Raw genomic sequence first — 57,671 nt, forward strand, 5'->3', positions numbered from 1 at the left:
GGGATCATTTTCAAGAAATAAGAAGGAATCTCCGTGCCTGTCAGTTGAATTCGAAAACCAAGTGCATCGAGACCGCCAAATAAATAAGCGGCAAACAAAGCACGCACTGGATTCCAGCGGGCAAAAATAATAAGAGCAATGGCGATCCACCCGCGCCCTGCAGTCATGCCTTCCACCCAGCTGGAGGAAAAAGCAAGCAGTAAATACCCTCCGGCCAGCCCCATCAGCATCGAGCCGGCGATCACATAAGCGTACCGGTACAAGGTAACAGGAATTCCCATGACATCAGCTGTTCCTGGACTGTCGCCAACCGCACGAAGATGCAAGCCCCACGAGGTACGGAAAATTAACAGGTGAAGCACAATAACAAGCACAAAGCTGAACCAGACGAAAACATCCTGATGGGCGAATAGCTTGCCAAGCAAGGGCACTGAATCCAACCAAGTCATATCAAGCTTAGGCAGCTTTCCAGGAACAGGATTCCCACTGAACGGCTTGCCCAGATAGGCACTTAAGCCTGTTCCGAACAACGTTATGCCCAGTCCACTAACGGTTTGATTGGCATGGAGCGTCACCGTAAGCAAGGCATGAAGGGCTCCTAAAAGTGCTGTGCCTAGCAAAGCTACAACGATAGCCAGCCCCAGGCTTCCCGATTGTAAATAAGTCATACAGGTGAGAACGGCACCCATTAGCATAATCCCTTCGGTACCCAGGTTAATAATGCCAGACCGTTCCGATAAAATCCCGCCAAGCGCTGCCAGCAACAGCGGGGTTCCTGCAGATATCGCGGCAACCAGCAAACTTGTCATAAAGTCCAATATCATCGCCCCTTCCCGTGTCGCTTATGCTTTTACGCTAGGCAGGCTGCGTTGCAGTCTATAGCGTCCTAAATGATCGCCTGCGATCAGGAAAAATAGGATAGAGCCCTGAAGCATCAAGGATAATGATGCGGGTAAACCAATCGTTTGGACACTGTAGCCACCAACAATAAGTCCACCAAACAGCACAGAAGAAATAATAAGCCCAACCGGATTCAGCTTCGCTAGCCAAGCAACGATAATAGCCGTGTAGCCATAGCCTGGAGATAATCCATACATCAAACGATGCGTAACCCCGGAAACCTCGCTCATGCCAGCTAATCCGGCCAAACCGCCACTAATGAGCATAACGATAAAGATATGTTTATTTACCGCTATTCCGGCATAAATGGCTGCATTAGGATTCGCTCCAAGCAATCTCAGCTCATAGCCCCATCTTGTATACTTCATCCAGATCGCATAAATCACGACCGCAATCAAGCCGAAGATCAGTCCCATATGGAGCCGTGTCCCGCCCAAAGTAAGCAGCTGTTGGCCTAATGAAAAGATGGGGGTGCCCGGAAAATTCATCCCTTTCGGATCCTTCCAGGGCCCGTATACAAAATAATCCATCAATAATATCGCAATATAATTGAGCATCAGCGAAGTGATCAACTCGTTGACCCGGAATACAGTACGAGGTATGGCGGTGAGCATGCCCCAGAACGCTCCACATGCAATTCCAGCGATCATCATCACCGGTATTGACCATGCCCCTGATAAATCCGGCCACCCTATAGTAATTGCTGTAGCGCCCAAGGCTCCGGCAATAAATTGCCCTTCTGCCCCAATGTTCCAGATCCCAATACGGTACGCGATGGAAACGCCGAGACCACAAAGCAGCAGCGGAATAGCTTTTACTAAGGTTTCACTAAAGCCGTAGCTGGAGCCGAAGGCGCCGGTGAACATTTTGGCATAAACCGTGATCGGATTCATGCCGTTAAGCCCGATGAATAACGCACAGAACAAAAGCGCTAATAGAATAGAAACTACCGGCACCCACCAAGCGGTGGACGGGCTCGGACTTAACGCCCATTGCAACTTGCGTTTGGGCTCTCCTCCTTTAGTATCCAAAGAACCCTTTATTGGGATTTGTATAGATGAGGGGTCCTTACTCATACCGCTTCCCCTCCTCTTTCATCAATGCCAGCCATGGCCAGGCCAATTCTTGAGCGGTCAAAATCACCGGCAATAAACTCTTCCTGGATACGACCATTGAATAACACTAAAATCCGATCGGCAAGCTTTAGGATTTCATCCAGATCCTCGGAGATAAGCAGAATCCCGGCCCCTCCATCAGAGAGGTCGCATAACATTTGCTGTACACTCATTGTAGCGCCAACATCCAGCCCTTGAGTAGGATGGACGGCTACCATGAGCTTGGGCTTTTGCTCCGCTTCACGTGCCAGCACAAGCTTTTGCTGGTTGCCTCCCGATAACATACGGACCGGTGTATCCAGCCCTGCTGTTTTCACTTCATATTCACTTACAAGCCCATCGGACCAGAGCCGATTCGGTTTGCGAAGCAGAAAGCCGAATTTGGAGCGCAGCGAGCTGCGGTAGGATTTGAATAGCAGATTGTCCACCACATCCAACGAGCCGGCCAAGCCGCTTTTCATCCGATTTTCGGGAATATGCGCTACTCCATGCTCAATCAGCTTACGCACCGATGGTTTTTGCAGATCAAACTCATCATAGGTGACTCGACCAGCGGACTGCCAGGCCCGCAAACCCGTTAATGCCTCTGCCAATTCCTTTTGCCCATTGCCCGCTACGCCTGCTACACCTACAATTTCGCCACGCCCTACATCAAAGGTTAATCCGTCGAGCGCTTTACGCCCATTGTCAGCATTAACATGCAGATCCGTGACTGAAAGCGCCGTACCCGAAATATTACGCTTCCGGTTAATCATAACAGTCTCCAAGGTGCGGCCTACCATTAAACGAGCCAATTCCTCCTCCGAGGTTTCCTCCTTGAGGACGGAGGCAATCATCGTGCCTTTGCGCATAATTGACATCACATCAGCGACCGCCATGACCTCTTTTAATTTATGGGTCGTAATAATCACGGTTTTGCCATCCGCCTTCATCGCTCTTAACGTTCGAAAAAGCTCGTCAGCCTCTCCCGGAGTCAATACCGATGTTGGCTCATCCAAAATAATGATTTGTGCACCCCTGTATAAGGTTTTCACAATTTCCACACGCTGCTGCTCGCCAACCGACAACTGCCATATTGGACGCGAAAGCGGTATGCTCAACCCAAACTTTTCGCACAGCTCCTCAAGCTCCTGCAGCTTTTTACTCATCCAAGCTCCGCCACGCCAAATGCTGCCGCGCTCACCCAATACGATATTTTCCGCTGCTGTCATCCCAGCCACCAATCGAAAATGCTGGTGCACCATACCGATCCCAAGCTTCATCGCATCCTTAGGACTACGAATTTGCTCCTGCTTGCCACGAATATGAATTTCGCCATCATCCGCACGGTACACACCAGAGAGGATCGACATAATGGTGCTTTTGCCAGCTCCATTCTCGCCGAGCAATGCATGAATTTCGCCATTCTTAGCCGCAAAATCGATATCATCGTTGGCCACAACCGATCCGAACCGTTTGACAATCCGTTTCATATCAACTGCGTAATCACCGTAATCCCCCATGGAGCAAAACCCCTTTTTTCTGCTAGGAGCCACCGAATAACCGCATGATTATTCGATATTCCTTAGTCCCGGTTAACACAAATCCCCTCATTTCCATGAAGGGATTCGTGCGTGGTTTGTAGCTAAGCTTGTATCACTTAGGTATCGTTCCTTCAATGCCTTTAACAAACCAATTGATACTCAGGATATCTTTGTCTTCAAGCACCTTGCCTTCAGCTACCTTAATGGCGCCCGATGCATCCGTAATGGGTCCTTTGAATACATTAAGCTCGCCGCTCACAACCTTAACCTTAGCCGCTTCAACCAGCTTTTTGACGTCCTCTGGAACATTTTTGCCTAATGGAGAGATGTCGACGATACCGTCTTTCATGCTTCCCCAATATTGCTCCGATTTCCAAGTTCCATTCATCACATCTTTGACAACCTTGGTGTAATAAGGTCCCCATTTCCACACGGCAGATGTGATATAAGCTTCTGGAGCGAAACGCGTCATATCCGAGTCATTGCCGATTCCAAAAGCACCACGTTCTTGTGCAGCTTGAATGCTGGCTGGTGAATCCTGGTAGGCAGCGATCACGTCCGCACCTTTATCCAATAAGCTGACAGCCGCTTGGCGCTCAGTAGCCGGGTCATACCAAGTGTTGCTCCAAACTACGTTAAGCTTAACATCCGGGTTAACGCTTTGTGCGCCTAGTGTAAAGGCATTAATATTATAAATAACTTCGGGAATTGGAAAGGCGCCAACGTAACCGATTAAATTTTTCTTAGTCATTTTACCAGCGGCAATACCAGCTAAATAGCTAGCTTGGTAATTACGTCCGAAATAAGTGCCCATATTGTCTGCTGTTTTAAATCCAGAAGCATGCATGAATATGACCTTCGGATATTTCTTAGCCACATTTAAGGTGTAATCCATATAACCAAAGCTTGTAGTAAAAATGAGGTCATGATTTTGTGCCAGCTCCGTAATGATACGCTCGGCATCTGCGCTTTCAGGTACATTCTCTACAAAATCCGCTTTAATCCCCAATTCCTTCTCCATATATTTCCTGCCTTGGTCATGCTCATAAGTGTAGCCGCCATCACCTGGAGGGCCGATGTATACAAAGGCAACACGGGGAGCTTTTATCTCGGTAGGCTTCGCTGCTGCATTAGCAGGCTTTGGCTCTGCCGGTGTAGGTGCTGCTGCCGGCTTTGCATTTTCTTGGGAGCAACCAACCAGACCAATCAACATCGCTAACATCAAAATTAGAGTTGTCGACCACATGCGTTTTGTAAATTTCATTGAGCTTCCCCTCCACTTTTCTTTTTATCTAATCTACAATTCACCAAGCGAAGAAATATGAACTCTGATGTATTTAAACTATAATCGAATGTTATTTATACGTCAATTAAATTAACATATATTTGTTTTATTTAATAAAAACTCAAACCATTTTTGTATTTCATGCATGAATTTTAATGAATATTCGCAAAAACCATTAATATATAACATAAACATAACTCTATACTAACATAAAAATAATGGATCTTTGGTTGTTTAACTAAGCTTTAAAATCGCTTCCACATCCTCAGGAGTGTCCAGATCAAGAAAACAACGTGCCTCTGCCTCTACGACTTTCCCCCTGAAGCCAGGCTTAAGCAATAATTTACGTGCACCCTCATCACCCTGCAGCTTCATCAAAGCATTAAACATCGATGCGGCTAATAGCACAGGAGGCTTGCCTATTCCGGCATCACCTGCAGCTACATAATCCAGCGCTCGATCGGCCTGATACTCAAAGATAAGCTGGTCCAGCAGCTCCGCACGGATAAATGGCTGGTCTGCCAGCATAACAAGCACTGCATCGGGCTTGCTATGATGCAGTGCAGCAGACAATCCAGCGCGAAGTGAATGGGCCAAGCCAAGGTCTGCGTCCTTAGCTTCAATAAAGGAGCAACGCTGCAAATAGACCGGCTCCTCGCTAGCGTTAAGCCAGCTCGGATAACCAGCTACACGGGATACTACAACAATTCGCTCTAGCTTCTCCACTTGTAGCGCCTGCTCAATCGCCAATCCACCCGTCACGCCTCTGCTGCCGAGGGGAATGGTTAGCTTCGGCCTCCCCATTCGCCGACTTGCGCCTGCCGCCAAATAAATCCCCGTTACTTTTGGAATCTGGATCATCACTCTTCCTCCTACCTAAAGCAATCTCTGCCCCTCGCCGAACCGCAATCAATTCTGCAACTACACTGACGGCAATCTCCATCGGCCCCTCTGCCTTGATCGCCAGGCCTACAGGCCATTTCAACCAAGCCGGCGGAGTTCGGCCTTCCAATAGTTGGTCAGCCCGGGCCTCAGAGCCCAGCAATCCTACATATCGTGGAGACAGCGGCCAAAGCGCAGCCAAATACTGGCGATCCTTCTGCAATTGGTGGCTCATCACAATCACATAATCACCGCTATGGACATCCAGCCGATCTATCGCTTCCTTCGGCGAACCAGCCACCATAGCACAGTCGCCAAATTGCGCCGTGCAGCAAAGCGATTCCCTCCAGTCGGATACGACAACGCGAAATCCAACTTTACCCGCCATTTCGGCGATCGGCTCGGCATCCGCTCCTGCTCCCAAAATAATTAATCGAGGCTTGGGCTCACAAATAAACTCGAAGCTTTTTATGGCAGCCGCATCTGAATCACCCCGCTCATACTCAGGCTGTTGACTGCCACCTGATCCTTGTTGATCCGTTTTTTCACCAATCTTATAGACCATATCGCCTGCCACTCCCCTAGTGCGGGTGAAAACCTTGCTATATCCGTTATTTAATAACAACAGCAGCTCCGCTAAAATTCGTTCTAATTCTCCCGTGACTGGCTCCAAGAGCACATGTACACTTCCGCCGCAGCCTACCGCTTCGCCCCAGGCAAAATCATCCACATTGCGCATGTCATATTCCACCATCTGTGAAGCCTTGGAGCTCAGCAGGCTATTGACCCGTTCTGTTAAATCCGTTTCCAAGCATCCAGGACTGATCCCGCCTATGCGTTGCCCAGACTCATAAATCAGCATCGATGCACCAATTTTACGGTAGGCATGCCCCTCAACAGCAACAACGGTAGCAAGCACCGCTTGCCCAGCCTGCTTACTCCAACGATCCAGCAATTCATGAAACTCCATGCTGCCACCTCCTGCCATTTATTTGGGATAAGCGAATAATTCAAAGTGCCAGCCCAGCATTGGACTGTTGCTTAATCGACGGTTTCTTTCTCACGCAGCAGCTTTCTGAACATAAAAGCGAGCTTAAGCCTTAATAAATCATCAACCTTTTTAAAATCGACACCAAGGATCTCGCCGATCTTTTCCATCCGGTAGGTCGCCGTATTACGGTGGATAAAAAGATGCTTGGCCGTCTCATTCATCTGTCCATCATGCTCGATAAAAGCCTCTAGCGTGCGCAACATATCCCTCGCATAATCAGGCTCCTTCGCCAATAGCTCAGCCAATACCTCATTGCTGTACACTTTCATTTCATCATCCGGCACATGCTTGAATAAATAGGCCAATTCGATGTCACCAAATTGCACAATCTTTTCACCAACACCCAATCGTTCCGCCAGGCCAAATGCTTCCGTACATTCGGTATAGGCTTGCCGCAGCATATCAGGCTTCAGCTTTTTATTGCTGATGGCAAGCCGAATGTGCTGGACAATTCCTTTATTGACTACACAAGCAAGCGACCGTTTTAATAAATCGGCAAGCATGCCCGGATTAACAAATTCATCTGCGCAAAAAATCGAAAACACGCCATCTTCCAATATAAAATGGATAACCTGTGTACCACGGAAAACAGTATTATATTCAAATTCCTGTCGAATTTCTTTAAGCAACGCCTTTTGCTGCACAACCCCGGTGCCAGGCAAAATTTTCGTCCTGACACATTGAAAGGAGCCACGAAGCGCCAAAACACCAAGCTCCTCCGTATAATCAACCAGTATGCCCGCTTCGACATTACGGTTCAAATATCGGACAAATAAATCGCCCATATCCTTGTTCAACGATTTCTGTAGCACATCCTGGTAAATATAGCTCAGATGATAAGCCAAAATTTCTGCTGTCTGGTACAGCAATCCTTCTTCTTCCTTAACCTGCGCCACCTCAGATGGATAAAATATGGCAAAACCAATGCACTCGCCCTTATGCTCAATCGGTATCCGCGAATGCCCGCCTTGCTCCGCCCAAATCCATTTACCTTCTTCACGCCATGGCCAGCCCTTTAGCAATTGTGCTTCAGCATAAGCTGTTGCATTATAAACCACATGGCCCCGTGAGCTAATAACAGCAAATGGCGTTTCGATAATGTCCAGCACCCGGTCGAAAAAGGTCGTATCCGACTTGGCTTTGAGCGCAAACTTCATCAGCCGTTTCTGTTTATCCAACAGTCGCTGCAAGGAATGAGTGCTTCGCTCCAATTCATCAAGAAACAATCCATTCATTTGATCAGAAAATGTAAATTGATAAGGAAGCTCGATCAACGGAAAATCCAAACGATTTGCTTCCTCTATAATAGATTCCGGAATACTTGACCAGAACCGCCCCAGCTTAATTCCAAGGCCGGCCGCCTTCCTGCTATCCAGCTTTTGCAGCAGCTCAATCAACTCATCGGGCTGGTCCTTCATTATATAAGCAGTCGTAAAAAGCATTTCTCCGGCTTTAATCCATTCCGTTATATCTGGAGCGTCCATCACATTCACTGATTTCACGATCCGTGAGGCACCAGCTTTCCCGGCAATTAACCGTCCTTCAGAGAGCGGATAGATCAGAAGCGCCTGCTCAACTGTCATGTACAGGGGAATCACCTCCGGAATATATGTCACTATACTTAACATTATATTCGCTTTAAGCAGAATGAACAATTCATTTTGCGTACTTATCTGTGGATAATTTATTACATCGTTAAGATTTGAGGCGAAAACCTAACATGTAAAAAAATAAAAAAGCCCAATCATGACATGCTGACATTCAGCAATGCATGTTTGGGCTTCTATGGTACAGTTTGGCTCCATTCGTTTGTTTATTTATTCCAGTCAAAACCAGCCGCTTTTACAAAAGCACGGGCAATCGCCATATGTCCCACCAAATTCGGGTGTACGCGGTCCCAAGCTAATGTAGCTGGATAAATATGCTCAAGAATCGGTTGAAATGCAGCCTGGATATCGATAAAATAAGTTTGGTTCGCCTCTGCAATTTCTTTAACGACCTTTCCATAGGCATCCATGGTTTGGCGCATCGGATCATGTTCATTAGGCTCCAAATAAAAAGGCGTCATCAGAAATACCCCTTTTACCGAAGGCAAGGTAAGCTTCACCAATTCGTCCAAGGTTTGGCGGTATTCCTCAATATACACATGGGATTCAGGGATTGTTGGTTGGTCATATTGACGCCATACATCATTAATACCGATCAGGATCGATACCCAGTCCGGCTGCAAGTCGGTAACGTCCGTTTGCCAGCGTTCCTTCAAATTGCGAACATTATTGCCGCTGGTGCCCATATTAATAACGCGCAGCTTAAGCTCAGGGTATACCGTATGAAAAAGTGCATGAACTACAGAAACATAGCCTTTGCCCGTAGAATCGTTGCGCCCTTCCCCATGTGGACGCTTACGCTCCGTATCGGTGATGGAATCTCCAATCATAACTAGCTTTTCATTTTGGTTAAAAATCATCTCATAACTTCCTTTTCTTCTTTAAATGTGGATTTCATTATGATTTTACCTGATAATAGCTTAAGCTGCACTAAAAATATCCTACTTACTGGAAAACGAGGAATCTGCTGCTGCCCGCTTGGAGGCAACTAATGAAGGTACATATTTGCGAAGCTTAAGAACAATGGCACTGGCCACTAAGGCTTTCAATAAATCAGGCAAAATAAAGGGATAAGCTGCCAGAGTAGCCGCTTTAGTAACGGACATCCCGGCTATGTAAGCAAACCAAGGCACTCCACCTGCATAAAGCAGCAGCGAACCAAATGCCTCCATAACCACAAACATTAACAAAAAGGCAATGATGCCTTGACCGCGGATCTTGCTGGAAAACCAGCCAATGGCAAAAGCAGCCAGCGGGAACATCCAAATAAATCCACCCGTTCTCCCCATAACAAGCGATATGCCTCCTTGTCCGTGCAGAAGCGGCAAGCCAATCGCTGTTAGTACAACAACAAGAAATATACTATAGAAGCCATAGCGTGCTCCAAGCAGACCGCCTGCCAGCATAATGGCAAAGCTTTCTAAAGTAAAGGGTACCGGATTAAAGCCTAATGAGATTTTGAGCATGCTAAATACGATAAACAATGCTGCGAATAGGGCGCTGTAAACAAGCCCTCTAACGTTCCATGCAGATGATTTCATTGATTTCCCTCCTTTTATTTGTTAACTTATAAATACGATATTAAGTTGACAATTACGAGTATAGCACAAAGCTTTTATATATTGGAAGAGACAAATTACAAGACAAACGGTAAGGCAACTGTAAGACAACTGTAAGACAACTGTAAGACAAACTGCAAAAGATACACTTCTATAATTTGAAAGTTAACAGGTGATCAGATGACCTTACGAAATGATATCGTTCTTACTAATATTACATTGTACAGGAGTCAATCCGAGGATGCCGTGCCGGTTTTAAAGCATATGCACTTGCGGATTGCTGAAGGAGAATGGATTAGCGTTGTGGGTCCTAACGGAAGCGGCAAATCCTCATTTGCCCAATTCATTGCCGGTGTTATTGATAGGGCATCAGGTGAATTTCATAGAGGCTTTCTTCCTGAAATCATTCCTTATGTGATGCAGCAAAATGTTTTTTTCGGGGAGACCCCTTGGGAGGATATCGTCTTCCAGCTAGAGATGCGCTCCGAGGAGCCCCTTGCGATCCCAGCGATTGCCGAGCAGGCTTTGGCCGCTGTAGGCTTAGGAACCTTGATGCACCAACCGCTTGCGCAGCTTTCCGGAGGGCAGAAGCAGCTTGCAGCCATTGCTGGCTGTATCGCTGCCAAAGCGCCGCTGCTCCTATTTGATGAAGCGACCTCCATGCTGGATTCCTCTTCACGCAAGCTGGTGCTGGAAGCTGCTTTGGCGCTGCACCATCAAGGAACCTCCGTAATATGGCTAACCCATCATATGGAAGAGTTGGTTGTTGGTGGCAGGGTTGTTGGCCTTGAGCAAGGCAACGTCATTTTTGACGGAACCCCTGCCAGCTTCTTCTATGGTGACTACCTCCAAGGTGGCGGCGTTCTTGGCAGCGGCTCCTTTGGTGGCAGCTCCCTTCACGACGACTCCCAAGACGACACGCTAGGCGGCGGCTCCCTTCACGACGTCTCCCAAAACTGCACGCTTGGTGATGGCTCCCTTGACGGCGATCCTCAGGCATCCTTAAGCCCCTGCGAGCTTCTTGGGTTTAGCCCGCCATACCCGGTTCAGGTCGCACGCGAGCTGATTCGCCAAGGTGTCCCTTTACCGAGTCTTCCGCTAACCTCGGCACAATTGGCAGAGGCGGTGGCTGGAGATGGCTAATGATCTAGTTATAAAAGGATTATCCGGGAGACTATCAGAGGGTCTTCAAGGGCAACTTTCCAGTCAGCTTCACATCGCTACGGGAATGGACTTGCGCTTCAAATCGGGAACCGTGACCCTGCTATTGGGGCGCAGCGGCACAGGGAAAACCATGCTGCTGGAGCAGCTATCTGGGCTGCGCGAGGCATCGGTCGGCGAGATCAAGCTTGGCGACCTTCCCCTATGGATGGGTGCTTCAACACGTCAGAAGCCAAACCGCCAAGTTCTGCTCCGTATGGGAAGCGCGTTCCAGCATCCCGAGCAGCAGCTGTTCGCCGATACGATTAGAGGCGAGTTTGCGTATACGCTTCGCCCCTACAAGCTTTCGGCAGATGAATTCCAGCATCGCATAGGCTTGGGGCTGCGGTTGTTCCCTGGGGACGCCAGCGACTGGCTGGAGCGCGACCCATTTAGCTTAAGCGGCGGCCAGCAACGGCGCCTTTCGCTTGCGCTGCTGGAAGCGGCGGCTCCTGAGTGGCTGTTGCTCGATGAGCCAACAGCCGGGATCGACCAGGAAGGAACAGCGCTGGTCTGCCAGCAGTTGCACAAGCGCAAAGAGCAAGGCTTGGGCACGCTTGTTGCGACCCATGATCCGGAGGCGTTTATCGCCCTTGCCGATCATGTGCTCATCCTTTATGCCGATACCTTCTGGCATGGCACTCCCGGCGAGCTGGCCGAGCAGCCCCAGATCTGGAGCGTAGCTGGGCTCGCCCTTCCAGCCTCCTTGGAAACACTAATAACCCTGCGCAGGGCAGGGTTCGATGTGCCCAAGGGCTGGCCGGATGCGGCTGCAACCGCGGCTGCTATTGTGGCTTCGACCGCAGTCGCCAAAGCGGCTCAGCGCGGGTTAGCTGCTTTGGCGCAGCAAGCCCGCGCTTCAGAGCAGCAAGCACATGAATCCAAACAGACGCAACCGTTTCTCACAGCTTCAAAGAGCGCGCCACATCCCAGCCGGCAAGCCGATAAGCCGTTAATTTCCCGTCTCAAGCAACGAGACCCTCGCGCCATCTGGCTTATGTATATGCTGATTTCACCTGGAATCCTCTTGCAATCGCAATGGATGGGCTGGATCGCTTCCTTTATCGTGATGCTATGTGTAATTAGATATGCACAAATTCCACTAAAGGAATGCTTAAAGCCAGCAGTAGGATTGATTATTTTCACCTTGCTCGCCTCGATCTTAGCGGGATTAACCACGCAAGCGGCTGATTACCCCGCCCCTTATACAGGCTTAACCGGAGCTGTTTGGGAGCTTCCTTGGGGGATATTTTTTGTCGTGGGACCGGCTGTCGATACATTCTTTCTATTCAGCCTGCTTGTAATGATTATGCTGATTGGCTTTGTGCTGCTCTCAGGGATTAATCATTTGAGACTTAAACGGGCGATTGAGCAAGGGCTTCAGCCCTTACAGCAAATACGGGTCCCCGTGGATCAATTTGCCTTGGCTGCTTCGCTCATTATCCGGTTTCTTCCCATGATCATGGAAGAATGGCAACGATTTGCGCGGATCGCTGCAGCGCGTGGCAAGTACCCCTTTCGTCCAGGGCAAATCCCTATATTCCGGCTCCGAATGGTAATGATTCCAATTCTAGTTTCCCTGTTAAGACTGGGTGAATGGTTGTCCTTAATCCTCATTGTACGCGGTATGGGGCAAGCTGGCCATAAGCCGACTATCGCCTACCGGTTGCTTTTCAACCGAAAAGATGGGCTGCTAGTTGCAGCTTCTGCTATAATTTTACTAATTTTAATGCTTATCCACTATATGACCTAGATTTGATAATTGTCAGAAAATTTGCTATGCTAAAAAAGCAACTTTTTGTTCACAGCACAAATACCCCCATTATCGTCAAATAATTGAGGGTACTGCTGGTTATACAAGCTCCAACTTGTACAAACAGACTGTGGCATTGGGGTTGTAATTCAGAGAAGAAGGAGGTGCTTAACAATGGCTAAAGACGTATTATGTGAAGTCAATTCCTGTCGTCACTGGGCTAATGAAAACCACTGTACAGCCGAATCAATTTTCATTGTCAACAACCAAATCAAACAAGCCCATAGCTCCGCTGAAACAGATTGCAAAACGTTTAAATCCAAATGAGCTTAAAAATTAAAGTTGCAGAAGGAACCCGCGAGGTTCCTTTTTTTATTATATTCATTTTAACAATAATGAGAACTATTATCAAGCAGCTTTTAAAATCCTACATCATAACCTCGTATGATTCGTGATTCGCTACAACAATCTAATCCTCAGAAGGATGGATCATCAGCTCAGGCCTTACAATGCGGTCAAACTCTTCTTCAGTCAGCAGATTGCTTTTAAGCGCCGCCTCTTTAAGTGTAGTTCCCTCTTTATGAGCCAGCTTAGCGACAGCCGCGGCATTCTCATAGCCAATATGCGGATTTAATGCAGTAACAAGCATCAGCGACCGTTCTACATTGTGTTTAATAACGGCATAGTTGGGCTCAATACCAATGGCACAATGATCATTAAATGAACGGATGGCATCCGCAAGCAAACGTGTGGACTGTAGGAAGTTATAAATAATAACCGGCTTAAATACATTGAGCTCAAAATTCCCCTGGCTCGCTGCAAAACCGATAGCCGCGTCATTGCCCAGCACTTGGCATACAACCATCGTTAAAGCTTCACTTTGCGTTGGGTTGACCTTGCCTGGCATAATCGAGCTTCCTGGCTCATTGGCCGGTATCGTGATTTCGCCGATCCCGCTGCGCGGCCCGCTGGCAAGCCAACGCACATCATTAGCGATCTTCATCAGGTCGGCAGCCATCGCTTTTAGAGCGCCATGAACATAGACCAGCTCATCATGACTTGTTAATGCGTGAAATTTATTGGAGGCCGATGTAAATGCTTTGCCCGTCAGCTTGCTAATCTCCTCAGCAGCCAATTCCCCGAATTTGGGATGGGCATTAATACCTGTACCCACTGCTGTTCCGCCGATGGCAAGCTCTTTTAAAGATTCGCCGCTTGCCTTGACCATCGCTTCGGTTTTCTCCAGCATCCGGTGCCAGCCGCTTACTTCTTGGCCAAGTGTCAGTGGCGTTGCATCCTGCAGGTGGGTTCTGCCGATTTTGATAATATCTGCAAAAGCCTCGCTTTTCTGGCGAAGTGTTTCCTTCAATAGCGCTACTGCTGGCAGCACTTGGTCCTCGATTGCGATTAAACCTGCAATATGCATAGCTGTAGGGAACGTATCATTGGAGCTTTGCGATTGGTTTACATCATCATTGGGATGGATTCGCAGCTCGCTGCCCTTAGCTTTTAGCAGCTGGTTGCCACGGTTGGCAATGACTTCATTCACATTCATATTGGATTGGGTGCCACTGCCTGTTTGCCATACCACAAGCGGGAAATGGTCGTCCAGCTCGCCACGAATGATTTCATCAGCCGCTGCAATGATCGTCTCGGCCTTCAAGCTATCAAGCTTGCCCAGCTTATGGTTAGCGCTTGCTGCGCTTTTCTTAAGAATAGCAAATGCCTGAATGATCGCTTGTGGCATTTTTTCCGTGCCGATATTGAAGTTCTCAAAGCTGCGTTGGGTTTGTGCCGCCCATAACTGATGTGCTGGAACCTTGATTTCGCCTATTGTATCCTTCTCAATTCTATATTCCACTTCGTGGCCTCCTATTGATATTCGATGGGTACTCGATAAAAACATACTGCTTTCATTTTAAGTGATAACGATTATCAATGTCAAACAAAGCGACAGCCCATCACGGGCTATCGCTTATTGGTCCAACCTATATTTGCTTAAATTTCCCCTCAGGCCCATTTCCTGTCGCCATAAACCGATCTTGAAACGAATAAACAACATGCTCCTGTAGCGGGTTACCTTGAAGGAGATGCTCAAGAACCATCGCCCTTCCGCTTTCAGGTGTCATATTTTGATACCAAACGCCTTCCGGGTACACGGTCACGACACAAGCATCCTGGCAACGCCCATTGCAGCGTGTTCTTGTGGTATGGATTAAAGCGTCGGCACCCTGCGCCGTAATTTCTGCCCGAATTGCCTGGGTAACCTCTTCCCCCTGCTGCTTCATACAGCTCCCTCCATTACAGATTAGGACATGATGCTGTGTTTCTGTCAAATTCCAAGTTGCCATGCTTCCACTCCTTTTTGTTCTATTAGCCAAACTTGGCATCGTTCTATTAGCTATAATGGGTATCGTTTTAATAATCTAACTTGGTAGCACTATTAATCAAAGTTCGGATAACTGGGTGTATCGGCAAGCAATTTACGTGTATAAGCATGCTTAGTGTCATAGATCAGCCCCTGTGCTGTGTTATCTTCGACGATGATCCCCTTATCAATGACCAAAACGCGTTCACAAAGCTCGGATACGACCGCGATATCATGTGAAATGAATAAATAGCTAACCTGCTGGGTAGCGTGAAGCTCTTTGAGCAGCACCAGCATTTGCGCTTGAATCGTTACATCCAAAGCCGATAATGGCTCGTCCAGTACGATCAGCTTAGGTCCAGGAGCAAGGGCTCTGGCTATACATACTCGCTGGCATTGTCCTGTGCTGAGCTCATCAGGATAGCGCTGCATAAACCGCTCGTCAAGCCCAACCTCCAGCAAAAGCTGCTGAACCCGCGTGTCCAACTCCTTTGGCTGCCATTTCGAGCGTTTGTCGGAAGCCATGTTGAAATTAATTAGTGGCTCCGCCAAGCTGCGCTGGATGGTCCAGCGCGGATTTAAGCTTGCCCTCGGATCTTGAAACACGATCTGGATCGCTTGCCTCCATGAGCTTTTTTGGTTCCATGTCAACAAGGAGCGGCCATTCCAAAGGATTTCGCCTTCAGTTGGCTTTTCTAAGCCGAGCATACATTTGGCGATTGTGCTTTTTCCTGAACCTGACATACCGATCAATCCCACAATTTCGCCTGGTGCCACTGAGAACCTAATATCACGGAGCACCTGCTTGCCTCGGAAGGCTTTACTCAAATTATTGATTTGCAGCAACAACCTTCCCCCTCATTTTTATTATAGAGCCTCCAAGTCCATCAAACCTGAGATGGATTAGGCTATAAACCAAAATTATAGGCATTATCTTCATAAAGCTCTGTTTTTCGGAATGGTTAGGCGTGGAATCGACGACAGCAATTGCTTCGTATAGGCTTGCTTCGGTTCCGTAAAAATCGACTTCACATCATTCATTTCAATCAATTGCCCTTGATACATTACGGCAATACGATCTGCTACTTGGGCAACTAATCTCAGGTCATGTGAGACAAAAATCATCGCGGCTCCACTATCATGCTGGAGCTGGCGGAGCAATTCCATGATCGTCGCCTGGATGCTCACATCCAAGGCTGTAGTCGGCTCATCGGCGATAATAATTTGCGGTACATTGATCATCGCCATGGCAATTACCGCCCTCTGCCTCATCCCGCCGCTTAGCTGGTGCGGATACATTCCGTAAACCTCAGGGATCAGCTCTGTTTTCTTTAGCATATCAAGCACTATATTTTTCATATCCTCGCGGCTTGTGAGCGCTGCTCGCTTATGATAAACCAGGCATTCCATAATTTGTTCGCCGATCGTTAATGTGGGGTTCAATGTATCCATCGGATCCTGCGTGATGTAGGTAATCCGCTTGCCGCGGACCATCCGCCAATCTTCCCAAGACCAATCCTTCGTACTTTCACCGAGGATTGTTAAGTCCCCGGCTGTTTGCACCAATGGCAGCCTTAATAATCCCATAATGGCTAAGGCCAAGGTACTTTTGCCTGAGCCACTTTCCCCAACTAACCCCACACATTCACTGGGGTACAGCTCAAGATCGATGCCCTGCAAAATAGGCTGTGGCATGGCGTGTTTCGTCCTACCCGCTACAACCACGTCAACACCAGCTATAACTAGTAGCGGCTCAGTCGCTGTAGGCTTTGGGGCATTGCCACCTTGCAGGACAACTGCAGCAAGTTCCATCATCATTTCGCGCTGGATTCTAAGCCCTTGCGCCAGCTTGCCCGTAATTCCCGTTCTTTTCTTGAACAGCAGCGGCACATGCAGGGTGCGCGGCTCTAATGCATCCTTGACGGTATCACCCAAGTAATTCGTGGCCAGCACCATCAAAAAAATAATCGAACCCGGCGCTAGGAACAACCACGGCGCTTCCTCCAAATAAGCTCTGCCCTCATTGAGCATAGCTCCCCATTCAGGCTGTGGCGGACGAATCCCCAGGCCAAGAAAAGATAAAGAGGCAATACTAAGAATCACATGCCCGATGTCCAGTGTAATCAGCACGAGGATCGGTCCGGCGATGGAGCCCAATACATGCGTTAGCATAATTTTCCAAGCCGGGGTTCCAGCACAACGCGCTGCCTGGATATAGCCATCCTGCTTGACCGAAAGCACATAGCTGCGAAAAATCCGCGCATAAGACGGCCAGGAAACAGCTGCGACAGCGATCATCAGGCCCGTTAACCCCGGACCCATCAGTGCTGCAATAGCGATGGCCAAAACCAAGGTTGGAAAGGAAAGCAGCACATCCATCAAGCGGGTTAAAATTTGGTCCACCCCTCCGCCCAAATATCCAGCCGTAACACCAATCAATAAACTAAGCGAAATAATAAGGCCAACCGCCATAAACGATGCCGTTAAAGAAGCTGAGCCTCCATAAATCAACCGCGTATAAACATCCCTGCCGTAATTATCGGTGCCCAGCAAATGTTCGGAAGATGGCGGCAGCAGCACTTGGGCATAATCGACCTTAACGGGATCATGGCTGGAAATCCACGGTGCACCTATGGAGAGAATGACGACCATGACGATAAATAATAGCAGAAAAACGGCAATGGGGTCCTTGAACAAGGTTTGGCGAAGCTGCCTGAGCATCCGTCTATCCATGGGTTCCCTCCTCTATGCGTACTCTTGGATCGAGGAAGCGGTATACCAGATCAATTAACACATTAATTAACACGTACGCTACAGCCATCAGCAAGGCAAATGCCTGGATAACGGGATAATCCCTGCCGTTAATCGCATCAACCACATATCTGCCAACACCCGGCCAAGAAAATACGGTTTCAATAATAACCGCCCCTCCAAGCAGCCCGCCTACCACCATACCGAAGGAGGTTACCACTGGAATTAACGCATTGCGAAGCGCATGCTTGAACACAATAACCGAACGTGGAAGCCCTTTAGCCTCTGCCAATACCATATAACGTTTAGAAAACACTTCTAATAGTGAGGTGCGGAGCAGCCTTGAGGTTGTCGCTGCCAGTCCGGTTCCCAATGTCAAAGCAGGCAGCACTAAATTCGACCAAGAGCCTCTCCCTAATGTCGGAAACCAGCCCAGCTGGTAGGACAACACATAAATGAGCACCAATCCAAGAAAAAAATTCGGTACGGATACACCAATGAGTGCAATAAAACGTGTCATATGGTCGGTTGGGCGACGGTGAAATACAGCACCCGCAATCCCGGAGGGAAGGGCAATCACCAGCATGACGACCAATGCGGCTCCTGCAAGCTCCAAGGTTGCTGGCACGCGCATCCACAGCTCATCTATAATCGGCGAACGGCTGCGGAATGAAGTTCCCAGATTGCCTGTGGCAACCTCCATCAGCCAGCTTAAATATTGGATCACAAAAGGCTCATCAAGCCCAAGCTGCTTCCGTAAAATAGCCGCATCCACATGCAAATCCGTAACCGTCGCACCCGGGTCAAACATGGTAAGCAATATCATTTGAGCTGGATCTCCTGGAATAAAGCGCAATAAGGAGAAAATCAGCAAGGTTACACCCAAAAGTACAGGGAGTGTAACCGCCAACCGAAAGATCAGGTATCTGAGAATTTTCATTTGCCAATATACATCTCCGGCACAATTTTTGTTCTCAGATTTTTATCTACGTCCTTCACTTTGCTGTTATAGGCCGAGCCCCAGCTAGCGGAGTTATACATATAGATGATTGCTGTCTCATCCAACACAATTTGCTGGATCTTTTTGGCAAGGTCATTTTGTTTGCTTGCATCAAACTCAGCGGAAAGCTGGTCGATCAGCTTGTCTACCTCTGGATTGCTATAGCCTCCATAGTTGCTAACTAATCCCGTGTAATAGTAGGATTTCAATTGACCACCAAGATCACCCGTCACGCTGCCGCATGAGCAATAGGTGGCCATCTCAAAATTGCCATCCAGCATCAATTGGTTCGAAGCCGTTGTTTCGACAGGCTCGATGTCAATGGTAACGCCAATTTCCTTAAACTGGCTTTGCAAAGCGACAGCTGTAGGCTGGAAGAATGAATAGGTCAAAAGCTTGAATTGCAGCTTCTGTCCGTCTTTCGTACGGACTCCGTCCGCTCCCGGCTTCCACCCCGCTTCATCCAGCAGCTTCATCGCTTTCTCGCGGTCAGATTCAGGTCCCTTGTCCAAAGCATAAGGCAGGCCTTTTGGGAAATGGCCGGTTACAGGCTCAGCGAAGCCACGGCTTACCCCATCGATCAGCTCTTTGCGGTCCAATGCCAAACTTAACGCCAAACGAACCTTTGGATCCTGAAAAGCAGGAACCTTCTTGATATTTAACCACAAATTACGGGTAGAGCCTGGCGGATAAAGCACGTCGAACTTTTTATCCTTTTCATAGGAAATCCGTTGCTCGACCTCAACGTTCATGTCGGCATCCGTATCGCCACTTTTCATAGCCAGCAACCGCGCCTGGCCATCGGAGCCCAGCCTGGCTTCCACGCGCTTCAGCTTTGGTTGTACGCCCCAATAGCCTGCAACGGCTTCGGCAATCAGAAGCTCGCCTGGAATAAACTGTGTCGGCTTCATAAAGCCGGTCAAATCGGCTTCCTTATTAAACTTATCGCCAAGCCGGTCGGCTTCGGCAGCATTATGGATCGCGAAGCCTGTCAGCTTAAAAATAAAAGCCGGATCTGGCTTCGGTGTCTTGATTTGCAGATGTGTTGCATCCTTCACCATAAATTCTACGCCGCCGATCTGTGAGGAAGCCCGTTTGTTCAACTTCTGGTGGCGCTCAAGTGCCGCCTTCACGGCTGCTGCGTCCATCACAACTCCACTCCAAAACTTCACATTCGGTTGAAGCTCGACTTCCCAAAGGGTGGGCTCTATATTTTTCCAGGACTTGGCCAGCCATGGTCGCAAAGTTGCATCATCGTTAAGCATCACCAAGGGCTCTGCGATTCCATCGGAAGTAATCCGCTGGGCATCTACATTAGTCGGATCCAGGGAGCGGGGCATATTCAGTGTGACATATTTCAGTACCTGCTGGTCAGCCATTGGCGTATTGGTGCCGGCTGCTTCTCCTGTGCTTTTCGGGGCTGCCGTACCCGCCGCAGGTACGGCGGTATTGGGAGTGCTGCAGGCAGAAAGCATAATTATTGCTGATATAATAAGGGCCGTCCAGCTTTTTCGGTTCAATTTTTTGTTCAACATGGTAAACATTTTTTAAGTTTCCTCCTGTAAGTCGAGCTCGATTTTACAACACAAAAAAGACATCCATACCCTTTTCAAGCAAAGGTAAAGATGCCCATAGTTTACTAACAATGGCCGTCCTCAACACCTCCCCATCCTTCGTAGGTAAACGCAGTGTTGTCAGAACAGGCAGGTCTCCTGGCTCCGGAATCAGCATCAATTAGCGGCCTTCCCAATTTTAGCCCTGCTAAAATCAGTGGCTTAGGGCAAACCAATAATCAAAAAGAAATTATTGCTTGCTCCTGAGTCGCTAATGACTCCTCCGTTACAGTGGCGGGACCGCGTCGGTTTTACACCGAACTTCCCTTTTAAGCTTCAGCTTGCTGAAGCACCTGTTCCCACAATTATTCAATTATTAAAGTTGATCATAAACAAAAAGAAAGGCTTTTGCAATATAAATATTGATAATGGTTATCATTATGGATTTTACACCTATTTACTTTTACGCCCTGTCACTAGCAATAGCAGAAAAGAAATCAAGATAATAGCGCCCGTCCAAGCCCAAGCCAGCGTGGTATTGCCTGCGTCAACAGCTACATAAATGGCAGTCGGGATCGTTTGTGTTTTACCGGGAATATTGCCGGCAATCATTAAGGTTGCTCCAAATTCGCCCAGTCCGCGGGCAAAGCCCAATATATAGGCCGTAATTAGCGAACGTTGTGCCAATGGCAGCGTGATATATATAAAAACCTGCCACTCACTAGCCCCCATCGATCGGCTTGCCTCCTCTAAGCTCCGATCCACCATCGCAAAGCCAACCTTCATCGTCTGGTAGATCAATGGAAAAGCAACTACAACCGACGCAATAACGGCTGCCCACCAGGAGAAAATAATCGGGGCGTTAAACAGCCATTCAAAGAAACGTCCCACGGCACTTTTTCTGCCTAAAGCTACAAGCAATAAAAAGCCGATAACCGTCGGTGGCAGCACTAACGGAAGCATAAACACCGTTTCTAAAAGCAGCTTACCCTTGAACGATTGTCGTGACATCCACCAAGCAATCGCTAGCCCAAACAAAGCCACAACGATACTGGATACTAAAGCGATTTGAAGCGAAAGCCTAATCGGAGCCCAAAATTCCTGCCAATGGATATCCATCATTAACGCTTAGGAACTGAAAATCCGAACTTAATAAATACATCCAACGCTTCTTTGGATTGTAAATACGTATAAAAGGCTTCCGCTTCCTTGCCATGCTTCGTCGCTTTCACAACAGCAATCGGGTATTCGACCGCTTGGTAGCTTTTCGGATCAACAGCGAATGCCACTTTAACCTTCTGTGAGGTCAAGGCATCGGTTTTATACACAAAGCCAGCATCTGCATTTCCCGTTTCGATATATTGCAGCACTTGCCTGACATCCTTGCCTTGCACCATTTTGGGTTGCAAGTCATCCCAGAGCTTCTCCGCGGTTAAGGCTTCTTTGGCATAGCTGCCCGCTGGCACACTTTCCGGTATACCAATCGCTACATTTTTTACATCAGTTTTCAACAAATCTACTGGGGTTCCGATCATCAGCTTGCTATCCACAGGTACAACAACAACTAATTCATTCGTTAGCAGATTGGTTTGTTTAGCACCATCCACAAGCTGTTTGTCCACCAAGGCTTTCATATTTTTGACCGCTGCTGATAAGAAAAGATCGGCTGGTGCGCCCTGCTCGATTTGCTGCTGCAAGGCTCCCGAGGCTCCGTAGTTAAAGTTCAGCTTGATATTTGGAGCTTTGGCAGCATAGGCGCTCTGAATTTCCTTTAACGCATCCGTCATACTCGACGCCGCTGAAATCGTTAGTTCTACCGCTTCTACAGGGCTAGTTGTGGATACTGCGGGTGTTGTGGGTGTCGTGGGGGCCGCGCCTTGCGTCTGCCCTTGGTCTTGCTTTTGCCCATTATTGCCTGCACTTGCTGTTGGATCTTGCTGGGTTCCACAGCCTGTCATCAGCATGGTAACGGCAATTATCGCTATCATCACACTTTTCATCTTGATTATTTTCTTCATTAAAAGTAACATTCACGTACCTCCTATGTTATAAATAGATATATCTAAATATAACTGATACTATCTAATATTTCAAAATATTCTTTAAAACACCTGATTTTTACTTCTTGAACTAAGATACTTACATGTTTGATTATGATACAATAGGATATTGAAGTTAAAGGGAATCCGGCGCGAACTGAGCCATGGGAGGTTTGTATGTCCAACGATACGTCCTATACGACAGAAGATATATCCAAGCTACTGAAAATTTCCAAGCTAACCGTATATGATCTTATAAAAAAAGGCGATCTGCCTTCTTATCGGGTGGGCAAGCAGATGCGTGTTGATGCTAGTGATCTCGAAGCCTATAAGGCGCGCTCCAAAAAAATGCAGCTTGCCGCTCAACCTGTACCATCTGAAGCCAGCCCGCTACAGCCCCACCTACCGATGGAGCCTATAGCTCCCCAGCAGCATACATCTCGCCATCTGGTTATAACAGGACAAGATGTAAGCCTTGATATTTTAGCCAAGCATATGGAAAAAAGCATGCCTGCGATCCGCCCCTTGCGCTCCTTTGTTGGCAGCCTTGACAGCCTGATCTCGATGTACCGGGGCGAGTCTGATATTGTGAGCACGCATCTTCTTGATGGAGATACTGGGGAATATAACCTGCCCTATATCCGCAAGCTGCTGGTAGGCTCCTCTTATGTTGTCGTCAACCTGCTCTCCCGCCAAGCCGGGTTTTACGTGCAGGTCCATAATCCGTTGCAGCTGCAGCAATGGAGCGATTTGGCTAAGCCAGGGCTTCGCCTTATCAACCGTGAAAAAGGCTCGGGTGCCCGGGTGCTGTTGGACGAGCAACTAAGGCTGCACGGGATTGCTTCTCAGCAACTATCCGGCTACGAGCTAGAGGAAACGAACCATATGGGGGTTGCGGGGAAGGTTGCCGCCGGAGTTGCTGATGTGGGGATTGGGATCGAAAAGGCGGCGTTGCTCGTCGGCAATGTACAATTTATTCCACTTATCCAAGAGCGCTACGATCTCGTTATGCTGAAAAAGCCTGGCAATTTAGCATGGATCGACACGGTTCTCCAGCTCCTGAAATCCGCGGCCTTCCACAATGAGTTACATGCCATACATGGATACGATCTGTCCCTTACCGGCCATATTATGCTTGAAACCTAACTTGTAACGCAATTGGACTAAAAGGGAGTGTCATTTATGCCGACGGAATGGACCGAAGAATTTCCGCTGCTTCATGTAAGCTTCCAGCGAAGCGGCAATGCTGGCAAAGCCAGATGCGAGCCTGGATGGCATTGGCGGCCCCATAAGCCCTTGCATGATTATGATCTATGGTATGCCGTCTCGGGCAAAGGCACCATGACGATTAATGGGGAATCGTTTCCGATCCACAAAGGCAGCTGCTTTCTGATTCGCCCTGGCGATGTAACGGATGCCGTTCAAGATCAGGAAGACCGACTCACCGTTATTTTTGTGCATTTTGATATTTTCCATCCTATTACTAATCCAGTTACCCCTCTAGACAACTCTATGCGCCTTGACCCTCGCGTTCTGCCTGAACGCCATACAGTTGTCGGCGATCCTTTATTTATGGAAATTCTGCTCAACCGGCTGTTGCAAATTAGTGAGCCAGAACACCTTTGGCAGGAAACAGAAAATAATTTACTGATGAAACAAATTTTGCTGCATTTGTACCGTTGGCAGCACGAGGCCCAATCATCCTCGGCTAGCAAGCACAAGCAGGTTATTGCCCGGGTTATCAGCTATATTCGGGAGGACATCAGCCGAAGAATATCCCATCAGGAAATTGCCAACCATGTCCAGCTTTCAGCTGAATATTTAAGCTCCCTATTCAAAAAATATACCGGCACCTCCATCAAGCAATATATGACGGCAGTTAGGCTGGAACGTGCGCTGCATTTGCTTATGGAGACACCGATGAATGTTTCCCAAGTAGCTGAAGCTTTGGGTTACGATAATATTTACTTCTTCAGCAAGCAGTTTAAAGATTATTATGGCGCTCCCCCATCTCATTATAAATGGAATACAGAGCCCTCCAGTGCTCATGGACAGCATCCCGACAAATAGCCAATATCGGTTTAAGTATAAATAAATACACGCTCTCTTCATTTTTACTGCCTCCTTTATCTGCTAGGATAAAGGTAAGGAAAATTTGAAGGAGGCTCTCTCATGAAAAGCAAAAAAGAACAACGTACCTTGTATTCCTATGACAATCCGGAAGAAGAAAATTTAGCCAAAAACATTGCTGAATCCTTATACCGTTATGACTCCATAGCAGAGAATCGCATTGCTACTATCCATGATTTAACCGATGAGCATGTCCAGCAATTTTGGGACCAGGGCTACCTCGTTATCGAAGAAGCTTTAGGCGAGCAGGAAATCATTGATGCCAAGGATGCCTTGATGGACATCGTATTTGGCCGTACTTCAGGCGGCAAGGTACAATTCGTGAAACCTAGGTCCGAGCTTCATACCGATGAAGAGAAGGAACTCGCAGCTCGCAAGGTTCACGACTACATCGACCACGATGAACGGCTAAGGGCCGTCGCTTTCCAGGACGGCATCACTGGCGCGATGACCAAGCTGTTTGGCGAATCCGTCAAGGTCGCACAGGATCAGGCGATCTTGAAACCACCTACAGGCGGCGCGGAGAAGCCATGGCATCAGGATATGGCTTATGGTCCTTTAGCTTTTGACAGATCCGTAATTGGGATCTGGATTGCCCTTGACCCTGCCGAATTGGATAATGGCTGTATGCATGTTATTCCTTACTCGCACCGCGACGGTGCTGTTCCACATTATGCCATCCGTGACTGGCAGCTATGCGACCTTAGCGTACAGGTGGAGCGGGATGTTGCCGTTCCTTTGAAGCCAGGCGGTGCGCTGATTTTCTCAGGGCTGATCCATCATGGGACACCACCGAACTTCTCCACCAAAAAACGCCGTGCGTTACAAATTCACTATGCCGCCGAATCAGCCAAAAAGCTGACACCACAAGAATACAAAAAAATGTTTACCAATGAATTAACCGGAGCTGAGTGCTAATCAGCTCATGCTTCCTCAGGTTGTCCCAATCACGAAATCGTGGGAGGGGCAGCCTTTTTTCTGGTGTTATTAGGTTATTTGGTGTTACCTTCCAATCGCTTCATCGACAATTTCCGAGTTTGCAGGTATACTTATTTTTATCATAATAATCGGTGGTGACAATTATTTTATACGCTTTTTCCTTTCTAGTATCCTTCGTTATTGTTTTGTTATTAATCCCACCCTTTGCCAAGCTAGCTTTCCGCTTAGACTTTGTGGACAAGCCCCGTGAAGACGTCGAACGCAAAATACATCGGGAGCCGATTCCGCTTACGGCAAGCTATGTGATCTTCATCGGTTTTTTTGTTACCTATTTATTGTTTACAAGAGATTTCACTTGGCAAACCGGAGCCCTCTTTATAGGCGGTGTCTTATTGTTAGTAATAGGGACACTGGATGATTGGTATAAAACTAAAGGCAAAGACTTTCCAGCTCTGCCTAAGCTGATTGTACAAGTATCTGCCGCTGTTGTCGTTTATGCCTCGGGGATTACATTCGATGGATTTTACAATCCATTTTCGGGCGAATATGTGGTGCTTCCCGTTATATTGCAATTTTTCTTGACGATTTTATGGATTTTCGGTGTGACTACGGTCATTAATTTTTCCGATGGCATGGATGGCCTAGCAGGCGGGCTTGCTGCCATATCTGCCGTCACCTTGTTTATTGTAGCCGTAGCGAAAGGACAAACGAATTCCGCCATTATGGCCATTATATTAGTGGGCGTTACAGTCGCCTACCTGCGATATAACAAGCCCCCCGCCAAAATTTTTATGGGAGATGCGGGTGCAACCTTCCTCGGATTTATCCTGGCAGTCATTGCCCTGGACGGTGCCTTCAAGCAAGCTACCGTATTATCGTTGTTCATTCCGATACTTGCGCTGGGCGTTCCGATCTTTGACAATATTTTCGTCGTGATCAAACGGTTCCTGCAAGGCAAATCCATCTATCAGGCAGATGCGAGCCAAGCCCATTATCGGTTGCTTCGGGCAGGGCTTAACCACAAGCAGGTTGTTTTGTTCCTGTGCCTCATTAGCACCTGCCTTTGCTTATCGTCCATCATCCTGCTGCTCGTCCAAAGTTAGCAATAAAGCCACCCATGACCACAGCTACTGTGGATGGGTGGCTATTTATATGAAGGCGGATTAAATATTATATATTCAGCACTTTACCGATCGCTTCTTCTATACGTTCTTTCTGAAATGGTTTGACTAAAAAGTCCCTTGCACCCGAGTCAATCGCTGCTTTCACCATTCCTATTTGCCCCATCGCTGAGCACATAATGATTCTCGCTCTCGGATCGTGCTTAATAATATGCTGAACTGCCAAAATTCCGTCCATCTCAGGCATCGTAATATCCATCATTACCAAATCAGGCCGAAGTACTTTATAAAGGGCTATCGCCTCCAGACCATTTGCTGCCTCTGCTACAACCTCATGTCCTAAATCGGTAACTACTGTGTTAAGCATCCTACGCATAAAGGCGGCATCGTCTGTAATTATGATTTTAGCCATGAAGGTTCCTCCTTTTAGCTGTATAATATTATTACATGTTGTTATGTATAATAAACCTCCGTTATATGCCATTATACGGCATGACCAGAAAAATGCGTATTAAATTTTGATCAATTTTAATTAAAGCCCAAAGTCTCCTCTAAACAACCCATATAATAAACCGTCTGAATATGTCTGAACGCGAAAAACCGTCAGGCAAGCTGCTCCTAACGGTGCATTATATAAACTCCTATGATTGAGCATGGATGAGGACAGGCGTATTTAGCTTGAGCTGTTATTGAAGTCCCGTACTATTAAGCTCTAAAACCGGGCAATGGATTTATTAAGCTAATGCCCGCATAAATTGTGCATATTGAGGAAAAGCAATTTCGGCATTTTCGATTTCAGGATGCCATTTCTTTTCCCATTCCAAGGTGTAGTAGCCGTCATAGCCGTTATCATTAAGCAGCTTATACATATCTGCTAAAGGAATATTTCCTTGGCCTGTCAGGCAGTACTGGAATTCACCAGCCGTATCTGCCTTTAGGGCGGAATCCTTGACATGGGTATATTCAATCCAAGGGCTTAACGCATTCCAAGTCTGCTCCGGCTGCTCTCCAAGTGTGCGGAATGGATGGTGAAGATCCCATAATACAGCGGCGGTTTCGGTATCCAATTGCTCCATTACCGCTTTTACATCCTCACATGATGTCCAATCATCATGTGTTTCTAATAGCAGCTTCACACCGTATTCCTTAACAATCGCGCTTAGCTCCTGAAAATGGCTAACGATTGTCTGAATCGCTTCAGCCCGGTTTGTCTCCCCAATCGCCCCACCAAAAACCCTGATATAGCGCGTTTGGAATAAGGAGCAAAGCTTTCCATATTCGATGATTTCAGCCTTATTGGCTTCGAATTTCTCTTTAGAAAACATATGCACCGAGCTCGAGAAGCACGACACCTTTAAACCAGCATCCCTGATTTGATCGCGAGTATGCAGAACATTTTCAGCAAATGCAGGAAGCTTGTAGATGTTCATTTCACCCATTACACCCCGAAAGTCAATAGCATCGAACCCATATTCAACAGCTCTTTGAATAATCACTTCCAGCTCCCAATCCGGGCAGCCTAGCGTAGTAAAAGATAGTTTCATATCTATTCCTCCTCTTCCTTCTCTTTTCTTTCTTGATACTGTACCTTTTCTATTCTACTGCAATACGCTATGCATTTCATGTTTACATCTTCGTCATCCTTAAAAACCGTTCCTCATCTATTTCTCGCAACAGTGGCTGTCCAGCAGAGAATCTCACCAAATCCTCTACGACCATCGCTCCCAACTGCGACTTCCAATAGCCTGAATACGCACCGATATGTGGCAAGCATAGCACATTGGGCAAATTCAGCAGCGGATAATCGACCGCAACAGGCTCATTATGATAAACATCTAGCGCAGCAGAGATTCGTCCAGATGAAAGCTCATCCAAGAGCGCCGCTTCATCAATCAACGGTCCACGGGCAGTATTGATCAGCAAGGATCCATCTGCAAGCAGCTTTAGCTGCGCTTTGCCTATCATGCCCCTGGTAGCGGTGGTTAACGTATCATGTAAGGAAACAATCCGGCTGCGGCTTAGTAACTCTTCTAGGCTACATAAAGTAACGCCAAGCTTCTGTGCTTCATCAACAGAGCAATACGGTGAACACAACAGAATGTTAGTATGAAAGCCATGTAGAAGCCGGATCACCTCACGCGAAATTTCTCCGAAGCCGATTATACCTACCGTCTGCCCGGATAACCCCATAACGGTGTTACCTGTACCGCTTGCTCCCCAATTACCTATTCGGAGCCGGTTCTGGTGATGGTTAATTTCCCAAGCTGCGCTTAACATAAGCGTTATCGTACATTCCGCGGTAGATCGAGCCAATGCCGTATTGGCATTAACCACCTTAATCGGGCTGCGGAATACAATCGGATCCACATGTGACGTTAATGTTCCTGCTGCATAGCCGATAAAGCGAAGCTTGTCTGCCTTGGCAAGCACTTCTGCGGTAAATTTGGGCGAGCCCCAGGAAGTCAGGCAGGCATCATAACCCTGAATATCCTGCTCGAATTGGGCAGCCTCATATGGCTGGTCCTCGGTTACCCAATCTACGTCGGTGACTGACAGCAATTGGCTCATGACCTCTTCGCTAAACAGTAAATCCTTTAGCTCTTTTTTCCATATTGTGACTAAGGTTTTCATATTTCATCTCCAAACATTAAGCTTTGTTTATTATTGAAATCGCATTCATTTAGCTACATCCTTATTATAACGCAGCTGTGCCCAAGGGCAACTTCGCAATCTTCCAACAAAGCTACACTATTTACCTGTGTTTGCCTGATTCTTTTTATATTCGAACGGAGTTACCGCATAGCTTTGCTTGAACATTTTATAAAAATGGCCGGTGTGCTTATAGCCAACCGCCTCCATCACTTCACCTACAGACATATCCGAATGCAGCAACAGCTCACCCGCTTTGCGCAACCTAAGCTCCAGCAGAAAGCCGGTGAACGTCACACCTGTTACGACTTTGAACAAGGAGCTAAAATAATTCGCAGATACGGAGATGCGTGCGGCTGCCTCCTTTAAAGAAAGCGGCTTGTCGATATGCTGCTCCATATAATGGATGACCTCGCGGATCGCCTGTTCATAGCCAGAATCATCCTTATGCGCCCAGCCTCTAATTTCACGGTTGATAATCACCAGAAACTTCAACAAATCTGCCCGCACCGCATATTGATGGTAGGCATCCTTTAGCTCCATTTCAAGCTTGATGTCCTCCATCAAACGCTCAATCACAATTTGTGAACGGGGTGACAAATTAATTAGCAATACACGAGACAAAGAAACATGGGCAAGCTCCTCAATATGCCCTTCCAAGAGTGAAGGCATAAAATCCAGCTGAACCAGCTCAAAGGCTTGCCTATCAATCGGCATAAAGCAATGCATAGCCGAAGGGGGAATCGAAAACAAGTCTCCCCGCCTCAGCTCCCGCTGCTCATCGTTGACAACATGCTTGCAAACCCCATTCAGCATATAGCATATTTGCAGAAACTCATGCCCGTGGGGACTCGGATTAAAATGCGTCTCTGTACGTATTTCATGCTTAATTGGAAAATCATCCTTCATAAAATCCTTGTAGCGGAAAACAGGTACATCCATCACGATCACCTCTCAGGAGTCATCCCATCCCTTTACTAAACTTTTCTGCTTCTTATTCTACGACAACTTTTACAGCTGAAGTTTGGCCGGGGTACGATGTGAGCATAAGTCCATTTGACCAAGCCTTCACACTCTTACCCAACGGTTCAATAATAATAGGCCATCAAATGCTCATCATATCCCTGGCCCTTATGTACAAGCGCATTCTTTTCCAAGCCGTAAGCCTCAAACCCTAATTTCTTGTAAAGCTCGAATGCCGCATAATTCGTCGAAACCACACTCAACTTAAGCTGCTGGAGACCACGTAATTCCCGTCCTCTGGCGATCACTTCCGTAAGAAGCTCTTTGGCAATACCCTTCCCTCGATATTCAGGCTTGATATAAACGCCCCAAATCATCCCTTTATGTCGTTGCTTAGTGGATGGCTCTCTTCTAAATCCGGTTATGGCGATCAGCTTACCATCCTCGGTGAACGCACCCAGAATGTAATTATCTGCATCATTTTTAATTCTTTTTACTACATCAGCCATTGATTCTCGCAGGGAGTCCTCATAAGATGCTCCGAATGCTTCCGGATTTAGCCTTAAGGCTTCAAGCCTTAGCTGCCAAAAAATTTCCACATCCCACACGTTTACTTCTTTGATCGTCCATAAACTCGTATCTTCCTTGGGAAAATCTAATTCTTTGATCACCTCTAAAGGAAGTGCAAATTTCTTATACGTGCTTTCAACACGGGCCTGGAACCAAATCGCTTGATAAGCATGCAGTCCTGCTTGATAAGCTCCTTCTAATTCATTGGAACCGCCATCGCCTATAAATATGGTTTCTTCAGGGGTAACCTGCAATCGTTCGCAAGCCAACTGATAGATGCGCAGATCAGGCTTAGCCACTCCAGCTTGATAAGAAAATATCACCTCGTCAAAAAAAGGAGCGAGCTCACACTCCTTCCAAGCCGTAACCTCCTCTTCGGCACAATTGCTAATAAGAGCCAGCTTGATACCATGGTCCCGCAGATTTTGCAGCAGCTTGATAAGGTCAGGACGAATCGTAAGGAAAGGCAATTTCTTTTCTTCTACTCTTTTTTCATATAAGTATTGTACGGTCTCGGGATGATAACGTAACCCAGCATGCTCTAAAATATCTCTTACAACGGCTATGTAATTAGGGAAAAAGCCTTCCATTCGCTGCTGGTGCCGACTTTCCCATTCTTTCTTGAAATCCTCATTGGTCATGCCTAAAAAATCCATATAATTATAAAAACGATTGGAGATACGTTCCCCTTTTGAAAATTCAGAGACTAAGGTCTCAAATAAATCAAAAATAACGGCTTTGACCTTCAAAGTACCAGCTCCTCATGTAAAACTTGATGACTTTATTTTATCATGAATTGCGGTACATTCTTTGTTATTTTTTTAGAAGCATATCGATTCCGTACAATCAGTATAACCGCTTCACATAGCTTTCCTGCAGCCCTTTCTCAATCACATCTATTGGGTATGCCTTGGAGTTTACATGGGCTGCTAATATCGCTGGAATGGAAGGCAAAGCATTTCCCGGTGACCAGGTTTTCGCATCCCAGACTCCTGAGCGTTTGAACGCTTTCGCGCAATGAATAAAGCATTCCTCAACTTCTACTCCGATGCCCAATAGGGGCTGCTTATCTCTTGCTTTCATCCTGCCCAGAATCGCTTCGTCTTTGATGATCACGGCTTTCCCATTCATCCTTAGCGTTTCTTCCAGACCAGGAATCATAAATAGTAATCCAATTCTCGGGTTTTCCAAAATATTTCGAAATGAATCGATTCTGCGGTTGCCTGGACGTTCAGGAATAACCAAATGCTGCTTATCCATAACTAACACAAACCCAGGCGCATCCCCGCGGGGCGATACGTCACAACGCCCTTGCCCGTCTGCTGTAGATACGAATAATAAGGGAGACAATGCGATAAAATCACGGCAATGTTGGTCTATATGTGTAATCGTTTTTTTCTGGACAAGCTCGCTTGGATAACCGACGAGGTCTCTGATTTCTTGTTCGCTCGTTATGATTTGTTGAAAAGGATGTGTGGACATTGGATTAGCTCCGTTCCTACGGTATATGATTCTAGGTTCCCATGCCTCAACCCGCCACACTCGAATACTTTCGAATGCCAAACGACCACAGCCAATAAGCCAAGGCCATCACGATTGCCGCTACAGCCGGAACTCCCCAAGCCGCCCAGCTATACTGCTCGGGACGCAGCAGAAATGCCGCCGGGAAAAAGCTGCCTAATGCATATGGGATCACATAGGTCAGCAATACGCGCAGGATTGGATGGAAAATCTCCAGCGGATAACGTGTAAAATCATACAGCCAGTTCACTGGATAAATCAGTGAACGGATTTCCTGCACCCAGAAGGTCAGTACACTGATTGTTAGCAGGATCGCGAATTGAATAATAGCGCTGCTGAATAAGGCGACCATACAATAAAGGAATGTCCACACCGTCCAAGACATATCCAAATGTGCTGCGGAATAAACCATAATTACGACCCCTGTGACAAGCTGCCCGACGCCATTCAACTCCTGCGACAGCCCGATTGTTTGGAATAACACACCCACCGGGCGAACCATCATCACATCCATCAGCCCACGGCGGATATAGCCCGTCAACGAAAAAGGGGCATTAAACAAAGTTTGGTTGAGCGCTTTACCCGTTGCGGCAAGCCCAAAAATAAAAATCATTTCATAAAAGCTCCAATCCGCCAGCTTAGGGATTCGCTGGAAGATAACCGTCAGAAACAGCAGCGTACTGCCTTGTGCCAATATGCCTGCACCTACGGCAATTAGCGTATCCGAACGGTATTCCACTAATGTTTTTAAATAAATTTTCAAATATTGGCCGTATAAGCCCATTAAATAAATCGACTGCTGCCATATATTTCTTCTCGGAATTAACATGTTCATCCTCCATTAATGGTCATGTGCTTGGATGCTTTCATCCACAAGAGCCGGCTAAGAACAATCATAACCAGAGCCCAGCCAAGCTGCTCCAGTAACGAAACCATCATCGTCCAGCCCGATAACCGTCCTGTATATATGGATAAAGGAATATATGCCATTGCCTGAAACGGCAAGTATTCAAGCACCTTTTGCATCGCTGCAGGATAAAATTGAAACGGAATCAACGTTCCGGCGAAAATATCGACCAAAGCCTTTTTGGCCACCTGGACGCCAAAGGTGTTCGTCGTCAAGAACGAAACCATCATCACAATCGAGTTTAAGCTGAACGCGACAAGAAAGCCAATAACCAGGCTGACTCCAAAACCAAGCGCAGCATACACATCTGCCGGTGGAGAGATGCCAAGCACGAGGATAAGCAGCAGCATTGCCGGAATGTTGACCCAAAGCATTTCCACGACAAAATAGCCAAAAGCCTCCATAAATCGTTGCAATTGAAAATCGACGGGTCGAATCAAATCCAAGGCGATATCACCGGAGCGAACGCGACTGGCTACCTCATACACAGGCGCCCGTTCTGCTGGGGACCATCTGGCAAAATTAATTGCTTGTCCAACCATGACATAGGTGATCAATTCCTGCCAAGGCATGACCGTATTCGTGGAGTATTGGTAAATGGCTTTCCAAAGCATGAAGAATAGGGTGCAGAAGATCAAGGTCGAAATCAACGTCATAATAAAATCAAAACGGTATTGCATCCTTTGACGAACAGCAATTCGGGACATCCCCGCCATGCGTTGGACGGTTTGCATCATTGTGCGATCGCCTCCTTGGCGATCCTTTGCTGCTGCTTAGGATTCCCATCCATGCCTTCGCGATAAATTCGGCTGATTAAGGCATCCACACTTTCATCCTGCATCGTCAAATCACGGGGATTGGCTCTGTCCAATAGCAGCTTTAAGAGCTCAGAGGTATCGACCCGAGTTTGATCATAGGTTATCCTTACAACCAATTCATCCGTATGTACTTTAATACCTTCCCAGTGGGCGAAGACCTCCGCTACCGCCTTTGCAGAAACAGCGTCTAAGTATGCAGCGCGAATCTGCCGCTCCGTGGCAAAATTATCCTTAATATATTGCAAACTGCCGTCATAAATCAATTTCCCTTTATCAATGATCATCGTCCGGTGGCAAAGCCGTTCAATATCATTCATATCATGCGTGGTCAGCAGGAGTGTAACGCCTTTTTCCCGATTGATTTTTTCAATGAAGGCACGAATACGTTCCTTGGCGACCACATCCAGTCCAATCGTAGGCTCATCCAAAAATAAAATCTCAGGATCATGCAATAAGGCTGCCAAAATTTCGCAGCGCATGCGCTGCCCCAATGATAGCGTTCTCACCGGACGATCCAATAAATGGCCAACCTCCAGAATCTCGGAAAATTCCCGCAAATTGTGATGGTAACGTTCCCATGTAATACTGTACATGTACCGCAGCAAATCAAAGGAATCCTTGACAGGCAAATCAAATAAAAGCTGGCTCCGCTGTCCGAACACAACCCCAATTTGATAGCTGCTTTGCTTGCGGTTTTTGTGGGGCAATAAGCCAGCTACATGAATACTGCCGCCACTGGGCTCCAAAATTCCCGTCAGCATTTTGATCGTTGTCGATTTGCCGGCTCCATTGGGTCCCAAATAAGCGACGCTTTCCCCTTTTTCAATTGAAAAGCTAATTTCCTCCACAGCTACGACTTCCCGCTTCTCGGGACGGAAAAGGCTCGTTAGTGTACCAAACCTTCCTTTGCGCCTCACCGTGGTTTCAAATACTTTACGAACCTGGTTAACTTCAATCAGTGACACCACGGACATCCCCTTTTACCTAAATATTCCTGCATTATATCACATTCACAAGTAAATAAAGGGTTATATTCAAAATTTTAGTCAGTTGAAAATTCCTTCCAAATAAAGCTTTAAATCAATTTTTATCGGCATAAAATAGAGATTACTATTCGTTTTTCGGGAAAAGTCCAGAGCCTCTTTAGCAAACTTAACGTTCCATTCCAGGGTAGGCTCGAAGCCTTTTGGGAAAATCGCATTATTCTTGGTTTCCCAATAGTTCCGAGACTTCTGTGAAATCACGGGCGACACTCCCCAAAAGATATCCACACCCTCTAGCAATTCCTGATAAACCTCCATAAGTCTGATATCAAAAAACGGTTGCGTGAAAAATCCGTCAGCGCCGGCATCCCGCTTTCTTTGGATGTATTCAAATTCCTCCCTTATGCTGCTTCGATAAGGATCTATGGCTGCATAAACGCGAATATGAGGCTGCTCGGACTTTATTTTTTTAATAAGATCAATGCTTGTTGTAGGGAAAATTTCCCTGTTAATGTCTTGCGGATAATCGCCCGTGACGATAAGAATTTCGGTGATTTGGTTTTGATTCAAATAGTCCGCGATAGCGATTTCTTGGTCCATGCCAAAATCAATGGCTCGTATGTGGGGAATACAATACTCGTAATAGGGTTTAGAAAACGCTGAGCCCTCCCAGCTCCGTATATCCAGCCTCAGCAGATCGGGAATATTTACAGTATTAATCGTAGGAAAGTTAGCTTTAATGAATTGAAGCTCATTTTGCAAAACCTCAATACGTCTTGGCACTAGCTCGATGGAAATTCTCATAGGTTTGGTCTCCTTACTTTTAAATACAGGTTAAGCTTCAAGTTGCACCACTCTTTATTCTAAACTTAAACATCATTATAGAAGGACTTGATAGGTCAATCAAGAGTAATCTATTTTACACTTTACCTTATATCAGTACCTCCAATTGATCACATCGTCGTAAAAAACAAAAAAATCCACACCTAAAGTAGTGGACATGAAATGTCAGCACATACATATGGGCATGGATCTATTGCTTTAAGATTAATTAAGCACGTGAAATATATTTGCCTTCACGGGAATCAATTAACAGGGTGTCGCCTTCGTTAATAAACATCGGCACTTGTACAACCAAGCCCGTTTCAAGCTTAGCGTTTTTGCTTGCACCAGTAGCTGTGTTTCCTTTGATTCCTGGCTCCGTTTCAACAACTTTCAACTCAATGCTGTTCGGCAAGTTAATGCCGAGGATTTCGCCTTGGTAGCTCATGATATGAATCATCATGTTTTCCTTCAGAAATTTAAGCTCCCATTCCAATTGCTTGGCATCCAAGCTGAATTGGTCATAGGTTTCAGTATCCATAAACGTGTACTCGGTGCCGCTGGCATATAAATATTGCATTTCACGGTTCTCGATATGAGCCCGGCCAACGCTTTCACCCGCACGGAAGGTGCGCTCAACGGTATTGCCGTTGCGAAGGTTTTTCAGCTTGGAGCGCACGAATGCAGCGCCTTTGCCTGGTTTTACATGTTGAAAATCAATAACGGTAAATAGGTCATGCTCGACTTCGATCGTTAGGCCTGTCTTAAAATCGTTTACTGAAATCACGGAAAAATACCTCCCAAAATTGTGAGCAGCAAGCCTGATGCATATTAGCTTATCCAAGCTGCTGCCAAAGATGTAATATCAATCAAGCACAATTAAATCTTTACTTGAATGCGTTAATATGTGAATACCGGTATCCGTGATGACGATATCGTCTTCGATGCGAACCCCGCCAAAGCCTGGCAAATAAATGCCTGGTTCGACCGTCACTGTCATACCTGGTGTTAAAACCGTATCGCCTTGCACCGATAGCCGCGGTGCTTCATGAATTTCCATTCCTAATCCGTGACCGGTTCCATGGCCAAACATCGCGCCATATCCGTACCGAACGATCACATTTCTGGCAAGCGCATCCGCTTCCTTGCCTGTCATCCCCGGCCTGATCTTGTCTAAAGCTTCTAGCTGAGCTTCAAGCACAATGTCATAAATTTCTTTATGCTTGGCGGTTGGCTTCCCTATAACCACAGTACGGGTAATGTCTGAGCAGTAGCTTTTGTAATATGCACCATAATCCAGCTTAACAAATTCATTGGTTCCAATCACACGCTCACTGGCTTTGCCATGTGGCAATGCCGATCTTTCACCTGAAGCCACAATCGTCTCGAATGAGGTAGAGGTTGCACCATTCCTACGCATGAATATCTCAATTTCAAGCGCTATATCCAGCTCCTTAGTGCCCGTTTGGATAAAGGCTAGGATATGGTCAAAGGTTCGATCAGCCAGATCAGCGGCTTCCTGCATAACAGCAAGCTCCGTGGGATCCTTGATCATCCTCAGCTTCTCTACCAAACCAGAGGTTGCCACTAGCTCAATACCACTTAATGCCTCAGTTGTACTGCGAAAAGAACCATAGGTTACATCGTCTTGCTCAAAGCCTAGCTTGGTAATGCCTTGCTGCTCCAATAGCTCTTTAACGGTAACCATTGGTTTAGGAGCATGCTCGACAACCTCAAAGCCAATGGCTTGTAAAGGAGCTTGCGTCATATAACGGAAATCGGTAAGCAGATACGCCTTTGCTTCAGTGATCAGCACATAGCCGGATGTTCCGGTAAAGCCCGTCATATATTGGCGGTTCGTCGCATTGGTGATGAGCAAAGCTTGTAGCTGATGCTCCTGTAAGGCAGCCCGCAATTTGTCCAATCGTCCCTGTTGCAATGGATTCCCCTCCTAAGAGTTTTTCGTAGGAAAACTTTCTTCGTGCTTCCGAGCCTAAGCTTAATCATTTCACATCATTAAGGTGCTCTACTAGTGCGCGCAGGCCCAGCTCGTACCCGACTACACCAAGCCCGGCTATTTGCCCAAGCGCAACGGGTGCAATAACGGAGATGTGTCGAAACGGCTCTCTTTTGTGAATATTGGAAATATGTACCTCCACGGTTGGAAGCTGCACCGCGCTTATCGCATCACGAATCGCATAGCTGTAATGAGTAAACGCCCCGGGATTCATTAAAATCCCCTGCTGCTTGCCGAAAGCCTCATGAATTTTATCAATCAAAGCGCCCTCATGATTGGATTGGAAGCATTCCAGCTCCACGCTCAGCTCCAGAGCTAGCTTTTGAAGGTTCTCCTCAATCGCCTGCAGTGACCAAGAACCATAAATACCTGGCTCACGAACACCCAGCATATTTAAATTCGGACCATTTAACACTAGGATACGGTTCAAAGTAGACCCTCCATAACGAATAACAATATACTAAAATACGCATACCTGTTATTTTACCATAAGTTTCTTCCCTTTGAGAACTGTTTTTTCGAATCATTGGCAAGATTACTCTGGCTGAGGGTTTTGCTTGCTTTTTTTGAACGGCTCGCGTATGCGCTCATCATTAAATTCGAAGGCAATGCTATACCCAATAAATAGTCCCCAAAGCACGAATAAACAAAATTCACTAAGGATCGTTTTTAAATCCATATAGGCAATCCACGGCACCATTCCCGTAATCGGACCCACCAATAAAAATATAAGCCCCCACCAAACAACTCCATAACCTAAGCCTGCCCATGGCCCTGCCGATTTAGCGAGCAATAACGCATACAGCAGAGAGGCAACAATCGAAAATAAAATAAATACGCCCCAGCCCAGCATATATCCTTGCCAAGTGACCAAAAAGCTGCTTTTAAAAAATGGTTCAACCATAAATCCCGGAGTCAGATTGCTAAAGTGGAATAAGCTCTCAAACATTTTCAGGGCTCCCCCTATTAAGCCAGCAAAAAAACCGATATATAACGAAAAAAACCATTTACTCGTGTGGTGTTCTTGATTTTTTCTACCATTCATACGTTTCCTCCGTTCATTTTGCATATGAAGTTGTCTTGGGCTGGAGTATGGATAGTATACGCAATTTTTTGTGAACTAAACGATAGTAGCTTTCTCTCTTTGAATCCGATACAATAATGAAGAAAGCTCATTCATACTTACAAAAAGAAGGTGCAAAACGTTGTCGCAAAAAGAACAGCCAAGAGGAATTTATGGTGGGCAAGCTGTGATCGAAGGGGTTATGTTTGCAGGCCGATCTGTACATGTCACGGCGGTACGCCGTAAAGATAATTCCATCGAATATTTTGAAGTACCCAAGAAAGAAATCGGATGGGTACAAATGTTAAAGAAAATCCCTTTTGTCCGCGGTATCGTTGGCATTGTCGAGTCAAGCGCCAAAGGTGCACAGCATCTGAACTTTTCTGCTGAATCATTTGCTGAAGGGGAAGAAGATCCTAAGGAAGCCAAGAAGGAACAAAAGGAATCCATTGCCGGCAAGGTTTCCATGATCCTTGGCGTAGCCGTGGTTGGGGTATTATCCTTTGTATTCGGGAAGTTTGTATTCACGCTGATACCTCCCATTATCGAGCAGCTTTTATTTGCCAACGTATTCCAGAACCAAATTGGTCATAACCTGATTGAAGGGCTGATCAAAATTATTTTGTTGGTCGCCTACATCTATTTCATTTCTTTAACACCGATGATTAAACGCTTGTTTCAATACCATGGAGCCGAGCATAAGGTCATCAGCGCGTACGAAGCAGGCATGGAGCTTACAGTAGCTAATGTGCAGAAGTTTAGTACCCTGCATTACCGTTGCGGCAGCAGCTTTATCGTCTTCACCGTTCTGGTCGGTGTTATTATTTATTCGTTTTTCACATACGATTCGTTTGTTGAGCGTATTATACAACGTATTGTATTGTTGCCTGTCGTTATTGGCGTTTCCTATGAAGTGCTTCGTTTCACCAATAGCTTGCGTGAAGTGCCTGTCCTGCGTTACCTTGGATATCCTGGCCTGTGGCTGCAAAAGCTCACTACCAAGCAGCCGGATAACACCCAGGTGGAAGTATCCATTGCATCCTTTAACCGGATGCTTGAGCGTGACCAGCAAGCTAGAGCTTAGTTCAGATAAAAAGCAGAAGTTTACGTACAGTAAGCCTATGCGATCAATCAAGTTTATTCTTACGATGCTGGTTTTTGATTGAGCAAAAACCCTTAGGAGGAAGCGCGATGAAATCCGGACGTTTTTCTATTGCTACTTACATCATTTTTGGATTAGCTTTAATCGGACTTGTATCCCGAGCTACTCAATATATTATCCCTATTGTAGTGTTCGGGGTCATTTTCTTACTGTTTAAATTTCCGCCAAACAAATGGGGCAAAAGCAAAACAACCACTACCCGATCTGGCAGAACCAAAGAAAAACGAACCCGTGATGCGACTTTTCGTGTAATCAACGGCAGCAAAGGAAGCTCGGATGAGCCTCCCAAATACCACTAAACGGCGAGCTTCTCGCCGTTTTTTTGTTGTTATTATACGGTTGCATAATGCTATATTATGCCGCTATATACTGCTATACTGTTTGAAACCGCTGTATACTTTTGTATTCTAGAGTATGCTTCCACATCATGCTTCTTATTGCTTACTGTTTGCGAAGTACATGCTCGATGAAATTTTCTTTGTAATCCACTGCCCTCCATTTACTGAAAAATTTTTCACCCGCAAGCCTGCCTGACTCGTACAACAGCATACTCGTTTCGATGGACATATCAAACTGGGTAATGCTGACACCCAATGTTGGTATTTTGATAGTCCGAAATCGGTTAACGTCCTCGATATATCGTTCATCATGAGCTTCCATCATGGTGGAGAATAACGCTTTGAACATCGACAGCGGCCCGTAAATCGTATTGGGCATGCTCGCACCTCTTCCGACCAGCTGGAAGCCGATCGTGGGGATCATCTCATCAAAAGCAGGCACCTTATCATAATCGTAGATCCAAAGGGGGAAATTGCTAAGCAGCCCTCCATCGACGACATAAATGAATTGATCTGCAAAGGTTTCGTTGGGAAGACGTCTATCCGCCGCTTTGCGTATAATAACAGGATCGAAAAAATAAGGGATACTTGTGCTCATTCTAACGGCTTTGGAAATGTTAAATAACTGAGGATTGATCCCATACTGAGCAATATCATCCGGCAGCACTAGCAGCTTGCGCTGCGATATATCCGATGCGATGATTCTTAATTGGTTTGGCAATAAATCGCCAAAGGTACGAATCCCTTTCGCCAGCAGCAGCCGATGGATCCAGTTCTCCAATGCTTCTCCGGAATATAAGCCTTTTTTGAGCAGAAAGCGCGCGGCAGGCCCGATGACCTTGGTGTCAAACAGCTTAGAGCGCTGCAAGAAGGCACGGAATGGCGTCGCTTGGATTATTGCCCTCATCTCCTCCGCATTGTATCCTGCAGCTATGAGAGAAGCGATGATGGCACCTGACGAGGTACCTGCTACTTGGTGAAACTTAATACCTTTTTGTTCGGCGGCTGCAATAGCACCCGCTAGGGCAACGCCCTTGACTCCGCCTCCTTGGAATACTGCGTTGATCTTCAGTGGAATCACCTCACCCTCCCACCCTCCCTATTAGGGAGGGACCCAAAGAGCTTTGCCCTCTGGACTCCCATGCGCGTTGGCAGACTCTTGTGTTCTCGGGGCGCTTCCATCCCTTCTTGTTTCCTAAAGGCTTAAGGCACACCCTTATCTCTTTGATGGAAGTCTTAACTTTATCTATATGTACATCCGCCGGATTTCTTGCAAGTTTCTTATACAAGTCGTCCTTCGATTATAGCTGCATTCAATATGGATTGCAGGACAAAAAAACCACTCCAAAAGCGAGTGGTTTCCCAGAATTATTTATTGCTCCACATACACATGCTGAAACGCGCCATATTCAAACGGCGGTTATTTTTCAACCTCTTTCAAGCCTCTTAGGACTCGTCCATCTCTTTTTTGAGATTCAGTAGATCTTCGCTACGTTTTGGGTCTTTTTTGAAATATTCGATCAGTGCCTCAATGCAAGTTATTGAATCCCAGCTTAGATGGTGCTCTATACCTTCTACATCTTTATAGATCGTATCTTCCGATACGCCAATTATCGTTAAAAATTGCTCCAGCAGGTCATGTCTGGCAACTAAGCGTTTACCCATCTTTTGCCCTTTGGGAGTCAGGATTAGCCCACGGTATTTTTCGTAAACCAAATAGTTATCCTTGTCCAGCTTTTGAATCATTTTGGTCACTGACGAAGGATGAACCTCCAGCCCCTCAGCGATATCCGATACCCTAGCATAGCCTTTTTCATCGATCAATTTATAAATACGTTCTAGGTAATCCTCCATACTTGGTGTAGCCATTTGCGTTCCTCCCGTACATCATCAATGACCTTGCTTGGATATTGAAGTAAATCCATCTGTAGAAGAATGATCTGCAGACTTAAGAAGCAAACTAAGGTCATCATAAGCGCTTTTTACTATAACATAGCCAGAAAGACGAAGCAAGCCGAGCAATATCAATAAATGGAGGTGTGTTATGTCTACTGAGCTGCTAACCCCGGTTATCAGGCAAACGCAGGTTTTTGTGCCGGAACTCGTTTATTTTGAGCCGGATGCACTGAATTATCCCAAAGGACAACGAATTCTCGAGTGGGCTAAGCAAAAAGGGCTCCCCATCCATATGACCTCTTCGCACAATCGCATCATGAATTTACCGGGTGACAGCGATTTGGAGAAATATAAAATTGCCAAGCGGACACTTGTCGTAGGCATCCGCAAAACCTTAAAGTTCGAGCAGTCCAAGCCTTCCGCCGAGTATGCGATTCCAATTGCCACAGGCTGTATGGCCCACTGCCATTATTGTTACCTGCAAACTACATTGGGGGCGAAGCCCTATATCCGAATTTATGTGAATACAGATGATATTCTCAAGGCCGCCAAGCAATATATCGAAGAACGGGCACCCGAGATCACACGGTTTGAGGCAGCTTGTACCTCAGATCCAGTAGGTCTTGAGCATATTGGTGGCTCGCTCAAGGAATTGGTTGAATTTATGGCCAAAGAGCCATTAGGCCGGCTACGCTTTGTAACCAAGTTCCACCATGTTGAGCCATTGCTTGATGCCAAGCACAATAAGCATACACGGTTTCGTTTTAGCGTAAATGCCCATTATGTCATTAAAAATTTCGAGCCGGGCACGTCCAGCTTTGCTGAGCGTATTATCGCAGCAGGCAAGGTCGCACAAGCCGGGTATCCGCTCGGCTTTATTATTGCCCCGATCATATGGCATGAGGGCTGGGAGGATGGATATCAGGAGCTTTTAGAAAAGCTCAAAGAAACGCTTCCCGAAGAGGCTACCACAGACCTGACCTTCGAGCTGATCCAGCACCGATTTACGAAAACGGCAAAAAGGGTCATTGAGCAGCGTTATCCTAAAACAAAGCTGGAGCTTGATGAAACCAAACGAAAATACAAGTGGGGCAAGTACGGTCAAGGCAAATATGTGTACCCGGATGAGCAAGCGAATGCGCTGCGCCAATTTATAACCGAGCAGATTTTTGAGAAATTTCCCAAATCGAATATCGACTATTTTACCTAAGCATTTTTACCTCACAAGTACAAACTATGTCTTGGCTCTCAAGAAACTCAACATTAAAACTTAAGCCATTCCGGGGTCATTTGGTTAAGCCAGATCGTAATGCGCGTCATTTGGTCGGTATATAATAATATTGCCATAACAATCATCAAGCCGCCGCCAATTTTCATAATAATCGAGGAATAACGCAAGATCCATTTGGTTGTGCCAATAAAAAAAGAAAGCACTAGAAACGGTAATGCGAAGCCCAGCGAATAAGCGGAGATCAATGGTAACCAGGAATCAGGATTGGTCGCAGCCAAAGCCAGGATCGCGGAAAGTATGGGCCCTATGCAAGGTGACCAGCCAGCGGCAAAGCCTATACCGATAAGCACTGAGCCAAGATAACCCGCTGGCTTTAGCTTCCACTGTAATTTCCGTTCTCGCATTAACCATTGCGGCTGGAAAACACCGAGCAGGAACAAGCCCATTAAAAGGATCATTAAAGCGGCGATTTGACGTAATAAATTTCTGTAATCCACAAAAAAATTGGAAACAAGACCGGCTCCCCAGCCCAAGCTATAAAAGATAATGGAAAAGCCAATAATAAAGCAGAGCGTATGCAGGACCGTCTGTTTTCGGACGCCTGCTGCGGGATTGCCGCTCTTTAATTGACTAACCGATATACCGGTAATATAGGATAAATAAGATGGGTATAGGGGCAAGCAGCACGGTGAAATGAATGATGCGACTCCTGCCCAGAAAGCAATCCACAGGTTAACCTCCAACATAATACCTCCTTAATAAAAAACGTCATTCACCTGTTATATGATTTGGCAGGTATCTTCTATATTAAAGCTTTTAGCGGATTATTCAAATTAGGATTCCCCTATTATGATCGTTTTGCCGGCATTTCTTTAAAAGTTTCATGAAATATACAAACAAAAGCATCCTCCTCGAAATTACGAGGTTGGACGCTTTTGTTTTTGTTGCTTATGAATTTAGCCGACTTCAATACGCTCCGCTTGAAGCTGTGCCTTTATGCAAAGCTCTCCTGCTTTAAACGCATGCTCTTGAGTCATGGCATTTTCAGTACGATTAATGCAATCAAGAATCAATTGGCCGAAGAACGGATACCCGACTTCACCACTAAGTGCAAAATGCTTTTCGCCCTCTTGGTTAACAAGGTACAGATGGTTACCGCTAGGCTCGCGTGCAATATCGACATATTTACGAATCTCAATGTAACCCTCGGTTCCAAGGATGGTCATACGTCCATCTCCCCAAGTGCTAAGGCCATCAGGTGTCAGCCAATCCACACGGAAGTAATTAGTAGCTCCATTATCGGCAATCAACGTCGCGTCGCCAAAATCCTCTAGCTCCGGATATTCTTTGTTTTTGTAATTAGCCACCTTACTGCTAACTACACGTGCGTCCTTGGCTCCAGTGAAGTACAGGAATTGCTCGATTTGATGGCTACCGATATCGCATAAAATACCGCCGTATTTATCAAATTCGAAAAACCAATCCGGTCTGGATGGCGCATTCAAGCGATGGGGTCCTAAACCGATAACTTGGACAACGCGCCCAATAGCACCTTGCTCAATAAGTTGCCCGGCAAATACTGCACTTTCAACATGCAGGCGTTCGCTGTAGTAAACCATATATTTGCGTCCAGTTTCCTTAACCTTGGCACGAGCTTGCTCTACTTGCTCCAAGGTAGTAAACGGCGCTTTGTCGGTGAAATAATCTTTGCCGCTGTCCATAACGCGAAGACCAAGTGCACAACGATCTGAAGTGATTGCTGCACTTGCAACTAAACGGATGGACGAATCGTTCAAAATTTCCGCTTCGGAAGCGGCTGCTTTGGTTCCGGGATATTTGGCGATAAACGCTGCAACTTTCTCTGGATCTGGATCGTACACAGCAACCAAATCTCCGCCTGCTTCGATTAGGCCGTTGGTCATTCCATAAATATGGCCATGATCCAATGCGATGGCTGCAAACGGAAATTCTCCCTTGGCAACAACCGGATTGGGCTTACCCTGTGGTGCATAATTCATTCCATCTTTGGTTTGCATAATAAAAGCCTCCTGGTTATGGGATTCATATTGGTATTGTTAACGTGAACATACCTCATTTTACCACAGATCCGTTAGGAAGTGCATCAGAAATTGTCACCAGGGTTAATTGGTCTCCATGGGATGCGGCCAGTATCATGCCTTGCGACAGCTCACCACGTAGTTTAACCGGCTTCAGGTTAATAACACAGATTACTTTGCGTCCCACCATCTGCTCCGGCGTATAAAATTTGGCGATGCCCGATACGACCTGGCGTTGCTCGGTACCCAGATCAAGCTGTAGCTTCAGCAGCTTATCTGCGCCTTTGACAGGCTCAGCCGCGATCACCTCAGCGACACGCATTTCGACTTTGAAGAAGTCGTCGATGGAAATTTCGGCGACGCCATCCTCCGCTTTCCCAGCTGCTGTTGCCCCTTTTACCGCTGCAATCTGGTTGCCTGCAGCCTGCCCGGCATTTTGTCCGGCTCCGGCTGCCTGAACGTTCGCTCCTTGAGCGGTGCCAGCCGTCCCAGCCCCTGCAGCGAATACCGTTGTACCAGCAGCTGATCCTCCAGCAGCTGCCTTCTCCGCCGAAGCGCCTCCACCCATCGCTTCCGCGATAAAGGCTACCTCTTTATCCACCTCTAGGCGAGGGAACATCGCTAGCCCTTTGGTAACGCGAGTGCCCGCCGGCAGCGTTCCAAACTGGTGAACCGTGTCCCACGTGGTTAGCGCCGCGTCGTTAATCCCTAGCTGCTGCCATATTTTCAGCGGCGTTTGCGTCAGGAAAGGCTGAAGCAGTACCGATGAAATTCGCAGCGACTCCGCTAGTACGTATAAGACGGAGCCTAAGGTCGCACGCTTGCTCTCGTCTTTGGCCAACGTCCATGGCTGGGTTTCATCAATATATTTGTTCGTACGGCTAATCATTTGCCAGATCGCGCTTAACGCCACGGAGAACTCCATGGTCTCCATCGAATCTTCCACTTTGTGAATAGCTTGGTTTATCGTATCCAATAAAACAGTGTCAAATTCTGTAGCACCCGCTTCATACGCCGGTACAATCCCGTCAAAATATTTCTCGATCATTGCCACGGTACGGCTGAGCAGATTACCAAGGTCATTGGCTAAGTCGAAGTTAATCCGTTCGACAAAGCTTTCGGGCGTGAAGGTGCCATCCGATCCAAACGGAACCTCACGCAGTAAGTAATACCGAAGCGCATCCAGACCGTAACGGTCCAGCAGCATCACTGGATCAACCACGTTTCCCTTCGATTTAGACATTTTACCATCCTTCATTAACAGCCAGCCGTGGCCAAATACCTTTTTGGGCAGTGGTAAATCAAGCGCCATCAACATAATCGGCCAGTAAATGGTATGGAAACGGACGATCTCTTTGCCCACCAGATGAACATCTGCAGGCCAAAATGTTTGAAATTTGTTATCCTCATCGCTTCCATAACCAAGTGCTGTGATGTAGTTAGATAAAGCATCTATCCATACATAAATCACATGCTTCGGATCTTTTGGAACCTTGATGCCCCAATCAAAGGTGGTTCGGGAAACGGCAAGATCCTCCAGCCCCGGTTTAATGAAATTGTTGATCATCTCATTTTTGCGGGATTCAGGCTGGATAAAGTCAGGATTTTGCTCATAATATGCGAGCAGCCTATCCACATATTTGCCCATCCGGAAAAAATAGCTTTCCTCTTTAATCAGCTCTACCGGTCTGCCGCAATCCGGGCATTTGCCATCAACCAGCTTGTTTTCCAGAAAAAACGATTCACAAGGCGTACAATACCAGCCTTCATAGGTGCCTAAATAAATATCATCTTGCTCCATCAGCTTTGTGAAAATTTTCTCTACCGCCCGCTTATGGTGCTCATCTGTTGTACGGATGAAGATGTCATAGGAAATGTCGAGCTTGCTCCACAATTCTTTAATGCCTACTACGATATCGTCGACAAATTGCTGGGGAGTTACCCCTTTTTCCAGCGCTTTACGCTCGATCTTTTGCCCATGCTCATCTGTCCCAGTCAAATACTTCACGTTGTACCCGCGCAGCCTTTTATAACGGGACATCGCATCACCAGCTACAGTCGTATAGGCATGACCGATATGCAGCTTATCGCTTGGATAATAAATCGGGGTCGTGATATAAAATGATTTTTTTTGCTCTGACATCAATATCGCCTCCAAATTTTTCGTTGTAAAAAAACAGAAAAAGCCCCGTCCAGCTTGGGACGAGAGCTTGAGCTCACGCGGTACCACCCAACTTCCCCCATTCTCCAGTACAATCGGAAAATAAGGCTCAGTAGTCATGTTGCGACTTTCCGTTAACGCCGGAACTACGACAACAGCTTACAGATCTGTAGGATGCACCTTCGTGCAAACTCCATGCTGCTCACCGTCATATCCTCCCGGACCATCTTCCTTTGCGTCGGCCAACCGGTTTTCAGCTACTCCGGCTCTCTGAGTGACTTATGCAAAGTACTTTTCCGTTCATAGGATGGACAATTATAGAATAAGCCAAATATAACGAACTAAGTCGCCGATGTCAAGCTAGCCATTCCATTATCTGGCTTTAGACAGTGGCCAACGCACTTAAAAAACCGGAGCACTTGCCCGCTTATTCATTTTTATTTTCAAAAACGTTAAGAAGGCTGCAAGCTTTCGGCTCGGAATGGGTAATACTAACAATAGGCAACAAACAGCATATAAAAGGGGGATGATCCCACCATGATGGACACTATATATCTGATGCTTTCAATGATGATTGTAGGCTGCGTTGTACTTCTCACGCTTGCTGCACTTGGCATTTTCAACAAAGAAGAAGGCAGGTAAATACACTACACGATCCAAAACTCACAATGCTCTCTTTGGAACTGTCTGCCTTCAATCACAACATACTCTTTGGAGAAGCTCTCAACTTTTCCTACCTTATCGAGCTTGCCGTTTACCCATGCCTCAATGGGTCTTTGGAAAGTAACTGAACGTTGAAAATCCGTATCTAATTTACAAACCTTTCTGATCATAAGCTTCCTCCGTTGTCGATCCTATTTTAATAACCCAATGCAAGCCAAATTGAATTCGGTTCCCTTGCATTCAGGTCGATCCCCATGAATAACTTCCATTTCGCACTGATGCTTACCCCAATCCAGACCATCAGCAATCACTTGCATTTGATACCATCCCTGGTCTCCGCACCAGTCTGGACGTTCCCGCGAGGATTCGTGCCATTCTCCCATATCGATCCGATAACGAAACTCTGAAGATAGCTTACCGAAATCGAATCCCAACGCAAGACCAGTTCCCTCAAAAGAAAATGAAAGCTTCGCACCGACAGCCGATGTATATAACACTTGGTCAATCCATCGAAGATATGGCCACCTTCGAAGTGTCCATGGACCTGTTAGCTGTACCTCCGAAAAGGGTAGTGGTTCAGCCATTTCCCAATTCTGCGGATATAAAGGCTTCGGCAGCGTCCTATCCCTTGCCGTTTCCTCCATTCTCTCCACTTCCACCTTGTCCACCGTGTCCTTATGGGCAACCGCTCCTAAAGGAGTAAGCTCGCTTTCTAAATAAGAGATCACACTACGACCATAGGAGACGCTCCCTCTACTGCCAGGATGCAATCCATCAGGCAGCCAATCGTCCCAGCGCATGATTCCTAGGCGTACCTCGTTAATTGCATATAAGCCTGCCCATACCGAACCAAGCTGGTAATGCTCGGCAATTTGTTCAAATTCGTCGATGGACGAGGGTATACGTCCTTCGGCTATATCCTTATACATGGGCTGGCTATAGGTATAGACAAGCACAAGATCTCTCGCCTCATCGCGCAGCAGCTTCCTGACCAAGCCTTCTCTTGTTCTCGATCGGAGATCCGTAGCCACTTGCAAATCATTGACCGCAAATTCAATAAAGACCAGGTCACAGCATCTGTCGACCAGATCCTTCTGCGCCCGAAACACAGCGAGGGTACTGCCCGTAGCGCCAATCGCTGTGTTCTCTATCGTTAAACGAACCTCTGGATAATGCTCAGCAAACCAGCGGATTACAGACTCCGGCCAGTTTGTACCTTTGCGTGGATCTGTAATAGACCCGCCTATAAAACCTATCGTTAGCTGCTTATTTTGGAGCGCTTTCAATGTTCTTGTCAGTAGCTTACGGTGCTGGATCACTTGTAAACTCATACCCATGCCTCCAGGTTATAAAATATAAAATATAAAATAGAATCGCTTTGTATGCTTTTTAAACAACAGCATCCCTAAAAAAACCTTGAATTCTCAAGGTTTAAAGGATTTCTAAGGTTTAAGATTCCACTAATTAAGACTTCTGTATTTTCGGTGGCACATGGTCAATTCCGCCTGGATGGAAGGGATGGCATTTGCATATGCGCTTCGCAGCCAGCCATGAGCCTTTGGCTGCTCCATGCTGTTCCAAGGCATCCAGCGCATATTGGGAGCAGGTTGGATAGAAACGGCAGGTTGGCGGCTTTAATGGGGAAATGAATTTACGGTAAAACCACACCATCCCTTTCAGCAGCCTGTTCATGCACGTCCAGCCCTTACTAGCTGTAGCATAACCTCTTTACGGTCCGGGTGGCAGGCGATTAGATAAGGCTCAGGGTTCATACCACGAAATGTATTGCCCTCATAATCCATAATTAATCCACCTGCTTCCTGCACGAGAAGCAGTCCTGAATAAAGATCGTCACCCTCGGAGTTGTACAGAATAACTCCATCAATCTGGTTTCTCGCCAGCATGCTCCACTGCATGGTAGGAGCCCACAAGCGCATCATCCGCTTGGTGCTGCTTTCCACATGCCTCCGCAGACGTATCGCTACTTCATCCTGCTGAACCTTATGGCCTTGTATCCATCCGACTGTTAGTCGTTTGGGAATCGGCCGGGGCTGCATGAGTAAAGCTATTCCATCACAGGTTGCTCCTTCGTTATGCTTTGCTACATACATTTTGTCCAGGATCGTATCGTAAATCACTCCGAGTATCGGCTGACCGCAATAAATGAGCGTAATGGAAACACCAAATAAGGGCAAACCGACCGCGAAATTATTGGTGCCATCCAAGGGGTCAACCAACCACAACCAATCGCTGTCGACACCTGACCAGCCCGACTCCTCGCTTCGGATCTTATGCTGTGGAAAAGCTTCATGAAGCAGCAGCAGAATCGCTTTTTCTGCAAGTAGGTCTGCTTCAGTCAATATATCTCCGAAATCATCCTTCTCATCTTGGGTGTAGCCCTCAGCAAACAAAGTCCGTGCTATATTCCCTGCTTGCCTCGCAGCATCCATGGCTACCGATTCCGCAACGGCGAGCATATTTGCAATTTCCATGCCATCATCTCCCAAGGCTTATCCGCTATAAGGAGCCCTAATCTCCGAATTTACGGCTCCCTCATCCAACTGCTCCAATGAAATTCGTGCGCCTAACGAACGGAACAGCTCGATTGCATTTTCATTTCCGCGCTGTATATGTTCAATTCCCGTTATTTTAGTCGAGCCCTCAGCTGCCAAACCTGCCAGCAATAAGCATGTGCCTGCGCGAACATCCGTAGCATGCACCCAATTACCGATCAGTGGGACACCGCCTTTAATAAAGGCACTTTCCTTGCGCACTTCAATATTGGCCCCCAGCCGCTTCAATTGCTGGACATGGCTAAAGCGCTTGGGATAAACACGCTCGGTCACAATGCTTTTTCCCATCGACTGTAGCAAGAGCGCAGTGAATGGCTGCTGCAAATCGGTTGCAAACCCTGGATACATTCCTGTCCGTATGCGGGTAGCCCGTAACTTGCCATTAGAATGTGCGGTTATATTCTGGTCGTCAATAACGATTTCCATGCCGATCTCCCGCAATTTGGCTGTACAAGAGCCGAGATGCTCTGGAATTACATTCCTAACCGTCACACTTCCGCCGTTAATGCCAGCAGACATTAAGAAAGAACCCGCAATCAGCCGATCAGGGATAACCTGATAAGCACCACCGCCTAAATAAGGAACGCCCTCGATGCGGATCTGGTCCGTACCCGCGCCAATAATACGCGCTCCCAGCATATTAAGGAAGTTAGCGGTATCTACAACCTCAGGATCCGTGGCTGCGTTCGTTAGTCGAGTTCTGCCTTTGGCCCTGACAGCAGCCAGCATCGTATTAATCGTAGCTCCCGATGTAATCATATCAAAATAAATATCAGCGCCGCGTAGCTGCTTGGCCTCAACGACATAGTGGTCATTATGGAAGGTAACCTCGGCTCCGAGCATCCGAAAGGCTTTAATATGCTGGTCAATCGGACGCGACACAAAATCATCCCCACCTGGGAAGCCTACCGTAACCTTGCCAAACTTGGCCAGCAAGGCACCAACAAAGTAATAAGAAGCCCGATAAGCGGAAGCCTTACCTGGATCAATTACAGCGCTATGTAGCTTTCTTGGATCCATAAACAGCTCGCCCGATGGCAGCCGTACTATGTCGAGTCCAATGTCCATACCAATTTGGCGAATAATTCGCAAATCTTCTATATTAGGAATACCGTCCAACGTAACGGTAGAATCGGCTAAGCAAGAGGCCGCTAATAAAGCCAGCGAGCTGTTTTTGGAGCCTTGTATAGTTACGGCACCCTTTAAAGGACCCGATTTTTGTACTTGAATATAATTCACTACTTTTCCTACTTTCTAAGTGGAGTTCATCATAGGTACACATCACACATCGGGAAGCGAATCTTCACAAGATATGGCCAACTTTACTGACTATCGCCATTTTACACCAAATGAAACACAAAATACAGCATTAACTCATTAACTATAACAGACTTATAGGTATGCTTTCCAGTTCAGGATCATCGTTGTCGTTTTGAATGGAAAAAGAGGCCGGATAAGATTCATCCGGACCCCTCACAAATGGTTTAGCTTATTGAGGTCGGTGCCCCAAAAGGTGAATGGTAACCACTAATTGCACTTAAGATGCTGGCTGCTTTCTCGTCAGTCATCGAACCAAAGCGTTCAGCGGCATCGACAATTTTGGGAAACAGGTGAATATCTCCTGCAGTAGCAAAACCCGAAACTCCCGGAAATGATAAAACAAAGTGCACACATGCATCAATGATGTCCTGGCTGTCGAACGGCTCGTACCAAGTAGCATAATCCCGCTGCTGGTGCTCAGCCCATGGTCCTTTCGCAATCGCTTTGATAACGCGCAGCGCCGTCTCTTGCCTTTGCGTTTCCTCCAATAGCAAGTCAAACGCTTTGCGGTATTCCGGCATGGCATACAAAATATAGTTCAAGGGCAGCAGCACCGTGTCAAACGGGAAGCGTTTGAGCGCCTCCAAATGGGTAGCTGGTGCTTCGTGACCATGCCCTGTTATGCCAATCGCGCCTATAATGCCTTCGTCCTTGGCTTCTAGCAAAGCCTCAAGCGCACCGCCTGTGCCCGTGCATTTATCCAACTCCTCGATGGTGCCAACTGCATGAAGCTGCAATAGGTCAACGCGGTCAACCTGCAACCTCTCCAAGGAACGGTATATTTGCTCCTTGGCCTTTTCTTTGGTTCGTTCGCCGGTTTTCGTAGCAAGGAATATATCCTTGCTGATTTGTGGCATCCATGGACCCATCCGCAGTTCGGCCTCGCCATAGCTGGCAGCGGTGTCGAAATGATTCACTTTATGCTCCAAGGCAAATGAAATGGAAGCATCCGCTTCAACCTGGCTCACTTTACCGAGACTTGCTGCTCCAAACATAACAACTGAGCTATCATAACCTAAACGTCCTAGCTTTCGACTTTGCATGGTCGCTCCTCCTTCATATTAAAGCCATTCCCTAATCATAATTCGATATACGTATTCGAAAATAATTACTGCTCTTCTTTACGGTCCGTTGCAAGGGGAGGCGTTATCGACAACGCATCGATTTCCTTGCGCCATTCCGGTGTCATCGCTACCTCCAGGGCAGCCAAGGATGGCTCAAGCTGCTCCAGGCTGCGCGCCCCAATAATCGGCGCCGTTATCGCAGGATGCGACATGACCCAGGCTACGGCTAGTGATGCCGGATGCACCTCACGTTTTGCTGCATGGGCAGCAAAACGCGCTGCTACATCATAATAAAGCTCGTCCCCATAGCGTTCACTGTACATCTTCACATCCACCAAGCGGCCCGTGTCCGGCTTGCCTCCATTATATTTGCCCGTCAATAAGCCACCGCCTAATGGGCTATAGCTAATAACGCCTACCTGCTCCGACTCGGCTAAAGGCAAAATTTCAACCTCCGCTTGGCGCTTCACGATATTATACATCGGCTGGATGCATTCAAAGCGGGCAAGCTGCTCCTTCGCTGAAATGCCTAGCGCCTTGGCGATTTGCCAGGCGGCCCAGTTGCTGACCGCGGGATAGAGGATTTTACCCTGCTGCTGCAAATCATCTAAAGCACGCAACGTCTCCTCCATCGGCGTTAACGGATCAAAATGATGGACGAAATACAGATCAAGTCGGTCTGTTCCTAGCCTCTTTAGGCTTTGCTCCACAGATAGCATAATATGCCTGCGTGACAAGCCTTTGTCGTTGATCCCTTTGCCCGTAGGCATACAGACCTTCGACGTTAAGACAATTTCGTCGCGATGATCCGCTATGCAGCGTCCCAAAATTTCCTCTGACCTGCCGTTGCTGTAAACATTGGCTGTATCAAAAAAATTAATGCCTACCTCACGGCAACGCTCGAACATGGCCTTTGACATTTCTTCATCGGCATTGCCACCAAATGACATCGTTCCAAAGCATAAGCTTGATACCTGTATGCCGGTTTTGCCCAAATTGCGATATTGCAAAGAATAGCCTCCTAATAAACAAATGATTTACTTACAAGCTGTATATAAAACTTTTCAAAAAATTAACTATTCATGTGGGGGGAACCCGGCATTAGCTGCATAAACTCGATCCTGTTGCCATCCGGGTCTTTGACCCAGCATTGGTAATTAGTATCCTTGCCCTGCTTAGGCTCAACATCCAAAACAATATGATGCGCTTTCAAATGGTCAGCGATTTGATGGATATCATCAACTTCGAGGCACAGGTGGTTAAATCCGATCGCTTTCTCCACCGAAGCCGGCTTGTTCAACCCTCCATAAAACAATTCAATAAATTGTCCCTCACACACTTTGATGTAAACAATCCAAGGCAAGTCATCATGATCATGGATTTCAAAAGCTTGCTGAAAACCGAGAATCCCGCAATAAAAATGAAGCGACTTCTCCATATCCTGCACCGTTAACGCTAAATGCCCAATTCTTTTTATCATCATCAGCACCTCCTGTTTCATCATATCGAATAAATCGTTAAAATATAAGGAGTGACCCATTTCTTATTAACTCACCTATAGGTAATTTAGGTACATACTGGTAACTAACATAGTAATTAGTTAGTACTTACCAATTTACGGATATTTCAACTATAATAGCAAGGTACTCACAAATTCTCATGAAATCTGGAGGCTCAAACCATGAAGTATCGCAATCTCGGCAATAGCGGCTTAAAGGTAAGCGAGATTAGCTTAGGTAGCTGGATGACCTACGGCGGCTATGTAGAAAACGATAAGTCGGTTCAATCGATCGAAAAAGCTTATGATCTGGGCGTTAATTTTTTCGATACAGCTAATGTATATGAAAAAGGCGAAGCCGAGAAAGTAATGGGCAAAACCTTAAGCGCTTATTCCCGTGATTCCTATGTGCTGGCTACCAAGGTATATGGCAACATGGGGGATGGCCCGAATGATAAAGGCTTGTCTCGCAAACATATTTTCGAGCAATGCCACGCCAGCTTAAAGCGGCTTGGTGTTGATTATGTGGATGTCTATTATTGCCACCGTTTCGACCCAAATACCCCACTTGAAGAAACGATTCGTGCACTTGATGACCTGGTTACACAAGGTAAAGTGCTTTATGTAGGTGTCAGTGAATGGACGGCGGCACAAATGGTTGAGGCGCTTTCCATTGCCGATAAATATTTGCTTGACCGCATTATTGTCAACCAACCTGTCTATAACATGTTTAACCGTTATATCGAAAAAGAAATCATTCCGATGGGCACAGCCAAAGGAATCGGACAAGTTGTATTCTCACCGCTTGCCCAAGGCGTGCTAACTGGTAAATACCGAAAAGGCGAGGATGTACCTGCTGACAGCCGCGCAGCAAGCAAAAGCTGGGGCGAAAAGCAGCTAAAGGACAGCCAACTGGCCAAGGTCGACCTGCTTGTTGGTGTTGCCAAGGAATTGGACATCCAAGTGTCACAATTGGCCTTGGCTTGGATTCTTCGCGAGCCTAATGTAGCAAGCGCGCTTATCGGCGCGAGCCGCCCGGAGCAGGTTAGTGAAAACTGCGCAGCCTCAGGGCTAGAGCTTGCCCCAGAAGTGCTTGCCGCTGTCGAAGCCATTTTGGATATTTAAACAGCCGCCACCCTTCAATACCGAGCTGCTGGGTTGCATTTCTTTTAACAAAAAGAGGCTGTCCCCTAGTCATTTATGACTTTTGGGATCAGCCCTTTTCTATCTCGCGTTTGTGCTGTAATTCGAATTCGGTGCTACCTAGTTCTTCCGAATCTTGGCTTTTCTTCGCTGGGAGAGCCGGCTTTGTCTCATTGATTTGCGTAGGCTTGCCGTTACAGCCTGGGCTCCACCGAAGGAATTTAGCATTCTAAACATCGGTCCCATTTGCTGGAATAGCTTGAACATCTGCTGCGCTTTTCCCATCATGGAGAGCATGCCGTCAATACCGCCAATGCCATTCAGAAATGAGAAACCTTGATTGGCAGCGGGAGCTGCCTGTGCCACGGCGGCTGATTCAACATCGTCGTCTGGGGCATATAATCCTTTGACCTCCGTTGTTTTCAAATAAGGTTTAATCGTTTCAGGTGTTCTCTTCCTCGTGCTTCTTACTCTTCTGGTACGCTTCATACAGATCCCTTTCCTTCCCCGTATGATACTCGTTTGTACGATACTGTATGTAGCTGCCCCTTATTTGGGAACATCGATCCAGCCCAAATTAATCGAAAAATAAAACATAAAGGTCACCAGAAAACCGATGATTAGAAAAGTTACACCTAACGTCACCTTGCGTTGGAAAAAGAACACGAAAGCAAGACTAAAGCAAGAACCCATACCTAATAAATACAACATAAATACCAGCATGAAACGAACGTCTCCTTTTATATAAAAATTAATGTTTGAGATAAGTTTCGACAAACTATACTTTAGCATTTTTTCAGCAATAAATCGAATCCCAAAAAGCCGATCCCAACGCTCAGGAATTTAGCTTACTCCTGGGTCACTTACCTTTATGAAACTTAGGGAGTCTATGATCAGTACTTTTAATGCGCCATATAATTCCTTATACTAGAGTGGCAAGAAGTGTGGTGAATAACTGCTGCTGCATGGTCGGGATGTTCCTCCGATTGCTGTTGTTCATGGATTGGCTACTACTTATTCCACCGCACTTCTGATAAACAAAAAAATTTAGCGGATGCCTACAATTGTAAGCATTAAGCGATAATCCAGGAGGTAATTATGACTTACCAAGCTAACGACGAACGTTATAGTGGAATGAAATACAACAAAACCGGCAAGTCCGGACTTCAATTACCGGCGATTTCTTTGGGGCTTTGGCATAATTTTGGCGGTGTCGATACGTATGAGAACGGCAAAGCGATGCTGCGGACCGCATTTGATTTGGGCATCAACCATTTTGATCTGGCGAACAACTATGGACCACCGCCAGGATCTGCCGAGGAAATGTTCGGCCAAATGATGAAAACCGACCTCGCACCCTACCGGGATGAATTGATCATCTCTTCAAAAGCCGGCTATCGCATGTGGCCAGGACCTTACGGTGAATGGGGCAGCAAAAAGTATTTGGTCGCCAGCCTCGACCAAAGCCTAAAACGG

At 46.7% G+C, this 57,671-nt stretch carries 58 protein-coding genes and 1 riboswitch (2 of these 59 only partly in view); of the genes, 12 read left to right on the top strand and 46 right to left on the bottom strand.

The genetic code is table 11. The features are described from left to right. The 9 genes from G9U52_RS14375 to G9U52_RS14410 all read right to left on the bottom strand — a co-directional run. Nucleotides 1–809, bottom strand: partial view of an ABC transporter permease gene (locus tag G9U52_RS14375; RefSeq protein WP_311764864.1) — the 5' portion only. Its footprint begins 112 nt before the window's first position; the window shows 809 of its 921 coding nt (coding positions 1–809); it begins with the start codon at nucleotides 807–809; the stop codon falls past the left edge of the window. Nucleotides 810–842: 33 nt separating this feature from the next. Further along, the gene (locus tag G9U52_RS14380) at nucleotides 843–1,976 is read right to left on the bottom strand and encodes an ABC transporter permease (RefSeq protein ID WP_166150561.1); all 1,134 of its coding nucleotides are present in this window, start codon (nucleotides 1,974–1,976) and stop codon (nucleotides 843–845) included. Further along, a complete protein-coding gene (locus tag G9U52_RS14385; protein WP_166150562.1) occupies nucleotides 1,973–3,517 on the bottom strand; it encodes an ABC transporter ATP-binding protein in 1,545 nt (514 codons plus the stop codon). Before G9U52_RS14385 ends, G9U52_RS14380 begins: the two co-directional genes overlap by 4 nt. Nucleotides 3,518–3,650: 133 nt before the next feature. Continuing rightward, the gene (locus G9U52_RS14390; protein WP_243767326.1) at nucleotides 3,651–4,802 is read right to left on the bottom strand and encodes a BMP family ABC transporter substrate-binding protein; all 1,152 of its coding nucleotides are present in this window, start codon (nucleotides 4,800–4,802) and stop codon (nucleotides 3,651–3,653) included. A 255-nt stretch (nucleotides 4,803–5,057) separates the two neighbouring features. Continuing rightward, nucleotides 5,058–5,681 carry a nucleotidyltransferase family protein gene (locus G9U52_RS39975; protein WP_311764870.1) on the bottom strand — a complete coding sequence of 208 codons (624 nt, stop codon included), beginning with the start codon at nucleotides 5,679–5,681 and terminating at the stop codon, nucleotides 5,058–5,060. Next, complete coding sequence (locus tag G9U52_RS14395) at nucleotides 5,563–6,675, bottom strand: XdhC family protein (RefSeq protein ID WP_166150563.1); 1,113 nt, start codon at nucleotides 6,673–6,675, stop codon at nucleotides 5,563–5,565. The genes G9U52_RS39975 and G9U52_RS14395 overlap by 119 nt, the downstream gene beginning before the upstream one ends. Before the next feature lie 71 nt (nucleotides 6,676–6,746). Then, complete coding sequence (locus G9U52_RS14400) at nucleotides 6,747–8,339, bottom strand: PucR family transcriptional regulator (protein ID WP_243767327.1); 1,593 nt, start codon at nucleotides 8,337–8,339, stop codon at nucleotides 6,747–6,749. A 230-nt stretch (nucleotides 8,340–8,569) separates the two neighbouring features. Then, nucleotides 8,570–9,223 carry an SGNH/GDSL hydrolase family protein gene (locus tag G9U52_RS14405; protein ID WP_166150564.1) on the bottom strand — a complete coding sequence of 218 codons (654 nt, stop codon included), beginning with the start codon at nucleotides 9,221–9,223 and terminating at the stop codon, nucleotides 8,570–8,572. Nucleotides 9,224–9,304: 81 nt separating this feature from the next. After that, the gene (locus G9U52_RS14410) at nucleotides 9,305–9,904 is read right to left on the bottom strand and encodes a biotin transporter BioY (protein ID WP_166150566.1); all 600 of its coding nucleotides are present in this window, start codon (nucleotides 9,902–9,904) and stop codon (nucleotides 9,305–9,307) included. Nucleotides 9,905–10,102: 198 nt separating this feature from the next. Between G9U52_RS14410 and G9U52_RS14415 the strand changes: the two genes are divergently transcribed. From G9U52_RS14415 to G9U52_RS14425, 3 genes are all read left to right on the top strand, one after another. Then, on the top strand, nucleotides 10,103–11,065 hold the full coding sequence (locus G9U52_RS14415; RefSeq protein ID WP_166150568.1) for an energy-coupling factor ABC transporter ATP-binding protein: 963 nt from the start codon (nucleotides 10,103–10,105) through the stop codon (nucleotides 11,063–11,065). Further along, nucleotides 11,058–12,875: an ATP-binding cassette domain-containing protein gene (locus tag G9U52_RS14420; protein WP_166150570.1), complete on the top strand. Its 1,818-nt coding sequence runs from the start codon at nucleotides 11,058–11,060 to the stop codon at nucleotides 12,873–12,875. The genes G9U52_RS14415 and G9U52_RS14420 overlap by 8 nt, the downstream gene beginning before the upstream one ends. Nucleotides 12,876–13,049: 174 nt before the next feature. Next, nucleotides 13,050–13,202 carry a DUF1540 domain-containing protein gene (locus G9U52_RS14425; RefSeq protein ID WP_166150572.1) on the top strand — a complete coding sequence of 51 codons (153 nt, stop codon included), beginning with the start codon at nucleotides 13,050–13,052 and terminating at the stop codon, nucleotides 13,200–13,202. A 142-nt stretch (nucleotides 13,203–13,344) separates the two neighbouring features. Here the strand turns inward: G9U52_RS14425 and fumC are convergent, their stop codons facing one another. The 8 genes from fumC to modA all read right to left on the bottom strand — a co-directional run bounded on the left by fumC (nucleotide 13,345) and on the right by modA (nucleotide 22,565). Further along, nucleotides 13,345–14,736 carry a class II fumarate hydratase gene (gene fumC, locus G9U52_RS14430; protein ID WP_166150575.1) on the bottom strand — a complete coding sequence of 464 codons (1,392 nt, stop codon included), beginning with the start codon at nucleotides 14,734–14,736 and terminating at the stop codon, nucleotides 13,345–13,347. A 127-nt stretch (nucleotides 14,737–14,863) separates the two neighbouring features. Continuing rightward, nucleotides 14,864–15,226: a (2Fe-2S) ferredoxin domain-containing protein gene (locus G9U52_RS14435; protein ID WP_166150577.1), complete on the bottom strand. Its 363-nt coding sequence runs from the start codon at nucleotides 15,224–15,226 to the stop codon at nucleotides 14,864–14,866. 92 nt (nucleotides 15,227–15,318) lie between these two features. Beyond that, nucleotides 15,319–16,089 (bottom strand): ABC transporter ATP-binding protein, encoded by a 771-nt coding sequence (locus tag G9U52_RS14440; RefSeq protein WP_166150579.1) that lies wholly within the window; start codon nucleotides 16,087–16,089, stop codon nucleotides 15,319–15,321. A 90-nt stretch (nucleotides 16,090–16,179) separates the two neighbouring features. After that, nucleotides 16,180–17,976, bottom strand: coding sequence for a dipeptide/oligopeptide/nickel ABC transporter permease/ATP-binding protein (locus tag G9U52_RS14445; RefSeq protein WP_166150581.1), 1,797 nt, complete (start codon nucleotides 17,974–17,976; stop codon nucleotides 16,180–16,182). Beyond that, nucleotides 17,969–18,934 (bottom strand): nickel ABC transporter permease, encoded by a 966-nt coding sequence (gene nikB, locus G9U52_RS14450; protein ID WP_207952959.1) that lies wholly within the window; start codon nucleotides 18,932–18,934, stop codon nucleotides 17,969–17,971. The genes G9U52_RS14445 and nikB overlap by 8 nt, the downstream gene beginning before the upstream one ends. Next, nucleotides 18,931–20,538 carry an ABC transporter substrate-binding protein gene (locus tag G9U52_RS14455; protein ID WP_166150583.1) on the bottom strand — a complete coding sequence of 536 codons (1,608 nt, stop codon included), beginning with the start codon at nucleotides 20,536–20,538 and terminating at the stop codon, nucleotides 18,931–18,933. The genes nikB and G9U52_RS14455 overlap by 4 nt, the downstream gene beginning before the upstream one ends. A 141-nt stretch (nucleotides 20,539–20,679) precedes the next feature. Further along, a riboswitch (cobalamin riboswitch) is annotated at nucleotides 20,680–20,919 on the bottom strand. 81 nt (nucleotides 20,920–21,000) lie between these two features. Further along, entirely contained in the window at nucleotides 21,001–21,669 is a 669-nt protein-coding gene (modB, locus tag G9U52_RS14460; protein WP_166150586.1) for a molybdate ABC transporter permease subunit, read from the bottom strand. Continuing rightward, a complete protein-coding gene (gene modA, locus G9U52_RS14465) occupies nucleotides 21,669–22,565 on the bottom strand; it encodes a molybdate ABC transporter substrate-binding protein (protein WP_166150805.1) in 897 nt (298 codons plus the stop codon). Before modA ends, modB begins: the two co-directional genes overlap by 1 nt. A gap of 198 nt (nucleotides 22,566–22,763) precedes the next feature. Between modA and G9U52_RS14470 the strand changes: the two genes are divergently transcribed. The 4 genes from G9U52_RS14470 to G9U52_RS14485 all read left to right on the top strand — a co-directional run bounded on the left by G9U52_RS14470 (nucleotide 22,764) and on the right by G9U52_RS14485 (nucleotide 26,758). Further along, complete coding sequence (locus G9U52_RS14470; RefSeq protein WP_166150588.1) at nucleotides 22,764–23,732, top strand: substrate-binding domain-containing protein; 969 nt, start codon at nucleotides 22,764–22,766, stop codon at nucleotides 23,730–23,732. A gap of 36 nt (nucleotides 23,733–23,768) precedes the next feature. After that, nucleotides 23,769–24,656 carry an AraC family transcriptional regulator gene (locus G9U52_RS14475; RefSeq protein WP_166150590.1) on the top strand — a complete coding sequence of 296 codons (888 nt, stop codon included), beginning with the start codon at nucleotides 23,769–23,771 and terminating at the stop codon, nucleotides 24,654–24,656. Between the two features lie 102 nt (nucleotides 24,657–24,758). Continuing rightward, nucleotides 24,759–25,634 (top strand): phytanoyl-CoA dioxygenase family protein, encoded by an 876-nt coding sequence (locus G9U52_RS14480; protein WP_166150593.1) that lies wholly within the window; start codon nucleotides 24,759–24,761, stop codon nucleotides 25,632–25,634. Nucleotides 25,635–25,798: 164 nt separating this feature from the next. Beyond that, nucleotides 25,799–26,758 carry an MraY family glycosyltransferase gene (locus tag G9U52_RS14485; protein ID WP_375790252.1) on the top strand — a complete coding sequence of 320 codons (960 nt, stop codon included), beginning with the start codon at nucleotides 25,799–25,801 and terminating at the stop codon, nucleotides 26,756–26,758. Nucleotides 26,759–26,825: 67 nt separating this feature from the next. Here G9U52_RS14485 and G9U52_RS14490 read toward each other — a convergent pair whose 3' ends face one another. The 14 genes from G9U52_RS14490 to G9U52_RS14560 all read right to left on the bottom strand — a co-directional run bounded on the left by G9U52_RS14490 (nucleotide 26,826) and on the right by G9U52_RS14560 (nucleotide 39,071). After that, nucleotides 26,826–27,188 (bottom strand): response regulator, encoded by a 363-nt coding sequence (locus G9U52_RS14490; RefSeq protein WP_166150597.1) that lies wholly within the window; start codon nucleotides 27,186–27,188, stop codon nucleotides 26,826–26,828. Between the two features lie 322 nt (nucleotides 27,189–27,510). Continuing rightward, entirely contained in the window at nucleotides 27,511–28,320 is an 810-nt protein-coding gene (locus tag G9U52_RS14495; protein ID WP_166150599.1) for a sugar phosphate isomerase/epimerase family protein, read from the bottom strand. 82 nt (nucleotides 28,321–28,402) lie between these two features. Next, nucleotides 28,403–29,407 carry a hydroxyacid dehydrogenase gene (locus G9U52_RS14500; protein ID WP_166150601.1) on the bottom strand — a complete coding sequence of 335 codons (1,005 nt, stop codon included), beginning with the start codon at nucleotides 29,405–29,407 and terminating at the stop codon, nucleotides 28,403–28,405. A gap of 117 nt (nucleotides 29,408–29,524) precedes the next feature. After that, on the bottom strand, nucleotides 29,525–30,367 hold the full coding sequence (locus G9U52_RS14505) for an AraC family transcriptional regulator (RefSeq protein WP_166150603.1): 843 nt from the start codon (nucleotides 30,365–30,367) through the stop codon (nucleotides 29,525–29,527). A gap of 146 nt (nucleotides 30,368–30,513) precedes the next feature. Continuing rightward, a complete protein-coding gene (locus G9U52_RS39980; protein ID WP_243767328.1) occupies nucleotides 30,514–31,707 on the bottom strand; it encodes a GNAT family N-acetyltransferase in 1,194 nt (397 codons plus the stop codon). Between the two features lie 97 nt (nucleotides 31,708–31,804). Then, nucleotides 31,805–32,440, bottom strand: coding sequence for a pyridoxamine 5'-phosphate oxidase family protein (locus G9U52_RS14520; RefSeq protein ID WP_166150605.1), 636 nt, complete (start codon nucleotides 32,438–32,440; stop codon nucleotides 31,805–31,807). 46 nt (nucleotides 32,441–32,486) lie between these two features. Beyond that, a complete protein-coding gene (locus G9U52_RS14525; RefSeq protein WP_166150607.1) occupies nucleotides 32,487–33,308 on the bottom strand; it encodes an ABC transporter permease in 822 nt (273 codons plus the stop codon). A gap of 2 nt (nucleotides 33,309–33,310) precedes the next feature. Continuing rightward, nucleotides 33,311–34,123 (bottom strand): ABC transporter permease, encoded by an 813-nt coding sequence (locus G9U52_RS14530; RefSeq protein ID WP_166150609.1) that lies wholly within the window; start codon nucleotides 34,121–34,123, stop codon nucleotides 33,311–33,313. Then, nucleotides 34,120–35,169 carry an ABC transporter ATP-binding protein gene (locus G9U52_RS14535; protein ID WP_166150611.1) on the bottom strand — a complete coding sequence of 350 codons (1,050 nt, stop codon included), beginning with the start codon at nucleotides 35,167–35,169 and terminating at the stop codon, nucleotides 34,120–34,122. The genes G9U52_RS14530 and G9U52_RS14535 overlap by 4 nt, the downstream gene beginning before the upstream one ends. An 81-nt stretch (nucleotides 35,170–35,250) precedes the next feature. Beyond that, the gene (locus G9U52_RS14540; protein WP_166150613.1) at nucleotides 35,251–35,991 is read right to left on the bottom strand and encodes a methylenetetrahydrofolate reductase; all 741 of its coding nucleotides are present in this window, start codon (nucleotides 35,989–35,991) and stop codon (nucleotides 35,251–35,253) included. Between the two features lie 247 nt (nucleotides 35,992–36,238). After that, nucleotides 36,239–36,796 (bottom strand): elongation factor P, encoded by a 558-nt coding sequence (efp, locus tag G9U52_RS14545; protein WP_166150615.1) that lies wholly within the window; start codon nucleotides 36,794–36,796, stop codon nucleotides 36,239–36,241. 78 nt (nucleotides 36,797–36,874) lie between these two features. Beyond that, on the bottom strand, nucleotides 36,875–37,948 hold the full coding sequence (locus tag G9U52_RS14550; protein ID WP_166150617.1) for a M24 family metallopeptidase: 1,074 nt from the start codon (nucleotides 37,946–37,948) through the stop codon (nucleotides 36,875–36,877). A gap of 64 nt (nucleotides 37,949–38,012) precedes the next feature. Next, a complete protein-coding gene (gene aroQ, locus G9U52_RS14555) occupies nucleotides 38,013–38,456 on the bottom strand; it encodes a type II 3-dehydroquinate dehydratase (RefSeq protein WP_166150619.1) in 444 nt (147 codons plus the stop codon). A gap of 105 nt (nucleotides 38,457–38,561) precedes the next feature. Continuing rightward, on the bottom strand, nucleotides 38,562–39,071 hold the full coding sequence (locus G9U52_RS14560; protein ID WP_166150621.1) for a YqhR family membrane protein: 510 nt from the start codon (nucleotides 39,069–39,071) through the stop codon (nucleotides 38,562–38,564). Nucleotides 39,072–39,291: 220 nt separating this feature from the next. Here G9U52_RS14560 and G9U52_RS14565 point away from each other — a divergent pair, with 220 nt between their 5' ends. Continuing rightward, nucleotides 39,292–40,173 carry a DUF1385 domain-containing protein gene (locus G9U52_RS14565; RefSeq protein ID WP_375790253.1) on the top strand — a complete coding sequence of 294 codons (882 nt, stop codon included), beginning with the start codon at nucleotides 39,292–39,294 and terminating at the stop codon, nucleotides 40,171–40,173. Nucleotides 40,174–40,280: 107 nt separating this feature from the next. Beyond that, nucleotides 40,281–40,550, top strand: coding sequence for a hypothetical protein (locus G9U52_RS14570; RefSeq protein ID WP_166150625.1), 270 nt, complete (start codon nucleotides 40,281–40,283; stop codon nucleotides 40,548–40,550). Between the two features lie 142 nt (nucleotides 40,551–40,692). Here the strand turns inward: G9U52_RS14570 and G9U52_RS14575 are convergent, their stop codons facing one another. Beyond that, the gene (locus G9U52_RS14575) at nucleotides 40,693–41,661 is read right to left on the bottom strand and encodes a patatin-like phospholipase family protein (protein WP_166150809.1); all 969 of its coding nucleotides are present in this window, start codon (nucleotides 41,659–41,661) and stop codon (nucleotides 40,693–40,695) included. A gap of 374 nt (nucleotides 41,662–42,035) precedes the next feature. Next, nucleotides 42,036–42,458, bottom strand: a complete 423-nt coding sequence (gene mntR / locus G9U52_RS14580) for a transcriptional regulator MntR (RefSeq protein WP_166150627.1) — start codon at nucleotides 42,456–42,458, stop codon at nucleotides 42,036–42,038. Nucleotides 42,459–42,633: 175 nt separating this feature from the next. On the opposite strand from mntR, the gene splB reads away from it, so the two are divergent. Next, nucleotides 42,634–43,695: a spore photoproduct lyase gene (splB, locus tag G9U52_RS14585; protein ID WP_166150629.1), complete on the top strand. Its 1,062-nt coding sequence runs from the start codon at nucleotides 42,634–42,636 to the stop codon at nucleotides 43,693–43,695. 53 nt (nucleotides 43,696–43,748) lie between these two features. Here the strand turns inward: splB and G9U52_RS14590 are convergent, their stop codons facing one another. The 11 genes from G9U52_RS14590 to G9U52_RS14640 form a co-directional block, all read right to left on the bottom strand. Next, nucleotides 43,749–44,462, bottom strand: a complete 714-nt coding sequence (locus G9U52_RS14590) for a cytochrome c biogenesis CcdA family protein (RefSeq protein WP_166150631.1) — start codon at nucleotides 44,460–44,462, stop codon at nucleotides 43,749–43,751. A gap of 210 nt (nucleotides 44,463–44,672) precedes the next feature. Beyond that, a complete protein-coding gene (locus G9U52_RS14595; protein WP_166150633.1) occupies nucleotides 44,673–45,752 on the bottom strand; it encodes a Gfo/Idh/MocA family protein in 1,080 nt (359 codons plus the stop codon). 55 nt (nucleotides 45,753–45,807) lie between these two features. Then, nucleotides 45,808–47,916 (bottom strand): methionine--tRNA ligase, encoded by a 2,109-nt coding sequence (gene metG, locus G9U52_RS14600; protein WP_166150635.1) that lies wholly within the window; start codon nucleotides 47,914–47,916, stop codon nucleotides 45,808–45,810. Nucleotides 47,917–48,581: 665 nt separating this feature from the next. Next, on the bottom strand, nucleotides 48,582–48,767 hold the full coding sequence (locus G9U52_RS14605) for a hypothetical protein (protein ID WP_166150637.1): 186 nt from the start codon (nucleotides 48,765–48,767) through the stop codon (nucleotides 48,582–48,584). 21 nt (nucleotides 48,768–48,788) lie between these two features. Further along, nucleotides 48,789–49,928 (bottom strand): SGNH/GDSL hydrolase family protein, encoded by a 1,140-nt coding sequence (locus G9U52_RS14610; RefSeq protein ID WP_166150639.1) that lies wholly within the window; start codon nucleotides 49,926–49,928, stop codon nucleotides 48,789–48,791. A gap of 133 nt (nucleotides 49,929–50,061) precedes the next feature. Then, nucleotides 50,062–50,289, bottom strand: coding sequence for a membrane protein insertion efficiency factor YidD (gene yidD / locus G9U52_RS14615; protein WP_166150640.1), 228 nt, complete (start codon nucleotides 50,287–50,289; stop codon nucleotides 50,062–50,064). Further along, nucleotides 50,286–51,089, bottom strand: a complete 804-nt coding sequence (locus G9U52_RS14620; RefSeq protein ID WP_207952961.1) for an inositol monophosphatase family protein — start codon at nucleotides 51,087–51,089, stop codon at nucleotides 50,286–50,288. The genes yidD and G9U52_RS14620 overlap by 4 nt, the downstream gene beginning before the upstream one ends. Before the next feature lie 18 nt (nucleotides 51,090–51,107). Continuing rightward, on the bottom strand, nucleotides 51,108–52,409 hold the full coding sequence (murA, locus tag G9U52_RS14625) for a UDP-N-acetylglucosamine 1-carboxyvinyltransferase (RefSeq protein ID WP_166150641.1): 1,302 nt from the start codon (nucleotides 52,407–52,409) through the stop codon (nucleotides 51,108–51,110). Between the two features lie 245 nt (nucleotides 52,410–52,654). Beyond that, nucleotides 52,655–53,533, bottom strand: coding sequence for an aldo/keto reductase (locus G9U52_RS14630; RefSeq protein WP_166150642.1), 879 nt, complete (start codon nucleotides 53,531–53,533; stop codon nucleotides 52,655–52,657). Nucleotides 53,534–53,598: 65 nt separating this feature from the next. Next, on the bottom strand, nucleotides 53,599–54,564 hold the full coding sequence (locus G9U52_RS14635; protein WP_166150643.1) for an aldo/keto reductase: 966 nt from the start codon (nucleotides 54,562–54,564) through the stop codon (nucleotides 53,599–53,601). 62 nt (nucleotides 54,565–54,626) lie between these two features. Beyond that, the gene (locus G9U52_RS14640) at nucleotides 54,627–55,034 is read right to left on the bottom strand and encodes a VOC family protein (RefSeq protein WP_166150813.1); all 408 of its coding nucleotides are present in this window, start codon (nucleotides 55,032–55,034) and stop codon (nucleotides 54,627–54,629) included. Between the two features lie 201 nt (nucleotides 55,035–55,235). Here G9U52_RS14640 and G9U52_RS14645 point away from each other — a divergent pair, with 201 nt between their 5' ends. Then, nucleotides 55,236–56,177: an aldo/keto reductase family protein gene (locus G9U52_RS14645; protein WP_166150644.1), complete on the top strand. Its 942-nt coding sequence runs from the start codon at nucleotides 55,236–55,238 to the stop codon at nucleotides 56,175–56,177. 138 nt (nucleotides 56,178–56,315) lie between these two features. On the opposite strand, the gene G9U52_RS14650 is transcribed toward G9U52_RS14645, so the two are convergent. Beyond that, nucleotides 56,316–56,684, bottom strand: a complete 369-nt coding sequence (locus tag G9U52_RS14650) for a hypothetical protein (RefSeq protein WP_166150645.1) — start codon at nucleotides 56,682–56,684, stop codon at nucleotides 56,316–56,318. 60 nt (nucleotides 56,685–56,744) lie between these two features. Beyond that, on the bottom strand, nucleotides 56,745–56,918 hold the full coding sequence (locus G9U52_RS14655; protein WP_166150646.1) for a hypothetical protein: 174 nt from the start codon (nucleotides 56,916–56,918) through the stop codon (nucleotides 56,745–56,747). A 375-nt stretch (nucleotides 56,919–57,293) separates the two neighbouring features. Between G9U52_RS14655 and mgrA the strand changes: the two genes are divergently transcribed. Beyond that, nucleotides 57,294–57,671, top strand: partial view of an L-glyceraldehyde 3-phosphate reductase gene (gene mgrA, locus G9U52_RS14660; protein ID WP_166150648.1) — the 5' portion only. The gene runs 612 nt beyond the window's last position; 378 of the gene's 990 nt are visible here — the first part of the coding sequence; the start codon lies at nucleotides 57,294–57,296; the stop codon falls past the right edge of the window.

Origin of the sequence: Paenibacillus agricola (assembly GCF_011440305.1) — a bacterium.
Classification (GTDB): domain Bacteria; phylum Bacillota; class Bacilli; order Paenibacillales; family NBRC-103111; genus Paenibacillus_S; species Paenibacillus_S agricola.

Bases quoted from the DNA above. Each gene is read 5' to 3' on its own strand.
- G9U52_RS14380 (WP_166150561.1), bottom strand. From the start codon at position 1,976: ATGAGTAAGGACCCCTCATCTATACAAATCCCAATAAAGGGTTCTTTG.
- G9U52_RS14385 (WP_166150562.1), bottom strand. From the start codon at position 3,517: ATGGGGGATTACGGTGATTACGCAGTTGATATGAAACGGATTGTCAAA.
- G9U52_RS14390 (WP_243767326.1), bottom strand. From the start codon at position 4,802: ATGAAATTTACAAAACGCATGTGGTCGACAACTCTAATTTTGATGTTA.
- G9U52_RS14395 (WP_166150563.1), bottom strand. From the start codon at position 6,675: ATGGAGTTTCATGAATTGCTGGATCGTTGGAGTAAGCAGGCTGGGCAA.
- G9U52_RS14400 (WP_243767327.1), bottom strand. From the start codon at position 8,339: ATGACAGTTGAGCAGGCGCTTCTGATCTATCCGCTCTCTGAAGGACGG.
- G9U52_RS14405 (WP_166150564.1), bottom strand. From the start codon at position 9,223: ATGATTTTTAACCAAAATGAAAAGCTAGTTATGATTGGAGATTCCATC.
- G9U52_RS14410 (WP_166150566.1), bottom strand. From the start codon at position 9,904: ATGAAATCATCTGCATGGAACGTTAGAGGGCTTGTTTACAGCGCCCTA.
- G9U52_RS14415 (WP_166150568.1), top strand. From the start codon at position 10,103: ATGACCTTACGAAATGATATCGTTCTTACTAATATTACATTGTACAGG.
- G9U52_RS14420 (WP_166150570.1), top strand. From the start codon at position 11,058: ATGGCTAATGATCTAGTTATAAAAGGATTATCCGGGAGACTATCAGAG.
- G9U52_RS14425 (WP_166150572.1), top strand. From the start codon at position 13,050: ATGGCTAAAGACGTATTATGTGAAGTCAATTCCTGTCGTCACTGGGCT.
- G9U52_RS14435 (WP_166150577.1), bottom strand. From the start codon at position 15,226: ATGGCAACTTGGAATTTGACAGAAACACAGCATCATGTCCTAATCTGT.
- G9U52_RS14445 (WP_166150581.1), bottom strand. From the start codon at position 17,976: ATGGATAGACGGATGCTCAGGCAGCTTCGCCAAACCTTGTTCAAGGAC.
- nikB (WP_207952959.1), bottom strand. From the start codon at position 18,934: ATGAAAATTCTCAGATACCTGATCTTTCGGTTGGCGGTTACACTCCCT.
- G9U52_RS14455 (WP_166150583.1), bottom strand. From the start codon at position 20,538: ATGTTTACCATGTTGAACAAAAAATTGAACCGAAAAAGCTGGACGGCC.
- modB (WP_166150586.1), bottom strand. From the start codon at position 21,669: ATGATGGATATCCATTGGCAGGAATTTTGGGCTCCGATTAGGCTTTCG.
- modA (WP_166150805.1), bottom strand. From the start codon at position 22,565: ATGAAGAAAATAATCAAGATGAAAAGTGTGATGATAGCGATAATTGCC.
- G9U52_RS14470 (WP_166150588.1), top strand. From the start codon at position 22,764: ATGTCCAACGATACGTCCTATACGACAGAAGATATATCCAAGCTACTG.
- G9U52_RS14475 (WP_166150590.1), top strand. From the start codon at position 23,769: ATGCCGACGGAATGGACCGAAGAATTTCCGCTGCTTCATGTAAGCTTC.
- G9U52_RS14480 (WP_166150593.1), top strand. From the start codon at position 24,759: ATGAAAAGCAAAAAAGAACAACGTACCTTGTATTCCTATGACAATCCG.
- G9U52_RS14490 (WP_166150597.1), bottom strand. From the start codon at position 27,188: ATGGCTAAAATCATAATTACAGACGATGCCGCCTTTATGCGTAGGATG.
- G9U52_RS14495 (WP_166150599.1), bottom strand. From the start codon at position 28,320: ATGAAACTATCTTTTACTACGCTAGGCTGCCCGGATTGGGAGCTGGAA.
- G9U52_RS14500 (WP_166150601.1), bottom strand. From the start codon at position 29,407: ATGAAAACCTTAGTCACAATATGGAAAAAAGAGCTAAAGGATTTACTG.
- G9U52_RS14505 (WP_166150603.1), bottom strand. From the start codon at position 30,367: ATGGATGTACCTGTTTTCCGCTACAAGGATTTTATGAAGGATGATTTT.
- G9U52_RS14520 (WP_166150605.1), bottom strand. From the start codon at position 32,440: ATGTCCACACATCCTTTTCAACAAATCATAACGAGCGAACAAGAAATC.
- G9U52_RS14525 (WP_166150607.1), bottom strand. From the start codon at position 33,308: ATGTTAATTCCGAGAAGAAATATATGGCAGCAGTCGATTTATTTAATG.
- G9U52_RS14530 (WP_166150609.1), bottom strand. From the start codon at position 34,123: ATGATGCAAACCGTCCAACGCATGGCGGGGATGTCCCGAATTGCTGTT.
- G9U52_RS14540 (WP_166150613.1), bottom strand. From the start codon at position 35,991: ATGAGAATTTCCATCGAGCTAGTGCCAAGACGTATTGAGGTTTTGCAA.
- G9U52_RS14560 (WP_166150621.1), bottom strand. From the start codon at position 39,071: ATGAATGGTAGAAAAAATCAAGAACACCACACGAGTAAATGGTTTTTT.
- G9U52_RS14565 (WP_375790253.1), top strand. From the start codon at position 39,292: ATGTTTGCAGGCCGATCTGTACATGTCACGGCGGTACGCCGTAAAGAT.
- G9U52_RS14570 (WP_166150625.1), top strand. From the start codon at position 40,281: ATGAAATCCGGACGTTTTTCTATTGCTACTTACATCATTTTTGGATTA.
- mntR (WP_166150627.1), bottom strand. From the start codon at position 42,458: ATGGCTACACCAAGTATGGAGGATTACCTAGAACGTATTTATAAATTG.
- splB (WP_166150629.1), top strand. From the start codon at position 42,634: ATGTCTACTGAGCTGCTAACCCCGGTTATCAGGCAAACGCAGGTTTTT.
- G9U52_RS14590 (WP_166150631.1), bottom strand. From the start codon at position 44,462: ATGTTGGAGGTTAACCTGTGGATTGCTTTCTGGGCAGGAGTCGCATCA.
- G9U52_RS14595 (WP_166150633.1), bottom strand. From the start codon at position 45,752: ATGCAAACCAAAGATGGAATGAATTATGCACCACAGGGTAAGCCCAAT.
- metG (WP_166150635.1), bottom strand. From the start codon at position 47,916: ATGTCAGAGCAAAAAAAATCATTTTATATCACGACCCCGATTTATTAT.
- G9U52_RS14605 (WP_166150637.1), bottom strand. From the start codon at position 48,767: ATGATCAGAAAGGTTTGTAAATTAGATACGGATTTTCAACGTTCAGTT.
- G9U52_RS14610 (WP_166150639.1), bottom strand. From the start codon at position 49,928: ATGAGTTTACAAGTGATCCAGCACCGTAAGCTACTGACAAGAACATTG.
- yidD (WP_166150640.1), bottom strand. From the start codon at position 50,289: ATGAACAGGCTGCTGAAAGGGATGGTGTGGTTTTACCGTAAATTCATT.
- G9U52_RS14620 (WP_207952961.1), bottom strand. From the start codon at position 51,089: ATGGAAATTGCAAATATGCTCGCCGTTGCGGAATCGGTAGCCATGGAT.
- G9U52_RS14630 (WP_166150642.1), bottom strand. From the start codon at position 53,533: ATGCAAAGTCGAAAGCTAGGACGTTTAGGTTATGATAGCTCAGTTGTT.
- G9U52_RS14640 (WP_166150813.1), bottom strand. From the start codon at position 55,034: ATGATAAAAAGAATTGGGCATTTAGCGTTAACGGTGCAGGATATGGAG.
- G9U52_RS14645 (WP_166150644.1), top strand. From the start codon at position 55,236: ATGAAGTATCGCAATCTCGGCAATAGCGGCTTAAAGGTAAGCGAGATT.
- G9U52_RS14650 (WP_166150645.1), bottom strand. From the start codon at position 56,684: ATGAAGCGTACCAGAAGAGTAAGAAGCACGAGGAAGAGAACACCTGAA.
- G9U52_RS14655 (WP_166150646.1), bottom strand. From the start codon at position 56,918: ATGCTGGTATTTATGTTGTATTTATTAGGTATGGGTTCTTGCTTTAGT.